Source organism: Pseudomonas kitaguniensis, from assembly GCF_049199985.1.
Taxonomy (GTDB): domain Bacteria; phylum Pseudomonadota; class Gammaproteobacteria; order Pseudomonadales; family Pseudomonadaceae; genus Aquipseudomonas; species Aquipseudomonas kitaguniensis.
The window spans coordinates 57672-100877 of sequence record NZ_JBLZPT010000006.1; the positions used below are offsets into that span (position 1 = coordinate 57672).

At 60.8% G+C, this 43206-nt stretch carries 41 protein-coding genes; 23 read left to right on the plus strand and 18 right to left on the minus strand.

Going from position 1 to position 43206, the window contains the following annotated elements:
* Positions 1 to 47 precede the first annotated feature (47 nt).
* Genes hmgA through maiA form a run of 3 tightly spaced genes read left to right on the plus strand, consistent with a single transcriptional unit; the run spans position 48 to position 3269 of the window.
* On the plus strand, positions 48 to 1331 hold the full coding sequence (gene hmgA / locus ACOZK9_RS10510; protein WP_421555797.1) for a homogentisate 1,2-dioxygenase: 1284 nt from the start codon (positions 48 to 50) through the stop codon (positions 1329 to 1331).
* 3 nt (positions 1332 to 1334) lie between these two features.
* Positions 1335 to 2621, plus strand: coding sequence for a fumarylacetoacetase (gene fahA / locus ACOZK9_RS10515; protein ID WP_058411977.1), 1287 nt, complete (start codon positions 1335 to 1337; stop codon positions 2619 to 2621).
* Between the two features lie 12 nt (positions 2622 to 2633).
* Positions 2634 to 3269, plus strand: coding sequence for a maleylacetoacetate isomerase (gene maiA / locus ACOZK9_RS10520; protein WP_421555798.1), 636 nt, complete (start codon positions 2634 to 2636; stop codon positions 3267 to 3269).
* A gap of 60 nt (positions 3270 to 3329) precedes the next feature.
* Here the strand turns inward: maiA and ACOZK9_RS10525 are convergent, their stop codons facing one another.
* Positions 3330 to 4133, minus strand: a complete 804-nt coding sequence (locus tag ACOZK9_RS10525) for a SirB1 family protein (protein WP_058411975.1) — start codon at positions 4131 to 4133, stop codon at positions 3330 to 3332.
* Positions 4134 to 4320: 187 nt separating this feature from the next.
* Here ACOZK9_RS10525 and ACOZK9_RS10530 point away from each other — a divergent pair, with 187 nt between their 5' ends.
* Positions 4321 to 5340, plus strand: coding sequence for a Leu/Phe/Val dehydrogenase (locus ACOZK9_RS10530; protein ID WP_421555799.1), 1020 nt, complete (start codon positions 4321 to 4323; stop codon positions 5338 to 5340).
* A 54-nt stretch (positions 5341 to 5394) separates the two neighbouring features.
* Here ACOZK9_RS10530 and ACOZK9_RS10535 read toward each other — a convergent pair whose 3' ends face one another.
* Positions 5395 to 5655 (minus strand): YebG family protein, encoded by a 261-nt coding sequence (locus ACOZK9_RS10535; protein WP_003171979.1) that lies wholly within the window; start codon positions 5653 to 5655, stop codon positions 5395 to 5397.
* 278 nt (positions 5656 to 5933) lie between these two features.
* Between ACOZK9_RS10535 and ACOZK9_RS10540 the strand changes: the two genes are divergently transcribed.
* Positions 5934 to 6422 (plus strand): phosphate-starvation-inducible protein PsiE, encoded by a 489-nt coding sequence (locus ACOZK9_RS10540; RefSeq protein ID WP_058411973.1) that lies wholly within the window; start codon positions 5934 to 5936, stop codon positions 6420 to 6422.
* Here the strand turns inward: ACOZK9_RS10540 and ACOZK9_RS10545 are convergent.
* Positions 6419 to 6736, minus strand: a complete 318-nt coding sequence (locus tag ACOZK9_RS10545; RefSeq protein WP_421555800.1) for a DUF3509 domain-containing protein — start codon at positions 6734 to 6736, stop codon at positions 6419 to 6421. The two genes, ACOZK9_RS10540 and ACOZK9_RS10545, sit on opposite strands and share 4 nt — an antisense overlap.
* Before the next feature lie 339 nt (positions 6737 to 7075).
* Entirely contained in the window at positions 7076 to 8452 is a 1377-nt protein-coding gene (locus ACOZK9_RS10550; RefSeq protein ID WP_421555801.1) for an L-serine ammonia-lyase, read from the minus strand.
* Positions 8453 to 8589: 137 nt separating this feature from the next.
* On the opposite strand from ACOZK9_RS10550, the gene ACOZK9_RS10555 reads away from it, so the two are divergent.
* A complete protein-coding gene (locus tag ACOZK9_RS10555; RefSeq protein WP_058411970.1) occupies positions 8590 to 9552 on the plus strand; it encodes a LysR substrate-binding domain-containing protein in 963 nt (320 codons plus the stop codon).
* Between the two features lie 196 nt (positions 9553 to 9748).
* A complete protein-coding gene (locus tag ACOZK9_RS10560; RefSeq protein ID WP_058411969.1) occupies positions 9749 to 10162 on the plus strand; it encodes an HPF/RaiA family ribosome-associated protein in 414 nt (137 codons plus the stop codon).
* Positions 10163 to 10245: 83 nt separating this feature from the next.
* Here ACOZK9_RS10560 and fecA read toward each other — a convergent pair whose 3' ends face one another.
* The 3 genes from fecA to ACOZK9_RS10575 form a co-directional block, all read right to left on the minus strand.
* On the minus strand, positions 10246 to 12582 hold the full coding sequence (gene fecA, locus ACOZK9_RS10565; RefSeq protein ID WP_058411968.1) for a TonB-dependent Fe(3+) dicitrate receptor FecA: 2337 nt from the start codon (positions 12580 to 12582) through the stop codon (positions 10246 to 10248).
* Positions 12583 to 12682: 100 nt separating this feature from the next.
* Entirely contained in the window at positions 12683 to 13624 is a 942-nt protein-coding gene (locus ACOZK9_RS10570; protein ID WP_152749870.1) for a FecR domain-containing protein, read from the minus strand.
* Positions 13621 to 14109, minus strand: coding sequence for a sigma-70 family RNA polymerase sigma factor (locus ACOZK9_RS10575; RefSeq protein ID WP_122250928.1), 489 nt, complete (start codon positions 14107 to 14109; stop codon positions 13621 to 13623). The genes ACOZK9_RS10570 and ACOZK9_RS10575 overlap by 4 nt, the downstream gene beginning before the upstream one ends.
* Positions 14110 to 14292: 183 nt before the next feature.
* Here ACOZK9_RS10575 and ACOZK9_RS10580 point away from each other — a divergent pair, with 183 nt between their 5' ends.
* From ACOZK9_RS10580 to ACOZK9_RS10600, 5 genes are read left to right on the plus strand one after another with little or no spacing between them, the layout of a single operon-like run.
* Positions 14293 to 14595: a DUF3649 domain-containing protein gene (locus ACOZK9_RS10580; protein ID WP_058411966.1), complete on the plus strand. Its 303-nt coding sequence runs from the start codon at positions 14293 to 14295 to the stop codon at positions 14593 to 14595.
* Entirely contained in the window at positions 14592 to 16166 is a 1575-nt protein-coding gene (locus tag ACOZK9_RS10585; RefSeq protein WP_421555802.1) for a PepSY-associated TM helix domain-containing protein, read from the plus strand. The genes ACOZK9_RS10580 and ACOZK9_RS10585 overlap by 4 nt, the downstream gene beginning before the upstream one ends.
* Positions 16167 to 16493, plus strand: a complete 327-nt coding sequence (locus tag ACOZK9_RS10590) for a DUF3325 domain-containing protein (RefSeq protein ID WP_122250922.1) — start codon at positions 16167 to 16169, stop codon at positions 16491 to 16493.
* 7 nt (positions 16494 to 16500) lie between these two features.
* On the plus strand, positions 16501 to 17079 hold the full coding sequence (locus tag ACOZK9_RS10595; protein WP_421555803.1) for an RNA polymerase sigma factor: 579 nt from the start codon (positions 16501 to 16503) through the stop codon (positions 17077 to 17079).
* Complete coding sequence (locus tag ACOZK9_RS10600) at positions 17076 to 18053, plus strand: FecR domain-containing protein (RefSeq protein WP_172979297.1); 978 nt, start codon at positions 17076 to 17078, stop codon at positions 18051 to 18053. The genes ACOZK9_RS10595 and ACOZK9_RS10600 overlap by 4 nt, the downstream gene beginning before the upstream one ends.
* 59 nt (positions 18054 to 18112) lie before the next feature.
* Here ACOZK9_RS10600 and ACOZK9_RS10605 read toward each other — a convergent pair whose 3' ends face one another.
* Together ACOZK9_RS10605 and yejK are read right to left on the minus strand one after the other, a co-directional pair.
* Positions 18113 to 18463 (minus strand): glutaredoxin family protein, encoded by a 351-nt coding sequence (locus ACOZK9_RS10605; protein ID WP_421555804.1) that lies wholly within the window; start codon positions 18461 to 18463, stop codon positions 18113 to 18115.
* Positions 18463 to 19467, minus strand: a complete 1005-nt coding sequence (gene yejK / locus ACOZK9_RS10610; RefSeq protein ID WP_058411960.1) for a nucleoid-associated protein YejK — start codon at positions 19465 to 19467, stop codon at positions 18463 to 18465. The genes ACOZK9_RS10605 and yejK overlap by 1 nt, the downstream gene beginning before the upstream one ends.
* Positions 19468 to 19863: 396 nt before the next feature.
* Here yejK and ACOZK9_RS10615 point away from each other — a divergent pair, with 396 nt between their 5' ends.
* On the plus strand, positions 19864 to 20145 hold the full coding sequence (locus ACOZK9_RS10615) for an HU family DNA-binding protein (RefSeq protein WP_003188840.1): 282 nt from the start codon (positions 19864 to 19866) through the stop codon (positions 20143 to 20145).
* Between the two features lie 68 nt (positions 20146 to 20213).
* Here the strand turns inward: ACOZK9_RS10615 and rlmF are convergent, their stop codons facing one another.
* The 5 genes from rlmF to ACOZK9_RS10640 form a co-directional block, all read right to left on the minus strand.
* Positions 20214 to 21236 (minus strand): 23S rRNA (adenine(1618)-N(6))-methyltransferase RlmF, encoded by a 1023-nt coding sequence (gene rlmF / locus ACOZK9_RS10620; protein WP_058411959.1) that lies wholly within the window; start codon positions 21234 to 21236, stop codon positions 20214 to 20216.
* A 245-nt stretch (positions 21237 to 21481) separates the two neighbouring features.
* Entirely contained in the window at positions 21482 to 24328 is a 2847-nt protein-coding gene (locus ACOZK9_RS10625) for a valine--tRNA ligase (RefSeq protein WP_122250925.1), read from the minus strand.
* 203 nt (positions 24329 to 24531) lie between these two features.
* A complete protein-coding gene (locus ACOZK9_RS10630; RefSeq protein ID WP_058411957.1) occupies positions 24532 to 24918 on the minus strand; it encodes a hypothetical protein in 387 nt (128 codons plus the stop codon).
* Positions 24919 to 24925: 7 nt separating this feature from the next.
* Complete coding sequence (locus ACOZK9_RS10635; protein WP_058411956.1) at positions 24926 to 25354, minus strand: DNA polymerase III subunit chi; 429 nt, start codon at positions 25352 to 25354, stop codon at positions 24926 to 24928.
* A gap of 51 nt (positions 25355 to 25405) precedes the next feature.
* Positions 25406 to 26896, minus strand: coding sequence for a leucyl aminopeptidase (locus ACOZK9_RS10640; RefSeq protein WP_058411955.1), 1491 nt, complete (start codon positions 26894 to 26896; stop codon positions 25406 to 25408).
* A gap of 284 nt (positions 26897 to 27180) precedes the next feature.
* Between ACOZK9_RS10640 and lptF the strand changes: the two genes are divergently transcribed.
* The 10 genes from lptF to tadA all read left to right on the plus strand — a co-directional run bounded on the left by lptF (position 27181) and on the right by tadA (position 37950).
* A complete protein-coding gene (lptF, locus tag ACOZK9_RS10645) occupies positions 27181 to 28299 on the plus strand; it encodes an LPS export ABC transporter permease LptF (protein ID WP_058411954.1) in 1119 nt (372 codons plus the stop codon).
* Complete coding sequence (gene lptG / locus ACOZK9_RS10650) at positions 28292 to 29371, plus strand: LPS export ABC transporter permease LptG (protein ID WP_058411953.1); 1080 nt, start codon at positions 28292 to 28294, stop codon at positions 29369 to 29371. Before lptF ends, lptG begins: the two co-directional genes overlap by 8 nt.
* Positions 29372 to 29522: 151 nt before the next feature.
* Positions 29523 to 31322 carry a translation elongation factor 4 gene (gene lepA, locus ACOZK9_RS10655; protein WP_058411952.1) on the plus strand — a complete coding sequence of 600 codons (1800 nt, stop codon included), beginning with the start codon at positions 29523 to 29525 and terminating at the stop codon, positions 31320 to 31322.
* Between the two features lie 5 nt (positions 31323 to 31327).
* Positions 31328 to 32182 (plus strand): signal peptidase I, encoded by an 855-nt coding sequence (lepB, locus tag ACOZK9_RS10660; protein ID WP_058411951.1) that lies wholly within the window; start codon positions 31328 to 31330, stop codon positions 32180 to 32182.
* Positions 32183 to 32344: 162 nt separating this feature from the next.
* Positions 32345 to 33034, plus strand: coding sequence for a ribonuclease III (rnc, locus tag ACOZK9_RS10665; RefSeq protein ID WP_058411950.1), 690 nt, complete (start codon positions 32345 to 32347; stop codon positions 33032 to 33034).
* A complete protein-coding gene (gene era / locus ACOZK9_RS10670) occupies positions 33027 to 33929 on the plus strand; it encodes a GTPase Era (RefSeq protein ID WP_027604661.1) in 903 nt (300 codons plus the stop codon). The genes rnc and era overlap by 8 nt, the downstream gene beginning before the upstream one ends.
* Positions 33930 to 34071: 142 nt before the next feature.
* Positions 34072 to 34761: a DNA repair protein RecO gene (recO, locus tag ACOZK9_RS10675; RefSeq protein WP_058411949.1), complete on the plus strand. Its 690-nt coding sequence runs from the start codon at positions 34072 to 34074 to the stop codon at positions 34759 to 34761.
* Between the two features lie 51 nt (positions 34762 to 34812).
* Positions 34813 to 35556 (plus strand): pyridoxine 5'-phosphate synthase, encoded by a 744-nt coding sequence (gene pdxJ / locus ACOZK9_RS10680; protein ID WP_058411948.1) that lies wholly within the window; start codon positions 34813 to 34815, stop codon positions 35554 to 35556.
* A 520-nt stretch (positions 35557 to 36076) separates the two neighbouring features.
* Entirely contained in the window at positions 36077 to 37453 is a 1377-nt protein-coding gene (locus ACOZK9_RS10685) for a multicopper oxidase family protein (RefSeq protein WP_421555805.1), read from the plus strand.
* On the plus strand, positions 37453 to 37950 hold the full coding sequence (gene tadA, locus ACOZK9_RS10690) for a tRNA adenosine(34) deaminase TadA (protein ID WP_058411946.1): 498 nt from the start codon (positions 37453 to 37455) through the stop codon (positions 37948 to 37950). Before ACOZK9_RS10685 ends, tadA begins: the two co-directional genes overlap by 1 nt.
* Positions 37951 to 38005: 55 nt before the next feature.
* Here the strand turns inward: tadA and cmoB are convergent, their stop codons facing one another.
* The 4 genes from cmoB to lon form a co-directional block, all read right to left on the minus strand.
* On the minus strand, positions 38006 to 38962 hold the full coding sequence (gene cmoB, locus ACOZK9_RS10695) for a tRNA 5-methoxyuridine(34)/uridine 5-oxyacetic acid(34) synthase CmoB (protein ID WP_122250439.1): 957 nt from the start codon (positions 38960 to 38962) through the stop codon (positions 38006 to 38008).
* Positions 38959 to 39702, minus strand: a complete 744-nt coding sequence (cmoA, locus tag ACOZK9_RS10700; RefSeq protein WP_058411945.1) for a carboxy-S-adenosyl-L-methionine synthase CmoA — start codon at positions 39700 to 39702, stop codon at positions 38959 to 38961. Before cmoA ends, cmoB begins: the two co-directional genes overlap by 4 nt.
* A gap of 105 nt (positions 39703 to 39807) precedes the next feature.
* Positions 39808 to 40197: a protease inhibitor I42 family protein gene (locus ACOZK9_RS10705; RefSeq protein ID WP_421555806.1), complete on the minus strand. Its 390-nt coding sequence runs from the start codon at positions 40195 to 40197 to the stop codon at positions 39808 to 39810.
* 171 nt (positions 40198 to 40368) lie between these two features.
* Complete coding sequence (lon, locus tag ACOZK9_RS10710; RefSeq protein ID WP_152745977.1) at positions 40369 to 42792, minus strand: endopeptidase La; 2424 nt, start codon at positions 42790 to 42792, stop codon at positions 40369 to 40371.
* Positions 42793 to 43206 lie beyond the last annotated feature (414 nt).

Consider the following 43206-nt stretch of genomic DNA (forward strand, 5'->3'; position numbering starts at 1 on the left):
GCGTAAACCGATTACGATAAAAATAACAGACCCTCAGAGGACGCTGCATGAACCTCGAATACCTGTCGGGCTTCGGCAATCAATTCGCCAGCGAAGCCCTGTCCGGCGCGCTGCCCGTTGGCCAGAACTCCCCGCAAAAAGCCCCCTACGGCTTGTACACCGAACTGTTCTCCGGCACCGCGTTCACCATGCTCCGCAGCGAAGCCCGGCGCACTTGGCTGTACCGCATTCAGCCGTCGGCCAACCACCCGGCGTTCGTCAAACTTGAACGGCAACTGGCCGGTGGGCCGCTGGGCGCGGTGACGCCGAATCGGCTGCGCTGGAACCCGTTGGAGATGCCCGGCGAGCCCACGGATTTTATCGACGGGCTGGCAGGCATGGTCGCCAACGCGGCGTCGGAACAGCCGTCAGGCATCAGCATTTACAACTACCAGGCCAATCGCTCGATGCAGCGGGTGTTCTTCAACGCCGATGGCGAATTGTTGATCGTCCCCCAACAAGGTCGCCTGCGTATTGCCACTGAGTTGGGCGCGCTGGACGTCGAACCGCTGGAAATCGCCGTGCTGCCGCGTGGCCTGAAATTTCGCGTCGAGCTGCTCGATGCTCAAGCGCGCGGCTATGTCGCGGAAAACCACGGCGCGCCGCTGCGTCTGCCCGACCTTGGCCCGATTGGCAGCAATGGCCTGGCCAACCCGCGTGACTTCCTCACCCCGGTCGCGCGGTACGAAGACCTCAAGCAACCGACCACACTGGTGCAAAAATTTCTCGGTGAACTGTGGGCCTGCGAGCTGGACCATTCGCCGCTGAACGTGGTGGCCTGGCACGGCAATAACGTGCCATACAAATACGACCTGCGCCGCTTCAACACCCTCGGCACGGTGAGTTTTGACCACCCGGACCCGTCGATTTTCACCGTGCTGACCTCGCCCACCAGCGTGCACGGCCTGGCCAACCTCGACTTTGTGATCTTCCCGCCGCGCTGGATGGTCGCCGAGAACACCTTCCGTCCGCCGTGGTTCCACCGCAACCTGATGAACGAATACATGGGCTTGATCCAGGGCGCGTACGACGCCAAGGCCGAGGGCTTCCTGCCCGGCGGCGCGTCACTGCACAGCTGCATGAGCGCCCATGGCCCGGACGGCGAAACCTGCACCAAGGCGATCAACGCAGAACTGGCGCCGCACAAGATCGATAACACCATGGCCTTCATGTTCGAAACTAGCCAAGTGCTGCGCCCCACCCAGTTCGCCCTCGAATGCGCGCAACTGCAAACCAGCTATGACGCGTGCTGGGCCTCGCTGCCTGCCACCTTCAACCCGAACCGGAGATAACCCATGACTCAGCCAACACTTGCCCGCAGCTGGGTGAACTCCGCCAACGGCCACCGCGATTTCCCCCTGCAAAACTTGCCGCTGGGCGTGTTCAGCATCAACGGCTCGGCACCGCGCAGTGGCGTGGCGATTGGTGATTCGATTCTCGACCTGCATGCGGCGCTGGACGAATTTGACGGCGACGCCCGGCGCGCGGTTGAAGCGGCCGCCGGTGGCCAGTTGAATGCATTCTTCGAACTCGGCCGTGGCCCGCGCGTAGCCTTGCGCGAGCGCCTGTTGGAACTGCTCGCCGAAGGCAGCCCGTTGCAAGCGCGTGAGGCGCAGGTGCTGCACCGCGCCGCCGACTGCGAGTTGCATTTGCCGGCGAACATCAGCGACTACACCGACTTCTATGTCGGCATCGAACATGCGCAAAACGTCGGCAAACTGTTCCGCCCTGATAGCCCCTTGCTGCCTAACTACAAATACGTGCCGATTGGTTACCACGGGCGCGCCTCGACTGTTCGCCCCTCCGGTACGCAGGTGCGGCGCCCCAAAGGCCAGACGCTGCCCGCTGGCCACACCGAGCCGACGTTCGGCCCGTGCGCACGCCTGGATTTCGAACTGGAACTGGGCATCTGGATCGGCCAGGGCAATGCCCTTGGCGACGCGATTGCGATTGGCGATGCCGCCGAGCATATCGCCGGTTTCTGCCTGCTCAACGACTGGTCTGCGCGCGATATTCAGGCGTGGGAATACCAGCCGCTGGGGCCGTTTTTGTCGAAAAGCTTCATCACCAGCATTTCGCCGTGGGTCGTCACGGCAGAGGCGCTGGAGCCATTTCGCACGGCCCAACCGGCGCGCCCTGAAGGCGACCCGCAGCCGCTGTCTTACCTGCTGGACCCGCGTGATCAGGCGGCTGGCGGCTTTGATATCGAATTGGAGGCGTTGCTGACCACCGCCGCCATGCGCGAACAAAACCTGCCGGCCCATCGCCTGACGCTGAGTAACACCCAGTACATGTACTGGACCGTGGCGCAAATGGTTGCGCATCACAGCGTCAACGGTTGCCAGTTGCAGGCCGGTGACCTGTTTGGTTCGGGCACCTTGTCGGGGCCGCAGCCAGCGCAATTCGGCAGCCTGTTGGAGATCACCGAAGGCGGCAAAAAGCCGATTGAATTGGCCACGGGCGAGGTGCGCAAGTTCCTTGAGGACGGCGATGAAATCATCCTGCGTGCGCGTTGCAGCCGCGAAGGTTTTGCCTCCATCGGCTTCGGCGAATGCCGTGGCACTGTGGTCGCGGCGCGCTAAGAGGGCAGGGTGATGGAACTCTATACCTATTACCGCTCGACCTCGTCGTACCGCGTGCGTATCGCCTTGGCGCTCAAGGGTCTGGACTTCACGGCGCTGCCGGTGAATTTGCTGGTGCCGGCAGGCGGCGCCAATCGCCAGCCCGAGTATTTGGCGATCAACCCGCAGGGCCGCGTGCCGGCCTTGCGCACCGACGACGGCGAACTGTTAATTCAATCGCCGGCGATCATCGAGTACCTGGATGAACGTTATCCACAGGCGCCGCTGCTCTCGAAAAACCTGGTAACCCGTGCGCATGAGCGCGCGGTGGCGTCGATCATCGGCTGCGATATTCACCCGCTGCACAACTCCAGCCCGCAGAACCTGCTGCGGCAGTGGGGGCATGATGAGTCGCAAGTGCTCGAATGGATCGGGCATTGGGTCAGCCAGGGCTTGGCGACGGTAGAACAGTTGATTGGCGACACGGGGTTTTGTTTCGGCGAGCAGCCGGGGATCGCGGACGCGTTTCTGATTCCGCAGTTGTATGCAGCGGAGCGCTTCAAGGTGCCGCTGGCGGCGTACCCGCGAATCGGCCGGGTGGCCGCGTTGGCGGCGCAGCATCCGGCGTTTGTGCAGGCGCATCCGGCCAATCAGCCGGATACACCTTGAGTCATTAAGGGCGCTGGTTTTTTTGGAGAGTGGGCTGCTGTGGTGAGCAAGCCAAGTATTTCAGTGCACGACCGCGCTGGGCGGCAGGCTGCCCAGCCGTTCGGTCAAGCGCAGGCGTTGGATCGGGTCTTCGCTGAGCAATAAGGCATGTTCCAGGTCAAAACGCTCGGCGCTCGGGCAATCCAGGCGCTGGTACAGGCTGGCCCGCGCCAAGTAGTCGGCGGCGCTGGCATTGCCCAGCTCCAGCACGCGTTCGGCATCGACCAAGGCGGCCAGCGGCGCGTCGTTGGAGAGGTGCAGTTGGCGCAGGTTGCGAGACAAGCGTTGCAGGATCGAGCGCGGTTCGGCGGTGATCAGGTGGTCGGCGTGCAACTTAAGGTTCGGCCCGTACTGACGGTGCAGCAATTCGCGACAGTCATTCGGGTACAGGCGCCGCCCGCCGCACGGGTCGAGCAAATGATCGGCACCGGGCACGCGCAGCAAAAAATGCCCCGGGAAGTTCACGCCGACCATGGGGATGTTCAAGCGCCGCGCCATCTCCAGCGCGATCAGGCCCATGGCCAGAGGTTGCCCGCGTTTGCGCTGCAGCACTTGGTCGAGCAAAGCAGCGGCGGGGCGCAGCGGGCTGAAGTCGTCCTGGGCATACCCGAGGTCGTTCATCCGTCGCAGCAGTGGCTGACCGAGTTCATCTGCCGGCAACAGCGGCATGCCGGTGCTGAGCTGTTGTTGCAGCACGCTGAGTTCTTGCAGGATCACCGGCGGCCGTACGTCCGAGTCATGCTCGGCAGCAATCCACAGCGCCGCTTCAAACAGCGCAGGGGGTGATCGGTCCAGGCAGGCGAAAAAAGCTTTGCGGGGATTCATTGCATTCTCCGGCGTATGCCCCCGTTTTAGCCTTGCTGCGAATTTTCGTCCAGTGACTTAATAAATTTCCTGCCTGCTTATGTCACAGGTCCCACAAAATCGGCTCGGCTTATTCCAGCGCACTTCAGCAGTTTTCTGCCGCAAGCCTATACTTGGCCTCTAACAGACGTGATCCGGGAGCTTGACGATGTTTGCTCTCATGCACAGCAACCGCCTTGAATCGCTGCACCTGAGCATCGACCCGGTGACCGGGCTGAAAGCCGTGATAGCCATTCATAACAGCCGCTTGGGCCCAGCCTTGGGCGGTTGTCGCTATCTTGCCTACGCCGACGATGAAAGTGCCGTGGCCGATGCCGCGCGCCTCGCTCGTGGCATGAGCTACAAAGCCGCGCTGGCCGGCCTGGCAGTGGGCGGCGGCACGGCGGTGATTATCCGCCCGGTGCACGTCGAAAGCCGCGCGGCCTTGTTTGAGGCGTTCGGCCGCTGCATCGAAAGGCTCGACGGCCGCTTCATCACTGCCATCGACAGCGGCACCTCGGTGGCCGACATGGACTGCATCGCTCAACACACCCGCTTCGTCACCAGCACCACCGCTGCCGGCGACCCCGCGCCGCATGCCGCCATGGGTGTGTTCACCGGCATTCGCACCACCGCCATGGCGCGTTTGGGCAGCGACAACCTCGAAGGCTTGCGCGTGGCGGTTCAAGGCCTCGGCAACGTAGGTTATGCACTGGCCGAACAACTGCACGCCGCCGGCGCTGAACTGTTGGTCAGCGACATCGACCCCGGCAAAGTGCAACTGGCCATGGAACAACTTGGCGCCCACCCCATCGCCAACGACGCCTTGCTCAGTACGCCCTGCGACATCCTCGCGCCCTGCGGCCTCGGCGCCGTATTCAACCGGCACAGCGTCGGCCAACTGCGCTGCGCAGCCGTGGCCGGTTCCGCCAGCGCGCAACTGAGCAACCTCGACATCGCCGACCAGTTGGAGGCGCGCGGCATCCTCTACGCCCCGGACTACGTGATCAACTCCGGCGGCCTGATCTACGTCGCGCTCAAACACGGCGGCGCCGAGCTGGCCGACATCACCGCGCACCTGTCGAACATCGGCACCCGCCTCACTGAAATCTTTGCCCACGCCCAAGCCGAAAAACGCTCACCCGCACGCGTCGCAGACGAATTGGCCGAGCGCCTGCTGTACAAATAAGCCAGGCATTAAAAAGGCCCTGAATCGTTGATTCAGGGCCTGTTCAATTCGGGCTTACTCCGCCGCTGCGTTGAGCAACTCGGACAAGGCATCCGGTTGGCTCTTGAACGCCTTGGCAAACACATCGCGATTCTTCGCCATGTAAATACCGGCTTCTTCCACCTGCTGCTCGCTCAGCGACGGCACGGCTTTTTGCAACACTTCTGCCAGCAACTCAGCGAGTTCAAGCATCTTGTCATGACGATCAGCTTCGGCTTTATCCATGAACAAACGCTCCAGATCTCGGCTGCTGCGGTATACCACTTCGACGGCCATTCACCACCTCACATGCCTTCACGATAGTTGTCTTTTGCGACTACTGTATTTATATACAGCAAAAAGAGTAAGCCAAACCGCCGGGTTTGGGTAGTAGTTTTTTAATGTAGTCGGGAAATAGGGGTTTGCTACAACGGAACGCGCTCGCCACAGGTTATGTGCCTCATGTCACGCGGCCATCATCTCACTTCCCAGCCTCTGGCCTTTTTTCTGCATGCAGAATAACCGTCACGTCCAACCCGCATTATCCGGTCGAGCCGACCTAAGGAAACATCATCGTGAAAATCAACTGGGCCGAAAGGCTGCGCCAGCAAGTCCATGGGCTGGCTGAGTCGCTGGGCAACCTGTTCGTCGAGACCTTCCACTATCTGGCGCTGTTCGCCATTGGTGCGGTGACCGCTTGGGCCGCGGTGATGGAATTTCTGGGTATGCTGGAGAACGGTCACATCAAGATTGATGACATCTTGCTGCTGTTCATCTACCTGGAATTGGGCGCGATGGTCGGGATTTACTTCAAGACCAACCACATGCCGGTGCGCTTTCTAATCTACGTGGCAATCACCGCATTAACCCGCCTGCTGATCTCCAACGTGTCCCACCACAACCCGCCCGACATCGGCATCATCTACCTGTGCGGCGGTATTCTGCTGTTGGCGTTCTCGATTCTGGTGGTGCGCTACGCGTCGTCGGCCTTCCCGTCGATGAAGATCGAAGGCCCGCGCCGCAAGGGCGGGGCCAGCCTGGAGACCGAGAAGGGCGAGCTTTAAAGCCCGGCGCTTAAGGGCAGAGGATGGGCGGGTGGTGGTTGCAAGAGTTTGTGACTGTCGCCGTCGGTCATTACCGCCAGAATCTCCATAGCGCTGTGGCCGTGCTCGATGGCGATGCCGAACTGAATGCTTTGTACCAGGCGTTTGAGGCGTTGCGGGTCGTTGCGTTGTTCGGCGCTGATCATGCGTTTGGCGACCACGCCGTCCTCGTTGGAGAGGGTGAGCATGATGCTGCCATCCAGCCGCTGGATGCTCAGGTTGACTCGGTAATTGGGCGTGAAGGTGTCGGTGATGATCTGAAAAGGATTGTCCATGGTGCGTTACCGCCTGATAAGAACATGCAGTCATTGACGACCGGTGTCGGGTTTAGTTCGCGTTGCCTGACCGCCGGCCACTCCATCGCTGAGGTTTCACAAGGTCCGTTTTCCCTCAAAGGCTGTACAGCAAGGTGCGTGCCGTACAGCTATTTTCAGTCAGCGATAAACCACTGTGGGAGGCGGCTTGCTGCCGATTGGCGGTGGTTCAGCCGAGTATTTATTGGCTGAACCACCGCTATCGGGAGCAAGCTCCCTCCCACATTATTTTTTGCAGTGCGCTTGAGGCGGGTGACCTGTTTCAGGGCAGTCGCGCAAAAACGATCGCAGACAGCGCAGTCAGCATTCGACCCAATTGACGGCGAGGCCGCCGCGTGACGTTTCTTTGTATTTGTCGTGCATGTCGGCGCCGGTATCGCGCATGGTGCGAATGACCCGGTCGAGGGAGATAAAGTGTTTGCCGTCGCCGCGCAGGGCCATTTGCGTGGCGTTGATCGCCTTGACCGCAGCGATCGCGTTACGCTCGATGCACGGCACTTGCACCAGGCCACCGACGGGGTCGCAGGTCAGGCCGAGGTTGTGTTCCAGGCCGATTTCGGCGGCGTTTTCCAGTTGTTCCGGGGTGGCGCCGAGAATGTCGGCCAGGCCAGCGGCGGCCATCGCGCAGGCGGAGCCGACTTCGCCCTGGCACCCGACTTCGGCACCCGAGATGGAGGCGTTTTTTTTGCAGAGAATGCCGACCGCCGCAGCGGCCAGGAAAAAATTCACCACGTCGTCATCTGACGCGTCGGGGTTGAACTTCATGTAGTAATGCAGCACTGCCGGGATGATGCCCGCCGCGCCATTGGTTGGTGCGGTGACCATGCGCCCGCCGGCAGCGTTTTCTTCGTTGACGGCGAGGGCGAACAGGTTGACCCATTCCATCGCCGACAAGGTTGAGGTGATGACATTCGGTTTGCCGATTTCGAGCAAGGCGCGGTGCAACTTCGCCGCGCGGCGTGGCACGTCCAGCCCGCCCGGCAAGATGCCTTCATGGCGCAAGCCCTGCTCGACACATTCGCGCATTACCGACCAGATATGCAGCAGCCCACTGCGGATCTCTGCATCGCTGCGCCACGCGCGCTCATTGGCCAGCATCAGTTCGGAAACCCGCAGACCGTGTTCATTGCACAGGGCCAACAGCTCGACGGCGCTGGAAAAGTCGTAGGGCAGCACCACATCGCTGGCAGGCGCGATGCCGGAGGCGGCTTCTTCAGCTTCGATGATAAAACCACCGCCCACCGAGTAATAGGTTTGCTCGCTGAGCAGGCCGTTGTCGCCATACGCGTGCAGGGACATGGCGTTGGGGTGGTAGGGCAGGCTTTCGTTCAGCAGCAGGAGGTCGGTGCGCCAGTTGAAGGCAATCTCCTGTTTGCCAGTCAGTAGCAGCCTGCCGGAGTCGCGCAGTTGCTGGATACGCGTGTTTATCGAGGCGGGATCGACCTGATCCGGCCATTCACCCATCAAGCCCATCACGCAGGCGCGGTCGGTGGCATGGCCGATGCCGGTGGCAGACAGCGAGCCATAGAGGCGCACTTCGACACGGCGCGTGGCGCTCAGCAGTTGTTGGCCTGCCAGCGCGTGGGCAAAGGTCGCCGCCGCGCGCATGGGGCCAACGGTGTGCGAGCTGGAGGGGCCGATGCCGACTTTGAATAGATCGAAAACGCTGATAGCCATGCTTAAGCCTTACAAGCAATGCAAAAGAATTCGCTGCCATGTTTTGTAGCGCAGGCGGGATTAGCGCGATACTGACCCTCTGGATTGGCACTGACCAACGAATTATCCTAAGACACCCTTTAGCAGGACTAAACACTATGGCTCGCCCTCTGCATGCTCAAACGTATGTCTGGCTGCACGTTTTTTCCTGTGCGGCGCGGCATTTGTCGTTCACCCGCTGCGCCGAAGAGCTGCACATCACGCCCGGGGCGGTGAGCCAGCAAATTCGTCAGTTGGAGGAACGTTTGGGCTTTCGGCTGTTTCACCGGCGCGCGCGCGGCGTGGAACTGAGTGCCGAGGGGCAGCGCTTGGCCGCGACAGTGGCCGAGGCCTACGGCAGCATTGATGCCGAGTTGCAGCGGTTGGACGCGGGCATGATCAGCGGCACGTTGCGCCTGCGTTCGATTCCCTCGTTCCTCGGCAAGTGGCTGACCCCGCGTTTGCCGCGCTTGCAACAACGTTTCCCGGACATCCAGCTGCGCCTGGTGGCCGAAGACAGCAGCGTTGCCCTGCACGAGGGCGATTTTGACTTGGCCATCGACTTGAATGACGGCAGTTACCCCGGCCTGTTATCCACAGCCTTGCTTGATGAGCAGATTTTTCCGGTGTGCGCCCCCAGTTTGCTGCGCGGTCGACCACCGCTGCATGGCCCGGCCGACTTGGTGCATTTTCCGCTGTTGCACGACATCACTGCCTGGCGTGGGAGTTATGAGTATGCCGAGTGGGAGTTTTACCTGAATGCCATCGGCTACCACGGCGCTGATGTACGGCGCGGGCATACCTTCAATCGCAACCACCTGACCATCGAGGCCGCCATTGCCGGCATGGGCGTGGCCATCGCGCGGCGCACCTTGCTTAACGATGAGCTGGAGCGCGGCACCTTGATCGTGCCGTTCGGCCTCGCCGTGCCGAACCACAAACGTTACGTGTTGCTGTATGCGCCAGGTGCGTTGAACCATCCGGGCGTGCGCGCGGTGCATGACTGGCTGGTGGAGGAAGCGGGGGTTTTTCGCGTTTTGCACCCGTTGGGAGAGGGCACTTATACGGATCGTTTGGCGTAAGCAGATGTAACTAACTCCCCACCCTAACAGCGTTTTTGCTCCTCGTCAGACTTAATTTGTAATGTGGGATTTATCTTTGCAAAGGGCTTGAAATGTTCTTCCGAGTGCTCAATTGTGTAATCAAGAGGTCATCGTTACACCGTACCGGTGTTGCAGTTGTGGCCTCTCGCGAGCTAGCTGAAATAAGGGAAGAACTATGCAAATCCAAGTCAATAGCGATAACCATATTGAAAGCAGCATCCGACTGGAGGAGTGGGTACGTACTACCATTGAGAGCACGCTCGAACGTTATGAAGAAGACCTGACCCGGGTTGAGGTCTACCTGAAAGATGAGAACGGCGACAAGCCCGGTCCTCACGATTTAAGCTGCCGCCTGGAAGCACGGCCAAAGGGCCATCAGCCGGTCTCTGTGCTGCACAAGGCCGATACGCTTGAACAGGCGATCGACGGCGCCGCCAACAAGCTCGACCATGCGCTGGAACATCTGTTTGGCAAACTGCAAGGCAAGCCGCGCGCTGCCGGGAAAACCCAGCCGACCATCAAAGTCAACGAAGATGAGCTTGAACAGGAGTTTCTGGAAAAAGAACGCGCCGTGTTTAACAACGGATAGCTGACAGTTCTTTGATCCCTACTAAAACGGGCCTGCGATTGCAGGCCCGTTTTTGTTACAGCGGCCAAAAGCCTGGCACCCGGTTAGAACGCGATGGAGGTTTGCACGTACACCGTGCGCGGCTCGCCTACGTACTTGCCTTTGTTGTTGTCGTCGAACGAGCGCGTGTAGTACTGCTTGTTGAGGATGTTTTTCACACCGACCGCCACGTTCAAGTCCGACAGCTGTGGGCCGAAGTCATACGCCGCGCGGCTGCTGAACAGCATGTAACCGGGGATGCGCCCGGTACTGCCGTCGGCACTTTCGGCCTGGGTGTTGGCGTTGTCGGCGAACTGGCTGCTCTGGTAGCTGCTGTCCAGGTTGAGCTTCCAGCGGCCTTCGGTGTAACCGACGCCCAAGGTGCCTTTGTGCTTGGACGAGAAGGGCACGCGGTTGCCTTTGTTCGCGCCGTCTTCGCGGATGGTCGCATCGACGTAGGCGTAGGTGGCGTACACATCAAAACCTGCCAGCGCCGGGCTCAACCCGTCGAGCGCATAGTTGATGCTCGACTCGATGCCTTGGTGGCGCGTTTCGCCACGCGCGATCACCGAATCGTTGGTCTGGTTGCTGTCGTACTGGTTGTCGAAGTTGATCAGGAACGCGCCGATCTCCGCGCGCAACGTGCCGTTGTCATAGCGCGTACCGAGTTCCCAGGTGCGCGCCTTTTCCGGTTTCACTTCGCCGCTGGTCACGCGGTTCGGCATTTGGCTGTACTGCACGCTGCCGAACGAGCCTTCGGTGTTGGCGTAAAGGTTCCAGTCTGCGGTGAGGTGGTAGAGCACGTTCAACGCCGGCAGCGCGGTGTTGTAGTCGCCCTTGTACTTCACGTTGGTCAGGTTGTTGGTCTGCTGCGACTCGATCATCTCGTAGCGCACGCCCGGGGTGATGGTCCACTTGCCAATATCAATGCGGTCATCGACGAAAAACGCATTGGCCTCGGTGGCGCCACGCGTGTCGCGGTCGTTGCGGCTGCTGGTGTCGGGCATTTGCTGGTTGGCAGTGATCGGCGTGCGGTAGCGCAATTCGTGGCCGGCTTCGTTGATGTAGCGGTAGCCGATGCCCACTTCATGGCTGCTCGGGCCGAGGTCGAAGCCTTGCGCAAAGCGGGTTTCCAGGCCGCGTACCCAGTACTCGCGCGGCGACAGCGAGAGGAAGTTGCCCTGGTCGAGGTAGCCATTACGCAAGGTGGTGGTGAAGAAGGTGTTGGCGGTGAATTCGCGGCGGTCTTCCTGGTAGCGGTAACCGGCGTTGAACATCGTACGGCGGCCCCAGAATTTGTCGTAGGGGCGAGTCGACTGGTACGGATCAGCCTTGTAGTCCTTGACGTTCAAGCCACCCGGCATATCGGCCTGGCCTTCGTAGTACTGCGCCATGGCATTGAAGCTGTTGGCGTCGTCCAGTTGGTATTTGCCCTTGAGAATCAGGTCGTCGATACGCGTGTTGCTGTTTTCACGCCAGTCGCCGCCACGCGTGCCGGAGTACAGGATCGCGCCGCCGAGGCCATTGTCAGCGGTGCCGCCGGCCAGCAGGTTGCCGGTGGTTTTGAAGCCGTCGTGGCTGGAAGACGGGCTGGTTTCAGTCTGCAAGCCGCCTTTGACCGTTGGCGCATCCGGGATCGCGCGGGTCACGAAGTTGACGATGCCGCCGACGTTTTGCGGGCCGTAGCGCACCGCGCCGCCGCCGCGCACCACGTCCACGGCGTCCATGTTGCCCATGCTGATCGGCGCGAAGGACAGTTGCGGTTGACCATACGGCGCAAACGGCACCGGGATGCCGTCCATCAGCACGGTGGAGCGCGACGCCAGGCGTGGGTTGAGCCCGCGAATACCGAAGTTCAGCGCCATGTCATGGCTGCCGGTGCCGTTGTTGTCCGGTGCGTTGACGCCGGGGATGCGGTTGAGCACGTCGCGGGCTTGAGTGGCACCCTGGCGCTCGAACTCCTCGCGGCGGATCACGTCACGCGCGCCGGCGTGTTCGAACACGTTGGTTTGCGCCGCGTCGCCGAGCCAGTCGCCGACCACGCTGGAGGTTTGCAGCTCAAGGGTGGCGGGCGCGCTGGCCGGTTGCACGCTGTAGGCGTTGTCGCCCTCGGCGCGCGCTTGCAGGCCGGTGCCTTCGAGGAGTTTTTGCAGCCCTTCAGCGGTGCTGAAATTGCCCGACAAACCACGGCTCTGCAGGCCCGCCGTGACCTCTGAGCCGAACGAAATCAACACGCCCGACTCGCGCCCGAATTGATTAAGAGCCGCTTCCAGCGACGCCGGGGCGATGTGATACGGCTTGGCATCGGCCGCCATTACCGGCGGCAGTGCGCTGAGGCTGAGGCTGGCGCCGAGTAGCAGTTGGCGCAAGGTGCGGGCGAGAAGGGTCGGTTGCTGGGGCATTAAGGGCGGTCCTGAGAAGGAAGGATCAAGGTGGCTTTCCTTCTCTGTCACGCGAGGTGTGGAAAACGGCTCAGAGTATTTTGAATAAAGTCGAAAAAAATTACGCGCGTGCCTGCACGGTCACCCAATAGCGGGTAAAACGCCGCACGTGAACCGGCAGGCTGACCTCCAACAGGTCGAGAATACGTTCGCTGTCGTCCAGCGGGTAACTGCCGGACAGCAGCAGGTTGGCCACTTGCGGGTCGCAGTTAAGCTGCCCGCGACGGTAGCGGCCCAACTCGGCCAGAAAATCCTCCAGGCGCATGTGCGCAGCCACCAGCATGCCGTCGCCCCACGCACCGCTGTTGGCGTCGACAGGGCGCGGCGTGTCCCAGCCTTTGCGGGTGAAATTGACCTGGCGCGCGGCCTCGACGCTCAGCGGCAGGCCGCTGTAGCGGTTGGGCATCACCTCGACGCGGCCTTCGAAAACCGCCAATTGGGTGTGGTCATTGAACTGGCGCACATTCAGCCGAGCCGCCTGGCTGCTGAGCAGGCCTTGGCCGGTCAGCACCTGCAGCGGCGCAGTGCCGGCGCGGCTGGTCAGCAATATCTCGCCTTCCAGCAGGCGGATAACCCGCGCGACGCCATCAAAATGCACGTCCACTGCGCTGCCGGTGTTGAGCTGCAATTGGCTGCCATCGGCCAATTGCACCTTGCGGCGCTCGCCGATGGGGCTGCGGTAGTCGGCGGTCAGCGGCGGCAAGATATGCTGCTGGCGCAGGCTCCAGGCCGCGGCAGAACCGGCGCCGAGAATCAGCATCAGCTTGAGCGCCTGGCGCCGGCTGCGTGATGTCGGCGCATTCAACGCCGCATGCGCCAGTGGCGAAGGCATGCCACGCAGGCGCTGGTTGACGCGTTGTATGTGGTCCCACGCGCGTTGATGTTCGCTGTGCGCTGCCAGCCATTGTTGCCAGGCCGCTTGCTGGCGCGGGTTGAGCGCGCCTTGCTGCATTTCCATCAGCCAATGCACGGCTTGCTCGGCCACCTGCGTAGAAAAATTCATAAGGCGAAGTAACAGCGCATGGCGGCTTTATTCAGGTGGCGTTTGACGGTGGCGATAGAGATGCCCAGCTCACAGCCAATTTGCGCGTAAGTAAGGCCGTCGAGCTGGGCCAGCAGGAACGCGCGCTTGACCAGAGCGGGCAGGCCGTCGAGCAGTTGGTCGAGCTCCAGCAGGGTTTGCAGGATAATCGCGCGTTCTTCTTCCGACGGCGCCACGTGTTCAGGGCTTTGCGCCAAGGCATCGAGGTAGGCGCGCTCGAGGTCCTGGCGACGGTAAAAGTTGAACAATACGCGCTTGGCCACGGTGGTGAGAAAGGCGCGGGGTTCGATCAGCGTTGGCGTTTCGCGTGCGCTAAGCACCCGTATAAAGGTGTCTTGGGCCAGGTCGGCCGCGCTTTCCGGGCAGCCGAGCTTGCGTCGCAACCAGCCGGTGAGCCAGTGGTGATGGTCGTGGTACAAGACTTCGACGGTGTTGGACGGCTGCAACGCGATCACCCTTCGCCGCATGCAGGCGAGCATCGGCAGGTTTTAGAGAACAAGAACTGTTCGCATTGTAGGGCGCATGGCCAGGTTCGGCAATCGCGCTTTGGCGGTGATTCATCCGTTCTCTTTTGCTTATGAGAATATTTATCATTAATATTGCGCGCTGACGAACCTGGCGCCTCCTGCATGAAAAGCAAAAGCTCACTGCCCGTTACCTACCGTCTGGCCGTTACGTCACGCGTACTGGCTGCCGTGGTGGGCGGCTATTTGATGGCTTCTTTGGCGAGCATTTGCCTGGCGCTGTGGCTGCCGGTCGCCCGCGCAGACGCGGTGGTCACCGGCATGATGAGTTCGTTTGTGTTCTATCTGCTGGCCGTGCTTTGGTGCTTTGCCTGCCGCACGGCGTTGCGCGCCTGGTTGGGCGTGATGCTGCCCTGTGCACTGTTTGCGACTCTGGCGGGTGTGGGCTTGTGGATGGCACGCACATGAAAGAGGGCTTTCGTCAGGCCATGGCCTGGTTGCACACCTGGGCCGGTTTGATTTTTGGCTGGCTGCTGTTTGCGATTTTCCTGACCGGTACCTTGTCCTATTTCAAGGATGAAATTAGCCACTGGATGCAGCCCGAGGTGCAGGCGTACCCGTTGGACGATGCCCGCAGCCTTGCCGCCGCCCAAACCTATTTGCAGCAACAGGCGCCTAATGCCGCGCGCTGGTTTATCAGCCTGCCGGACAGCCGCACCCCTGGCCTGTCGGTGATGTGGCAAGACAACGTCGACCCCGGCAAGCGCGGCGACTTCGTTCAAAAAGTCCTCGACCCGGTCACCGCTCAACCGGTCCAGGCCCGCGACAGCAAGGGCGGCGAATTTTTCTATCGCTTTCACTTCCAGTTGCAAATGCCTCACCCATGGGGCCGCTGGCTGTCGACCATCGCCGCGATGGTGATGTTTGTCGCGCTGATCACCGGCATCATCACCCACAAGAAAATCTTCAAGGACTTCTTCACCTTCCGCCCGCGCAAAGGCCAGCGCTCCTGGCTGGACGGGCATAACGCAGTCGGCGTGCTGGTGCTGCCGTTTCACTTGATGATCACCTACAGCAGCCTGGTGATTTTCATGAGCATGGTGATGCCGGCGCCGATCCTTGCTTCCTACGGCGGCGACAGTCGGGCGTATTTCAATGAGGTGTTCCCCGCTACCAACAACGCGCCGGCGCTGGGCCAGCCGGGTAAATTGCTGCCGTTATTGCCGATGTACCAGCAAGCGCGCGAGCAGTGGGCGGGCGGGCATGTTGGCCGTCTGGTGGTGAATAACCCGAGTGATGTGAACGCCTCGGTGAATGTGCTTCGCGCAGGTTCCGACCGCGTGGTGAATGATTTCGGCAGCACCGTGTCGTTCAACGGCACCACCGGCGAATTGCTGCGAGTGAGTGGCGAGCAATCGCTGGCGTCGGCCATCGGCGGCAGTTTTTATGGTCTGCACATGGGCCACTTCGCTGGCCCGGTGCTGCGCTGGCTGTACTTTATCTGCGGCCTGGCGGGCACGGCGATGATCGGCACGGGCCTTGTGATCTGGCTCGGCAAGCGCCAGCTCAAGCACGCTAAAACCAAGGTGATGCCGTTCGAGTTGCGGCTGGTGGAAGTGCTGAATATGGCCAGCATGACTGGGCTGATGATCGCCATCGCGGCGTTTTTCTGGGCCAACCGACTGTTGCCGGTGAATTTCGCCGAGCGCTCCGACTGGGAAGTGCAGGCGTTCTTCGCTGCCTGGGGCCTGAGCCTGTTGCACGCGGTACTTCGTCGAGGTCGCCGGGGTTGGGTGGAGCAATTGAGCTTTGGCGCGCTGCTGTTTGTGTCGATTCCACTGCTCAATGCGCTGACCACCTCACACCACTTGGGCGTGTCCGTGGCCAGAGGCGACTGGGCCATGGCCGGTTTCGACCTGACCTGCCTGGCCAGCGGCGTGTTCCTTGGCTGGGCCGCCTGGAAAATGCAGCACCGCGCAGCGCCGCAACCCAAGGCCGGGCGCGCGCGGGCATTGACGCTCAAGCAAGAGGCTAACTGAATGCTGCTCGCACTGCTGATGTGCTACGCCGGGTTTACCGCGCTGTGCTTGTCCACCGACCGCCACCACGGCGAGTTGCTGCACAGCACGTTATTGCCTCGCAGGCGCCTTGCGTTGCGCGTGGCCGGTTGGTCGCTGTTGCTGTTGTCGATTGTGCCTGCGGTGGCAGCCTCAGGCTGGGGCCAGGGCTTGGTGGAGTGGTGTGCGGTGTTGATGTTCAGCGCATTGCTGCTGGTGTTGCTGTTGCCGTATCGGCCAAGGTTGGCCTTGATGCTGGCGGGCGTCGGCCTGCTGGCCAGCCCGGTTGCGGCCGTCGCCTTATTCTGAGCCTTCCATGATGATCAGCACCCCGCCGGAATCCCAAGACAGCCCGCAGACCGATGCGGCCGGGGGACGTGCGTATTTCTTGCAGGTGTTTTTGTCGCAGCGCTCGCAAATGGAAGCCCTGGTGAGCCGACGCGTGGGCTGCCGCGCCACCGCGGCCGACTTGGTACAAGACCTGTTTCTGCGTTTTTGGCGCAGGCCATTGGTGCAGGTCGAAGAACTCAGCACCTACCTGTTGCGCTGCGCCGGTAACATCGCCATCGACCACTTGCGCAGCGAGGGCGCGCGCGTGCGCAGTAACGAAGGCTGGCTGCCCGAGCAACAGCACAACCAGGGTTGGGAGCCGCAGGCCGCGCTGGAGGCGGGCAACGATTTAAGGCATGTCGAAGCCGCCTTGCGCAGTTTGCCCGAGCGCACCCGGCAGATTTTCCTGCTCAACCGCATCCACGGCCGCAAATACGCGCAAATCGCCAAGGCCATGGGGCTGTCCCAAAGTGCCGTGGAAAAACATATGATGCGTGCCCTCGAAGCCTGCAAGGCCAGCCTTCGCGAACCATCGCCCCCACGCACGCCAGGGAAAGCACCGTGAACGTTACCCCCACGCCCGCCCAGGAGCAGGCCGCACTCGACTGGCTGAGCTTGCTGCACGATCAGCCCAGCAGTGGCGACCAGGCTACGTTCAGCCACTGGTTGCGCGCCGACCCTGCGCACGTCGAGGCCTATGCACAGGCCCAGGTGCTGTGGGAGTTGAGCGAAGTGCCGGCGCGCAAACTGGCGAACGAAGAGGCGCTGGCCTTGCAGGGCTACCTCAATGCAATGAACCCCTCCAAACGCGCGCGTGCTGTGCGCTGGTCTGGCGCGTTAGCCATGGCCGCCTGCTTGCTGGTGATGGTGTGCATGGGCGGCGGCTGGCAGCCGTCGCGCTGGGTCGATGATCTGGGCGCCGACTATGTGACGGCGCCGGGGCAAGTGAAAACCGTGACCCTGGCCGATCAGTCGCAGGTCACGCTGGATGCCGACAGCGCCATCGCCGTGGATTTCAGCCACGGCGAGCGGCATATCCAACTGCGCCGCGGTGCCGGGTTTTTCAGCGTGACCCACACCGGCCAGCCGTTTGTGGTCGAGGCCGGCAGCGGTGAAGCGCGGGTGCTGGGCACGCAATTCGAAGTGCGCCTGCAACCGGCCGGGGCTCAGGTGACCGTGCTCTCTGGTCGCGTGGGCGTGACGCCGTCCAGGCAGGGCCGGCAGCAAATTCTGAGCGCAGGCCAGCAAGTGGCTTACGCCGAAGGTGTCGCCTATGGCCTGCAAGCGGTCGACAGCGAATCACGCCTGGCCTGGCGTGATGGTTGGCTGAATTACTACAAAGTGCCGTTGGCCGAAGTGGTTCAGGACCTGGGCCGTTATTACCCTGGCCGTATCCTGCTGCTGAACGATGAAATGGGCGCCAAACGCGTCAGCGGCAGCTTTCCCAGCAAAGACCCGCAGGCGGTGCTGAATGCCTTGCAGGCCGTGTTGGGGTTTGAGCAGCACAGCCTGTTGGGCCGCATGATCGTGCTGCGCTAGGCACAGGTCTAACGCGGTCGACTGCTTTCACAATTGATTGGCCGGGTGTCGAGAGTGGGTTACTTCAACGCCGCCATGATCGTTTCAGCGTTGAACTCGCGAATCAACGTGCCATTCACGTCAACAAACGGAATGCCGCCGCCACCCAAGGCCTCGTAGGCCTTGCGCGCCTGGGCGTCCTTCTCGATGTCCAGCGCCTGATACGGCACGCCTTTCTGGTCCAGAAAGCGCCGGATCTGTTTGCAGTAGCCACACCACTCGGTCGAATAGAGCACCACGCGAGCAGAGTTGCGCACCTGCTCCGACACTACCTGCGAGGGGTTGAACAGCCGCTCGATCTTGCCCCAGTTCTGGATCGCCACCACCACCAGCAATACCAGCAGGACTTTTTTAAGAACCCCGCCGAGCATCAGTTACGGCGCTTGAGCTGGTCGGTCAGTTGCGTTGGCAAACCCTTGATGATCAACGTGCCGGCGGCTTCGTCGTATTCGATCTTGTCGCCCAGCAGGTGCGCTTCAAAGCTGATCGACAAGCCCTCGGCGCGACCGGTGAAGCGGCGGAACTGGTTAAGGGTGCGTTTGTCGGCGGGGATCTCCGGCGACAGGCCGTAGTCCTTGTTACGAATATGGTCGTAGAACGCTTTTGGCCGATCTTCATCGATCAAGCCCGAGAGTTCTTCCAGGCCCATCGGCTCGCCGAGCTTGGCTTGGCTGCTCGCGTAGTCGACCAGGGTTTTGGTTTTTTCGCGGGCGGATTCGTCGGGCAGGTCTTCGCTTTCAACGAAGTCGCTGAAGGCCTTGAGCAAGGTACGGGTTTCGCCGGGGCCGTCGACGCCTTCCTGGCAGCCGATAAAGTCGCGGAAGTACTCCGAGACTTTTTTACCGTTCTTGCCTTTGATAAACGAGATGTACTGCTTGGACTGCTTGTTGTTCTGCCATTCGGAGACGTTGATGCGTGCGGCGAGGTGCAATTGGCCAAGGTCCAGGTGCCGCGAGGCGGTCACGTCGAGGTCGTCGGTCACCGCCACGCCTTCGCTGTGGTGCAGCAAGGCGATGGCCAGGTAGTCGGTCATGCCTTGTTGGTAGTGGGCAAACAGCACGTGGCCGCCGGTGGAGAGGTTGGATTCTTCCATCAGCTTCTGCAGGTGCTCGACCGCCGTGCGGCTGAAGCGGGTGAAATCCTGGCCGCCGTCGAAATACTCCTTCAACCAGCCGCTGAACGGGTGCGCGCCGGACTCGGCATGGAAGAAACCCCAGGCCTTGCCTTGCTTGGCGTTGTAGCTCTCGTTGAGGTCGGCAAGCATGTTCTCGATGGCGGCGGACTCGGCAAGCTCAGAGTCGCGGGCGTGGAGAACTGCGGGTGTGCCGTCGGGTTTTTTGTCGATCAGGTGGACGATGCAGTGACGGATCGGCATAGGCTTCTCGGCTGGTTGAAGGGGAGCGGTTGGCCTCCCCGAAAAGTCGCCCAGTGTACCGCACCCGTTGGGCATGGCACGCTTCGAAGGGCGTTTTGGGTGCCCTCTGACGGCCTATATGCCTTTTTTTCACGGTTTAGAGCGATAAAGCTGACCAAATGGGTATGTTGAGGCGGATATTTCCCCGTCTCTGTGCTAGTTTTGCCCCGTCTTACGCCAAGTCTCGGCGTTAAGCGTGCATTCAGCATCTGTCAGGTCGAACCAATCCCTGTTTCAAGCATCTATAACCCCGATCTCCGTGGTTATAGCCGGGGTTGCCAGGCCTTGATGGTCGGGCTCGAAGGCTGACACTGCACTCTGCAATCCATATGAATTTGATAGGGAAGGAACACCACAATGGCTATTACTAAAGACCAACTGATCGCTGACCTGGCTGAAGCAGTAGACGCACCGAAAACTACCGTGCGTGCTCTGCTGGACCAACTGAGCCAAGTTGTTGCTGACCAGCTGGAAAACGGCGGCGAAATCACTCTGCCAGGCGTTGGCAAACTGAAAGTGACCGAGCGTCCTGCCCGTACTGGCCGTAACCCTTCGACTGGCGCTGCCATCGAAATCGCTGCCAAGAAAGTTATCAAGCTGGTTGTGGCCAAAGGCCTGACCGACGCTGTTAACAAGTAAGACGCAGCAAAAAAAACCGTGCTCCGGAGCGATCCGGGCACGGTTTTTTGTTGCCTGCGATTTGCTGATCAGTCTTTGCGGGCCCAGCGCTGGCGCCACACTTGCTGCTCGCTCTTGGTCTGGAAGGTCCAGGCCACAAAGCGGCTTTGCTTCTGGCCTTGGGACATCTCGACGACCTGGCTTTCGAGGACACCGGCCTTTTTCAGCGCGATTTCGATGGCCGGCAAGTTGGAGGCTTTGGAGACCAAGGTGCTGAACCACAGCACTTTGTGCTGGAAGTGCGCGCTCTCGGCGATCAGTTGCGTCACGAAGCGCACTTCGCCGCCTTCACACCACAGCTCGGCCGATTGGCCACCGAAGTTCAGTACCGGCAACGTGCGTTTCGGGTCGGCCCGGCCCAGTGCGCGCCATTTGCGCTCGCTGCCCTTGGTGGCTTCGTCCATGGAGGCATGGAACGGCGGGTTACACATGGTCAGGTCGAACCGTTCGCCCGGCTCCAGCAGGCCCAGCAAAATCTGCTTGGGATTGGTTTGCTGGCGCAGCTGGATGGCCTTGTTCAGCCCGTTGGACTGCACGATGGCTTTGGCAGCAGCCACGGCCGTCGGGTCGACTTCCGAACCGAGGAAGTGCCAGCGGTAGTCGCTGTAACCGATCAGCGGGTACACGCAGTTGGCGCCCATGCCGATGTCCAGCACCTTGACCGGCGCGCCGCGCGGAATCTCGCCGTCGTTGACGCTGGCCAGCAGGTCGGCGAGGAAGTGCACGTAATCGGCACGCCCCGGCACTGGCGGGCACAGGTAATCGGCTGGAATATCCCAATGCTGGATGCCATAGAAGGCTTTAAGCAGCGCCCGGTTGAACACCCGCACCGCGTCCGGGCTGGCGAAGTCGATGCTTTCCTTGCCGTACGGGTTGAGGATCACGAATTTCGCCAGTTCCGGCGTGGTCTTGATCAGCGCCGGGAAGTCGTAACGGCCCTGGTGGCGGTTGCGCGGGTGCAAGGTGGCCTCTTTGCGCGGCGCGACGGGCTTGGCCGTGGCTGCGGTTTTAGGCTTCTTGCGCGAAGGTTTGGGCGTAGTGGGGGCGGTCATGGGCTGCGTCGATTCTGGCGTTGTTTCAAAAGTGGCGGCTATTGTCACACACCTGAGTCCATCAGGGTCAAATGTGGCAGGGGGCTTGCTCCCGATGGCGGTGTGTCAGCCACTGTATCTGTGACTGAGCCACCGTCATCGGGAGCAAGCCCCCTCCCACATTGACTGGGCTTGAGCTTGGAATCAGCAGTGCCGGGGCAAAAAAAAGAGACCCGAAGGTCTCTTTTTTCATGCGGGCTTGCACCTTACAGGCTGGAAATCCGCGCGTATTGCTCGGCCAACTTGCTCAAGGCCTGTTCAGCCTCGGCCAATTTGGCGCGCTCTTTGTCGATCACTTCAGCCGGTGCCTTGTCGACGAATGCCGCGTTGGACAACTTGCCGCCCACGCGCTGCACTTCGCCTTGCAGGCGCAGCATTTCCTTGTCCAGACGCGCCAGTTCGGCGCCCTTGTCGATCAGGCCGGCCATTGGCACCAGCACTTCCATGTCGCCGACCAGCGCAGTCGCCGACAGCGGCGCTTCGACGCCCGCTGCCAACACGGTGATCGATTCCAGCTTCGCCAGCTTCTTGAGCAGCGCATCGTTTTCGGTGAGGCGACGCTCGTCTTCGCGACTGGCGTTCTTCACGAACACCGCCAGTGGCTTGCCCGGGCCGATGTTCATCTCGGCGCGAATGTTGCGCGTGCCGAGCATCAGGCTCTTGAGCCATTCGATATCGCTTTCGGCCGCTTCATCGATGCGCGCTTCATTGGCCACTGGCCAAGGCTGCAGCATGATGGTTTTGCCTTCGATACCGGCCAGCGGCGCCAGGCGCTGCCAGATTTCTTCGGTGATGAACGGCATGAACGGGTGCGCCAGGCGCAGCGCCACTTCCAACACGCGCACCAGGGTGCGACGGGTGCCGCGCTGGCGTTCGACCGGCGCGTTTTCGTCCCACAGCACCGGCTTGGACAGTTCCAGGTACCAGTCGCAATACTGGTTCCAGATGAACTCGTACAAGGCCTGTGCAGCCAGGTCGAAACGGAACTGATCGAGTTGGCGGGTCACTTCGGCTTCGGTGCGTTGCAGCTGCGAGATGATCCAGCGGTCGGCCAGCGACAGCTCATAGGCTTCGCCGTTCTGGCCGCAGTCTTCGCCTTTATCCAGCACGTAGCGCGCGGCGTTCCAGATCTTGTTGCAGAAGTTGCGATAGCCTTCGACGCGGCCCATGTCGAACTTGATGTCGCGACCGGTAGACGCCAGCGAGCAGAAGGTGAAGCGCAAGGCATCGGTGCCGTAGCTGGCGATGCCGTCGGCGAACTCGTCGCGGGTCTGCTTCTCGATCTTTTTCGCCAGTTTCGGCTGCATCAGGCCCGAGGTGCGTTTTTGCACCAGGGTTTCCAGGTCGATACCGTCGATGATGTCCAGCGGGTCCAGCACGTTGCCCTTGGACTTGGACATCTTCTGGCCTTGGCCATCACGCACCAGGCCGTGCACATACACGGTCTTGAACGGCACTTGCGGCGTGCCGTCCTCGTTCTTCACCAAGTGCATGGTGAGCATGATCATCCGGGCAACCCAGAAGAAAATGATGTCGAAACCGGTCACCAGCACGTCGGTGGAGTGGAATTTCTTGAGAAATTCGGTCTGTTGCGGCCAGCCCAAGGTCGAGAACGTCCACAGGCCCGAACTGAACCAGGTGTCGAGTACGTCGTTGTCCTGTTGCAGCGCGATGTCTGCGCCGAGGTTGTGCTTGGCACGTACTTCGGCTTCATCACGGCCTACATAGACCTTGCCCGACTCGTCGTACCAGGCCGGAATGCGGTGGCCCCACCACAGTTGACGGCTGATGCACCAATCCTGGATGTCACGCATCCACGAGAAGTACATGTTTTCGTACTGTTTGGGCACGAACTGGATACGGCCATCTTCAACGGCAGCAATCGCAGGCTCGGCCAACGGCTTGGTCGACACGTACCACTGGTCGGTCAGCCACGGCTCGATGATGGTGCCGGAGCGGTCGCCCTTCGGCACTTTCAGGCCGTGGTCGTCGACGCTGACCAGCAAGCCGGCGGCATCGAAGGCGGCAACGATTTGCTTGCGCGCTTCAAAACGGTCAAGGCCGGCGTATTCGGCCGGGATCTTGCCGTCGATACTGTCGTTCAGCGTGCCGTCGAGGTTGAACACCTGGCAGGCCGGCAATACAGCGGCGTTCTTGTCGAAGATATTCAGCAGCGGCAGGTTGTGGCGCTTGCCGACTTCGTAGTCATTGAAATCGTGGGCCGGGGTGATTTTCACGCAGCCGGTGCCGAATTCAGGGTCGCAGTAGTCGTCTGCGATAATCGGGATGCGACGACCCACCAGCGGCAGTTCGACAAACTTGCCGATCAGTGCCTGGTAGCGTTCATCGTTCGGGTTAACCGCGACGGCGGCGTCGCCAAGCATGGTTTCCGGGCGGGTGGTGGCGACGATCAGGTAGTCGTTGCCTTCAGCGGTCTTGGCGCCGTCGGCCAGCGGGTACTTGAGGTTCCACAGGAAGCCTTTCTCGTCGTGGTTTTCCACTTCGAGGTCGGAAATTGCTGTGTGCAACTTGGTGTCCCAGTTGACCAGGCGCTTGCCGCGGTAAATCAGGCCGTCTTCATGCAGGCGCACGAAGGCTTCTTTCACCGACTCGGACAGGCCGTCGTCCATGGTGAAGCGCTCGCGGCTCCAGTCGACGGACGAACCGAGGCGACGGATCTGACGGCTGATATTGCCGCCGGACTGGTCTTTCCATTCCCAGATTTTTTCCAGGAATTTCTCGCGGCCCAAGTCATGACGGCTTTGGCCGGTGGCTTCGAGTTGGCGTTCCACCAGCATCTGCGTGGCGATACCGGCGTGGTCGGTGCCCGGTTGCCACAGGGTGTTGCGGCCCTGCATGCGGCGGAAACGGATCAACGCATCCATGATCGCATTGTTGAAGCCATGGCCCATGTGCAGGCTGCCAGTGACGTTCGGTGGCGGAATCATGATGGTGTAGGAATCGCCGGCACCTTGCGGGGCGAAATAATTCTCGGACTCCCAAGTGTTGTACCAGGAGGTTTCAATAGCGTGCGGCTGGTAGGTCTTATCCATGCGCGGCGGGACCCTAGTTGGCATTTATTCAGGAAAGCCGACAAGTATAACGGCGCAAGGCTCGGGCAGCTACAAGCTGCAAAGCGCAAGCTACAAGCGGCAAGCGGCAAAGGGCAAGCTACAAGCTACAAGCAGACCGCAGTGCTCTTGCTCTTGCTCTTGCTTTTACTTGCAGCTTGAAGCTTGAAGCTTGAAGCTTGCCGCTACTTACTACCCGTGGCTGTGGCGATTAGCCGTTCCATCCGCGCATCCAGCCGGCGCTTGATCTCGGTTTCAATGTGCGGCGCGAAGTCGTCGATCACGTCTTGCATGATCAGTTGCGCCGCCGCGCGCAGTTCGTTGTCCAGGTGCAGCAGCAAAGCGTCGGGCGCTTTTTCTGTGGCGGCTGCGACCGGCGCGGGTTCTACAGCCGGCGCGGGTGCAGCGGCCTTGCCACCGACCATCTCGAACAACAGCGGAATCTGTACATCAGCCTTCACCGAATCGGTCAGCAGCGGCGGTTGCAAGCCATCATCACCCAGCAACTGGCGGATCGACTCAAGGTCATCGAGCAAATGGTCGTCTTTTTTTTTCGGGTTGGAAGTGTCCATCGTGTACTCAAAGTCGTTGTAGCCGGTGATCTTGCAAAGAATAGCCCTGTTCGCGGTAGAAACGGAAACTCTCCCGCGCGGCCTGACGAATAGCCGGGTCTTCCACCACCACCTCTGCCACGCGCGCAAACGCCTTGGCAAAAGCCGGTACTTTCATGTCCAGGTTCACCAACAAGTCATGGTGATCGCCGCAGCTTTCGCCCAAGCCCAGTACCACCAGGCCATCGGGTTCTGACTCGGCAGGGCCGTGGGGCACGAAGCTTTCGCCCTTGAAGCGCCACAGGCGTGCATCCAGCTCGTCGCGTTGGGCGCCATCGCTGCAATGCAGGTAGATGCGGTGGCCCATGCGCCAGGCTTTTTCGGTGAGTTTGCAGGCAAAGTCCAGGCGCGCGAGAGGATCGGCGCTGGGCAATATATAGAAGTCGACTTGGGTCATTGCGGTTCCTGAGGCCGGGGCAGCTTGATGGCCACCCCGGCATCATCAGTTTCAGGCTTTGGCGCGGTCCAGCAGGTATTGGGTCAGCAACGGCACCGGGCGGCCAGTGGCGCCCTTGTCCTTGCCGCCGCTGGTCCACGCGGTGCCGGCGATGTCAAGGTGCGCCCAGTTGAAGTTCTTGGCGAAGCGCGACAGGAAGCAGGCAGCGGTGATGGTGCCGGCTTTCGGGCCACCGATGTTGGCCATGTCGGCGAACGGGCTGTCCAGCTGTTCCTGGTATTCATCGAACAGCGGCAATTGCCAGGCGCGGTCGTCGGCAGCTTTGCCGGCGCTGAGCAGTTGCTCGATCAGTTCGTCGTTGTTGCCGAGCAGGCCCGAGGTGTGAGCGCCCAAGGCAACCACGCAGGCACCGGTCAGGGTGGCGATGTCGATCACGGCCTGCGGTTTGAAGCGCTCGGCGTACGTCAGTGCATCGCACAGCACCAGGCGGCCTTCGGCGTCGGTGTTGAGGATCTCGACGGTTTGGCCGCTCAAGGTGGTGACGATGTCGCCCGGACGGGTCGCGCCGCCGCTTGGCATGTTCTCGGCACACGCCAGGATGCACACCAGGTTGATCGGCAACTTGAGTTCGAGCACGGCGCGCAGGGTGCCGAACACGCTGGCAGCGCCGCCCATGTCGTACTTCATCTCGTCCATGCCGGCGCCGGGCTTGAGGCTGATGCCGCCGGTGTCAAAGGTGATGCCTTTGCCGACCAAAGCGTAAGGCTTCTCGGACTTCTTGCCACCGTTGTACTGCATCACGATCAGGCGCGGCGGCTGGTCGCTGCCTTGGCCCACGGCGTAGAACGAGCCCATGCCCAGTTCCAGAATCTTCTTTTCATCCAGCACTTCGACTTTCAGGCCCTTGAACGCTTTACCCAGCGCCTTGGCTTGCTCGCCCAGGTAAGTCGGGTGGCAGATGTTCGGCGGCAGGTTGCCGAGGTCGCGGGTGAAGGACATGCCGTTGGCGATTGCGGTCGCGTGGGTAACGGCGCGCTCGACTTCAGCCTGAGCAGCCTTGATGGTCAGCAGGGTGATTTTCTTCAGCGCGCGCGGTTCGGCTTTCTGGCTCTTGAACTGGTCGAAGAGGTAGCCGCCGTCTACCAGGCTTTCGGCCAGCAGGCGGGTCTTGCCGTAGCTGTCGCGGCCCTTTACCACGATTTCGTCCAGCGCCAGCACCGCATCGGCGCCGCCCAGGCCTTTGAGCGTGTTGAGGATGCCGCTGATGATCTTGCGGAACGGGCGGTCGCCCAGTTCGGCGTCTTTGCCCACGCCCACCAGCAACACGCGCTCGGCTTTAAGGTTAGGCAGGCTTTGCAGCAGCAGGCTTTGGCCGACTTTGCCGGCCAGGTCGCCGCGCTTGAGAACGGCGCTGATCGCGCCGCCAGTGAGTTCATCCAGTTGCTTGGCGGCAACGCCGAGCGTGCGGCCTTCGCCGACAGCGACCACGAGGGTGGCGGTTTTCAACGTTTCGGGGCTAACGCTTTTTACAACCAATTCCATTTTCGGGTCCCTTATAAAGGTCTGAGAGCCTGGCGTTTGTACGCAGGCTTTAAAGCGTGGCGGCTGTGTAAACCGCCCGCGACAAAGGCCGCAGTTTGAACCTCGCCGGCGGAGCCTGACAACCCTTGCAGCACGCTTTATGCACGCGCATGAGCAAGCACCGTGACAGGCGCGGTCAATCACAGGATAATGCGCCATCTTTTTAGCCGGCCCGTGTAAATCGGGTCGACTCGGTATGCTTGCTTGTTTGGCCGCCTTAGCCTGACAACCCTGGAGTGTCTGGTTTGATCGTCTTCCGTTATCTGTCCCGCGAAGTCCTGTTGACCCTGAGTGCCGTGAGTGCGGTGCTGTTGGTGATCACCATGAGTGGTCGTTTCGTCAAATTCCTCGCTCAGGCCGCTTCGGGCGCCCTGGACCCTGGCTCGTTGTTCCTGATCATGGGCTTTCGTCTGCCGGGCTTCTTGCAGCTGATCCTGCCGCTTGGCCTGTTTCTCGGCATTCTGCTGGCTTATGGCCGGTTGTATCTTGAGAGTGAGATGACCGTGCTCTCGGCCACCGGCATGAGCCAGCAACGCCTGCTGGCCATGACCATGGTGCCGGCTGCCGGTGTTGCCCTGGTGGTGGCCTGGTTGAGCATGAGCCTCGCACCACAAGGCGCCATGCAATTCCAGTTGCTGCTGAACAAGCAGGACGCGATGACCGAGTTCGATACCCTCGAACCTGGGCGCTTTCAAGCACTCAACGACGGCTCGCGGGTCACCTACACCGAAACCATGACCGATGACCGCGCCAACCTCGGCGGCGTGTTTATTTCGCAGAAAAACCTCGGGCAGAACCAGAAAGACCGTGGCATTTCGATTCTGGTGGCCGACAGCGGGCGCCAGGAAGTGCGCCCTGACGGCAGCCGTTACCTGATCCTCGAACATGGCTACCGTTACGACGGCAGCCCTGGCCTCGCGGATTATCGGGCGATCAAGTACGACACTTATGGCGTAATGCTCGCCAGGCCGGAAATAAGCGAAGAGGTTACTGACCGCGACGCACTGCCGACTGCCTCGCTGTTCGGCAGCCAGGAACTGCGCTCCATCGCTGAGCTGCAATGGCGTATTTCGCTGCCGTTGCTGGTGTTTATCGTGACCTTGATGGCCGTGCCGCTGTCGCGCGTTAACCCGCGTCAGGGTCGTTTCCTTAAGTTGTTGCCGGCAATTCTGCTGTACATGGCGTACCTGACCATCCTGATTTCCGCCCGTGGCTCCCTTGAGAAGGGCAAGTTGTCGCCGACTCTGGGCCTCTGGTGGGTGCACGGGATCTTCCTGATGATCGGCCTCGGCCTGCTCTACTGGGAACCTATCCGTTTGAAAATGAAGAGCCGTCGTGGCCTGAAGGAGTTGGCCCGTGGCTAAGCTTGATCGCTACATTGGTAGCAGCGTTCTGTTCGCGATTCTGGCGGTGTTGGGCATTATTCTCGGGTTGGCGTCGTTGTTTGCCTTCATTGATGAAGTCGGCAACGTCACCGACACCTACACGGTCTCTGATGTGTTGAGTTTTGTGGCCTTGACCGCACCGCGTCGTCTTTACGACATGATGCCGATGGCCGCGCTGATCGGTTGCCTGATCGGCTTGGGCACCCTGGCCAGCAGCAGTGAGCTGACCATCATGCGTGCGGCCGGTGTGTCCATCGGCCGTATTGTCTGGGCGGTCATGAAACCCATGCTGTTGCTGATGGCGTGCAGCGTGCTGATTGGCGAATACGTGGCGCCACCTTCCGAGGCCACTGCCCAGGCCAATCGCGCACTGGCGCAGGGCTCGGGCGATGCGCAAAGCGCCAAGCACGGCCTGTGGCACCGCCAGGGTGATGAGTTCATCCACATCAACGCCGTGCAGCCGGGCGGCCTGTTGATCGGGGTAACGCGTTATACCTTCGACAAAGAACGGCACATGTTGACCTCCAGTTTCGCCAAGCGCGCGCAGTACGCTGCGGGCCAGTGGCAATTGAGTGAGGTCACCACCACGTACTTCCGCAATGTTGGCCAGGGTACCAAGGCCAGCACCGAAGTGATCAACGTGCCGACCGAGCAATGGGACATCGCCCTCAAGCCTGAACTGCTGAATACGGTGGTGATGATCCCCGAAAGCCTGCCTATCTCCGGTTTGTGGAGCTATATCCACTACCTCAAGGACCAGGGCCTGAATAACGGTCGTTACTGGCTGGCCTTTTGGGTCAAGGTGTTGCAGCCGGTGGTCACCGCTGCGCTGGTCTTGATGGCGATTTCCTTCATCTTCGGCCCGCTGCGTTCCGTGACGCTGGGTCAGCGGGTATTCACCGGTGTGCTGGTCGGTTTCACCTTCCGCATCGCCCAGGACCTGCTCGGGCCGTCGAGTCTGGTGTTCGGGTTCTCGCCGCTGTTTGCCGTGCTGGTGCCGACGGGGATCTGCGCCGTGGCGGGTTTCTGGTTGCTGCGCCGAGCCGGTTGATACCGCGCTTATGAACAAAAAATGCCCCGCTCGAGAGATCGGGGCATTTTTGTTCTGGCAAGCAAAGATGACGTCTGGCCCGAGCATCAGGTACAATTCCCGGCTATTTTTCAGCGGGCAATCTGCCTGCAGCCTTTTTGAGTGTTGATCCGTGAGTGATTTGAGTCATATCCGCAATTTCTCCATCATCGCCCACATTGACCATGGCAAGTCGACGCTGGCCGATCGATTCATCCAGATGTGCGGCGGCCTTGCCGAGCGTGAAATGGAAGCCCAGGTACTGGACTCCATGGACCTTGAGCGTGAGCGCGGTATCACCATCAAGGCCCACAGCGTTACCCTGTACTACCTTGCCAAAGACGGCATCAAGTACCAGTTGAACTTCATTGACACCCCCGGCCACGTTGACTTCACCTATGAAGTCAGCCGTTCGCTTGCGGCCTGTGAAGGCGCCTTGCTGGTGGTCGATGCGGGCCAGGGCGTCGAAGCCCAATCCGTAGCCAACTGCTACACCGCAATCGAGCAGGGCCTTGAGGTCATGCCGGTACTGAACAAGATCGACCTGCCACAGGCTGATCCGGACCGCGTTAAAGAAGAAATCGAAAAAATCATCGGCATTGACGCCACCGACGCCGTCGAGTGCAGCGCCAAGACCGGCCTGGGCGTTGATGAAGTGCTCGAACGCCTGGTCAAGACCATTCCCGCCCCCACCGGCAACTACGAAGATCCGCTGCAAGCGTTGATCATCGACTCCTGGTTCGACAACTACCTGGGGGTTGTTTCCCTGGTGCGTGTACGCCACGGCCGTGTGAAAAAGGGCGATAAAATTCTGGTTAAATCCACCGGCAAGATCCACCTGGTGGACAGCGTCGGTGTATTCAACCCCAAGCACACCGCTACCACTGATCTGAAAGCCGGTGAAGTCGGCTTTATCATTGCCGGTATCAAGGACATTCATGGTGCGCCGGTAGGTGACACGCTGACCTTGAGCTCCACCCCTGACGTTGACGTGCTGCCGGGCTTCAAACGCATCCAGCCGCAGGTTTACGCCGGCCTGTTCCCGGTCAGCTCCGACGACTTCGAAGATTTCCGCGAGGCGCTGCAGAAGCTCACCCTCAACGATTCGTCGTTGCAGTACACCCCGGAAAGCTCGGACGCGCTGGGCTTCGGCTTCCGCTGCGGGTTCCTCGGCATGCTGCACATGGAGATCATCCAGGAGCGTCTTGAGCGCGAATATGACCTGGACCTGATCACCACGGCGCCGACGGTTATTTTTGAGCTGGTGCTGAAAACCGGTGAAACGATTTACGTCGACAACCCGTCCAAACTTCCAGACATCTCCTCTATTGAGGACATGCGCGAGCCGATCGTGCGGGCCAACATTCTGGTACCGCAAGAGCACTTGGGTAACGTGATTACCCTGTGTATCGAAAAGCGTGGCGTGCAGCACGACATGCTGTTCCTCGGCTCCCAGGTACAAGTGACCTACGATTTGCCGATGAACGAAGTGGTTCTCGACTTCTTCGACCGTCTCAAATCCACCAGCCGCGGCTATGCTTCGCTGGATTACCATTTTGACCGTTACCAGTCCGCTAATCTGGTGAAGCTGGATGTGCTGATCAACGGTGATAAGGTCGACGCCCTGGCGCTGATCGTGCACAAGGAAAACGCGCACTACAAAGGGCGTCAGTTGACCGAAAAGATGAAAGAACTGATTCCGCGCCAGATGTTCGACGTTGCGATCCAGGCCGCCATTGGCGGGCAGATCATTGCACGGACCTCCGTCAAGGCACTCAGAAAGAACGTACTGGCCAAATGCTACGGCGGTGACGTAAGCCGTAAGCGCAAGCTGCTTGAGAAGCAAAAGGCCGGTAAAAAACGCATGAAGCAAGTGGGCAACGTGGAAATTCCACAAGAAGCCTTCCTTGCAGTGCTCAGGTTGGATAGTTAGGTCCTATGTCACTAAATTTCCCGCTGTTGCTGGTCATCGCTGTTGCCGTTTGCGGCCTCCTGGCGTTGCTCGATCTGGTGTTTTTCGCCCCGCGTCGGCGGGCTGCTATCGCCTCTTATCAGGGCAGCGTCAGCCAGCCCGATGTGGCGGTGGTCGAGAAGCTGAACAAAGAGCCTTTGCTGGTTGAATACGGTAAGTCGTTCTTTCCGGTGCTGTTCATCGTGCTGGTACTGCGTTCGTTCCTGGTAGAACCGTTTCAGATTCCTTCGGGCTCTATGAAACCTACCCTGGACGTGGGTGACTTCATCCTGGTGAACAAGTTTTCGTACGGCATTCGCCTGCCGGTGGTCGACAAAAAAGTCATCCCGGTCGGTGACCCGCAGCGCGGCGATGTGATGGTGTTCCGCTACCCAAGCGACCCGAACGTCAACTACATCAAGCGCGTCGTGGGCCTGCCGGGTGACGTGATTCGCTACACCAGCGACAAGCGACTGTTCATCAACGGTGAGTCGGTGGCCGAGAAATTGCTCGGCTCCGAGCCGAACACCTTGGGCAGCGCCGAGCTGTACCAGGAAAAACTCGGTGCGGTAGAGCACGAAATCCGCAAGGAAATGAGCCGCTACCGTGCCACGCCTGATGGCGAGTGGAAGGTGCCTGCCGGGCACTACTTCATGATGGGCGACAACCGTGACAACTCCAACGACAGCCGGTACTGGGATGACCCCAACATTCCCAAAGACCTGCTGGGCATGGTCCCCGACGAAAACATTGTCGGCAAGGCCTTCGCGGTCTGGATGAGTTGGCCGGAGCCCAAGCTCAGCCACCTGCCGAACTTCTCGCGGGTCGGGCTGATCAAGTAATACAGGCGGCGCTGTGAACACAGCGCCGAATGCTTTTATGGGGCTTGGACAAGTGTCCGACTCCTGCTGCACCAACCAGGATTTGAATTTGAACACTGCGTCAATCGTCGATGGCCGCCGGTGCCACCAACCCGATATGCATCAACCAGGTATGGATAAACCGTGACCGTTTCTCTAAGTCGTTTAGAGCACCTGCTCGGCTACACCTTCAAGGATCAGGAACTGATGGTCCTTGCCCTCACACACCGCAGTTTTGCAGGGCGTAACAACGAGCGCCTGGAATTCCTCGGTGATGCCATTCTTAATTTCGTCGCAGGTGAGGCGCTGTTCGAGCGCTTCCCTCAAGCACGTGAAGGCCAACTGTCGCGCTTGCGTGCGCGCCTGGTGAAGGGCGAGACCCTGGCCGTGCTGGCCCGTGGCTTTGGCCTGGGCGAGTACCTGCGGCTGGGCTCGGGTGAACTGAAAAGCGGCGGTTTCCGTCGCGAGTCGATCCTGGCCGATGCCCTTGAAGCGCTGATCGGCGCGATTTACCTCGATGCAGGCATGGAAGCTGCCAAGGCGCGTGTGGTCGCCTGGCTGGCTTCGGAAATCGAAAGCCTGACGCTGGTCGACACCAACAAAGACCCAAAAACCCGCCTGCAGGAATTTTTGCAGTCGCGCGGGTGCGACCTGCCACGTTACGAAGTGGTGGATATACAGGGTGAGCCTCATTGCCGCGTGTTCTTCGTGGAATGTGAAATCACCTTACTGAATGAAAAAAGCCGAGGTCAGGGTGTGAGCCGTCGTATTGCCGAACAGGTAGCGGCCGCTGCAGCACTGATTGCCCTGGGCGTGGAGAATGGCCATGACTGATTCAACCGCAACACGCTGTGGCTATGTTGCCATCGTCGGCCGCCCGAACGTGGGCAAGTCCACGCTGCTGAACCACATCCTCGGCCAAAAGCTCGCGATCACCTCGCGCAAGCCGCAAACCACCCGCCACAACATGCTCGGCATCAAGACCGAAGGCAGCGTGCAAGCGGTGTATGTCGACACCCCCGGCATGCACAAAGGGGGCGAAAAAGCGCTTAACCGCTACATGAACAAGACCGCCTCGGCTGCGTTGAAAGACGTTGACGTGGTCATCTTCGTAGTCGACCGCACCAAGTGGACCGACGAAGACCAGATGGTTCTTGAGCGTGTGCAGTACGTCACCGGCCCTTTGATCGTCGCGCTGAACAAGACTGACCGTATCGAAGACAAAGCCGAGCTGATGCCGCACCTGAGCTGGTTGCAGGAACAACTGCCGAATGCCCAGATCATGCCGATCTCGGCCCAGCACGGTCACAACCTCGAAGCGCTGGAACGCGTGATCGCCGGTTACCTGCCGGAGAACGAGCACTTCTTCCCGGAAGACCAGATCACCGACCGCAGCAGCCGCTTCCTCGCCGCCGAACTGGTACGCGAGAAAATCATGCGCCAGATGGGCGCCGAGCTGCCGTACCAGATCACGGTCGAAATCGAAGAGTTCAAGCAGCAGGGCAAGACCCTGCACATTCATGCGCTGATCCTCGTTGAACGTGACGGCCAGAAGAAAATTATCATCGGCGACAAGGGCGAGCGTATCAAACGCATCGGCACTGAAGCGCGCAAGGACATGGAGTTGCTGTTTGACTCCAAGATCATGCTCAACCTGTGGGTGAAGGTTAAGGGTGGTTGGTCCGACGACGAGCGCGCACTGCGTTCGCTCGGCTACGGCGACCTGTAAGCACACCGCAGGGCAGAAAATGTGGGAGGGGGCTTGCCCCCGATAGCGGTGGCTCAGTTAACCAACAAGTGACTGATACACCGCCATCGGGGGCAAGCCCCCTCCCACATTCGGTTTGTGTTGTTTTCACGATAGAGAACCCATGTCCCAATCCCAACCCCCCAGCCAACTTGCCTACGTGCTGCACAGCCGCGCCTACCGCGAGACCAGCGCTTTGGTGGACTTCCTCACGCCCGAGGGCCGCCTGCGCGCGGTGTTGCGCAGTGCGCGGGGCAAGGCGGGCACGTTGGCACGGCCGTTTGTGGCGCTGGACGTGGAATTTCGCGGCAAGGGCGAGCTGAAAAACGTCGGCCGCCTGGAAAGCGTTGGCACCTCTGCCTGGCTGAATGGCGAGGCGCTGTTCAGCGGCCTCTACCTGAATGAACTGCTGATTCGCCTGCTGCCTGCCGAAGACCCGCACCCGGCCGTGTTTGATCATTACGCCGCCACGCTGTTGGCCCTCGCCGAAGGTCGCCCGTTGGAGCCGCTGCTGCGTGCGTTCGAATGGCGCTTGCTTGACGATTTGGGCTACGGCTTTGAACTCGCCAACGACCTGCGCGGCGAGCCCATCGCCGCCGACGGCATGTACCGCCTGCAAGTCGACGCCGGGCTTGAGCGCGTGTACCTGCTGCAACCGGGCCTGTTCCAGGGCGCCGAGTTGTTGGCCATGAGCGAGGCCGACTGGAGCGCCCCCGGTGCCTTGTCCGCCGCCAAACGCTTGATGCGCCAAGCGCTGGCCGTGCACTTGGGTGGGCGACCGCTGGTCAGCCGCGAGTTGTTTCGAAAGCCCTGACAACCCCGTGTATGCTGTGCAGCGTTTGTTTCCCTTTTCAGGAGCGCTTCCGTGACCACCAGCAATCGCATTCTTCTTGGCGTCAACATCGACCACGTCGCTACCCTGCGCCAGGCCCGGGGCACCCGTTACCCTGACCCGGTCAAGGCCGCGCTGGATGCCGAAGAAGCGGGCGCCGACGGCATCACCGTGCACCTGCGCGAAGACCGCCGGCACATTCAGGAGCGCGACGTGTTGCTGCTCAAGGACGTGCTGCAAACCCGCATGAACTTCGAAATGGGCGTGACCGAAGAAATGATGGCGTTCGCCGAGCGCATCCGCCCGGCGCATATCTGCCTGGTGCCCGAAACCCGCCAGGAACTGACCACCGAAGGCGGGCTGGACGTGGCCGGCCAGGAAGCGCGGATCAAAGCCGCGGTGGAGCGCTTGTCACGCATCGGCAGCGAAGTGTCGCTGTTCATCGATGCCGATGAGCGCCAGATCGAAGCCTCGCGCCGCGTCGGCGCGCCCGCCATCGAACTGCACACCGGCCGTTATGCCGATGCGACCACCCCGACCGACGTGGCGAATGAGCTGCAACGCGTGATCGACGGTGTGAACTGCGGCCTTGCGCAAGGTCTGATCGTCAACGCTGGCCATGGCCTGCATTACCACAACGTGCAGGCCGTGGCCGCGATCCAGGGCATCAACGAGCTGAACATCGGCCACGCCCTGGTCGCGCACGCGCTGTTCGTCGGTTTCAAAGGGGCAGTTGCCGAGATGAAAGCCCTCATCCTGGCCGCTGCCAAAGGCTGAGTGAGCAGCGTGTTGAAAACACACTAAGCGTCAAAGTGTGGGAGATTCAATGTAGCGCTGTCGCGCAGCAAACGGGCTCGGGGTGTTATTTTGCATACACAGTAGATCTGCTTCTGCTTGTTGTGGGGGGGGGCTTGCTCCCGATAGCAGTTTTACAGTTGATACATGAATTGACTGACCCACCGCCATCGGGAGCAAGCCCCCTCCCACAGTTTGACCACATTCTGCTTGGGGGATTGGGTCGGCTTTCGGGCCGTTCAAAAGTGACCCGCTGTAAGAGCGGAACCGATATAAGCCATAACCTCAACAACGGATAAACAATAGGTTATTTGTAGTTTGATAGGAGGGGGCTTGCTACCAATGGCGGCCGGTCAGGTACAGATGATTTGACTGACACACCGCCATCGACAGCAAGCCCCTCCCATATCTGGCAATGCGAAGTCTTACTGTTTAGCGATTGCAGGTGTATCGTATCTGCCCTTTGCGGGTCTCTGGCCCGCAGCCGATACGCGAGGTCGTTGTGTCCCACACTTTTTCCCGTCGACAAATCCTGGGTGGTCTTGCAGGCCTGGCCGTCGTTGGCGTGGGCGCCGGTGGCGCCTATCGCTACTGGCTGGGGAAAGTCGCCGAGGCCGAGGCGGGGCATGATTACGAGCTGATCGCAGCGCCGCTGGACGTTGAACTGGTCGCCGGTTACACCACCCAAGCATGGGCGTTCGGCCACTCGGCGCCTGGCACCGAGTTACGGGTGCGCCAGGGCGAATGGCTGCGGGTACGTTTTATCAACCACCTGCCGGTCGCCACCACCATTCACTGGCATGGCATTCGCCTGCCGCTGGAGATGGACGGCGTGCCCTACGTCTCACAATTGCCGGTGTTGCCTGGCGAATATTTCGACTACAAATTCCGCGTGCCCGACGCCGGCAGCTACTGGTATCACCCGCACGTGAACAGCAGCGAAGAACTCGGCCGTGGCCTGGTCGGCCCGCTGATCATCGAAGAGCGCGAGCCCACCGGTTTCAAACACGAACGCACCTTGAGCCTGAAGAGTTGGCACGTGGATGAAGAGGGCGCGTTCGTCGCCTTCAGCGTGCCGCGTGAGGCGGCGCGTGGCGGCACCGCCGGGCGCCTCTCGACGATCAATGGCGTGGCGCAGGCGGTGGTCGATTTGCCCGCTGGGCAGATTACCCGTGTGCGCCTGCTCAACCTCGACAACACCCTGACCTACCGCCTCAACATTCCGGGTGTCGAGGCGCAGATCTACGCGCTGGACGGCAACCCGGTCGAGCCGCGCCCGCTGGGCAAGGAATACTGGCTCGGGCCGGGCATGCGCATATGCCTGGCGATCAAGGCGCCGCCAGCGGGCGAAGAACTGTCGCTCCGCAACGGCCCGGTGCGTCTGGGCACCTTCCGTTCGGTGGCCAATACCGACGCGCCTGGCGAATGGCCAGCGGCGCTGCCGGCCAACCCGATTGCCGAGCCGGACCTGGCGAATGCCGAAAAACTCAACTTCAATTTCGAGTGGGTGGGCAGCGTGTCGGTGGATGACGGCAAGCCGCCGAGCCTTTGGCAAATCAACGGCAAGGCGTGGGACATCACCGATAAAACCTGCGCCGACCGCCCGATTGCCACGCTTGAGAAGGGCAAAAGCTACATTTTTGAATTGAAAAACATGACCCAATACCAGCACCCGATCCACCTGCATGGCATGAGTTTCAAAGTGATCGCCTCTAACCGGCACAAGGTGATCCCGTACTTCACCGACACCTACCTGCTGGGCAAGAACGAGCGCGCCCGCGTGGCGTTGGTGGCGGATAACCCCGGGGTGTGGATGTTCCATTGCCACGTGATCGACCACATGGAAACCGGCCTGATGGCCGCCATCGAGGTGGCGTGATGCGCCAGGTTCGCCCCGCAGCGATTATCGACCGCAGCCATGACCAGGCTTTCATGCGTGAAGCGCTGGTGCTCGCCGCTGAAGGCGCGGCGCTGGGCGAAGTGCCCGTGGGCGCGGTGCTGGTGCAAAACGGTGAAATCATTGGCCGTGGCTTCAATTGCCCGATCAGCGGCAACGACCCCAGCGCACACGCGGAGATGGTCGCCATTCGTGCCGCCGCGCAAGCGATCAGCAACTATCGCCTGGTGGGCAGCACGCTGTATGTCACGCTGGAACCGTGCAGCATGTGCGCCGGTTTGATCGTGCACTCGCGCATCGCGCGGGTGGTGTACGGCGCACTGGAGCCGAAGGCGGGCATCGTGCAAAGCCAGGGGCAGTTTTTCACCCAGGGCTTTCTTAACCATCGGGTGCTGTATGAAGGCGGCGTACTGGCCGAGGAATGCGGCGCGGTGTTGAGCGAGTTCTTCAAGGCCCGCCGAGCCAAGCCCACACTCTAAACACACTGAGTATTTAAAGGTGGGAGGGGGCTCAGCAGTTTTTCAGGGGTATGGGCTACTTCCTGGCGATGATGACCGCGCGCATTGGCGCGGGCAGCCCTTCGATGGTTTTGCTGTGGTCTGCAGGGTCGAGGAAGTCACTCAGTGACTGGAACTTCATCCACGCCGTGCCGCGCTGTTCCTCCACCGTGGTCACGCTCACGTCCACGCAACGCACCTCGCTGAAACCCGCGCGGCGCAGCCATAACATCAAGGCCGGCACCGAGGGCAGGAACCACACGTTGCGCATCTGCGCGTAGCGGTCTTCCGGCACCAGCACTTGCTGTTGGTCGCCCTCTACCACCAGGGTTTCGAGCACCAGTTCGCCGCCTTTGACCAGGCAGTCTTTCAGCGCCAGCAAGTGCTCGATCGGCGAGCGGCGGTGGTAAAACACACCCATGGAAAACACCGTGTCGAAGCCTTCCAGGTTCGGCGGTAAATCTTCAAACGGGAACGGCAAGTGCCAGGCCTTGGGCGCCGACAGGTAACGCTGCACCGCCTGGAACTGACAGAAAAACAGCCAGTTTGGGTCCACGCCAATCACGCTGTCGGCGCCGGCGCCGAGCATGCGCCACATGTAATAACCGTTGCCGCAGCCCACGTCGAGAATGCGCTTGCCGTGCAAATTCAGGTGCGGCGCCACCCGCGACCACTTCCAGTCCGAGCGCCATTCGGTGTCGACGTGCACACCGAACAGGTTGAACGGGCCTTTGCGCCACGGGCTCAACCCCATCAGCGCGGTGTGCATCTGTGCGCGGGTCGCGTCGTCGCAGTCAGTGTCCAGCACCAAGTCGTTAAGCAAGTCGACTTCGGTGGGCTTGATCGCCGGCAACGCATCCAGCGCGCTCTGCCAACGCTCCAGGTCACCATGACCCTTTTCCATCTTGCTATCGAGTTGCGCTTGCAGGCCCTGAGCCCAAACGGCCAAAGGCGTGCCTACCAAGTGGCGGGCGAGGGGGGACAGATCAATCATGGCAAGGCAATCAACGAGGCAAAGTTAAGACACTGGAACCACGGCACAACTGTCGAGAACCCGGCCGCCAGCAGGCGTTCACGGTGTTCCTCAAGGCTGTCGGGCTTCATGACGTTTTCGATGGCACTGCGCTTCTGGGCAATTTCCAGTTCGCTGTAGCCATTGGCGCGTTTGAACGCGATGTGCAGGTCGGTCAGCAGCGCGTGCTCTTCAAGGTCATTGAAGCGCAGCTTTTCCGAGAGGATCAACGCCCCACCCGGCAGCAGCGACTGGCGGATGCGCGCGAGCAATGCCAGGCGCTGATCCGGGGCGATAAATTGCAGGGTAAAGTTCAGCGCCACCACCGAGGCCGGTTGGAACTGCAACGCGAGGATGTCGCCCTCGATCACCTCAACCGGCAGCAACTCCTGGAACATCGAGTCCTGGCCATTGAGGTATTCACGGCAGCGCTCGACCATGGCGGCCGAGTTATCCACCGCAATCACCCGGCAACCGTCGGTGCGCACATGCCGGCGCAGGGCCTGGGTCACCGCGCCGAGGGACGAACCCAAGTCGTAAAGCACGCTGTTGGGCTGGGCGAACTGCGCGGCAAGCACACCGAGGTTCTCGACGATGGTCGGGTAACCGGGCACCGAGCGTTTGATCATGTCGGGGAATACCCGCACCACGTCCTCGTTAAAGGCGAAGTCCGGCACTTGGGGCAAGGGCTGGGCGAATAGGCGATCGGGTTGTTTGCTCACGACTGGTCCGGCGGCGATGGAGGAAAGACCGGCATTTTAGCCAAGTTGGCCCTCGCGTGCGCGGGTTGTCTGATCGAACACCGACGCAGTGATGCTCCACGCAGGTCAATTCACCGTGATGACGCAATCGAAGGTCTCAGCCGGTTCGGCTTCCGGCTCCCAAGGTTGTTGGGAGGTCAGTCGCAAGCGGCCCTGGCCGGCGGCAAATGCCTGGAAGCGCCAAGTCGACTGGCCGCCGCCACCGATCACGCCGGAATCCGAGCTGCTGTAGACCTCGGGGCTGAGCGCGCGCAGCACGCCGCCGGCGGAATCCTGGATGGCCCAGCGATAACCGGTGGTGGGGTTGCTCGGCAACGTAAGGATCAGGTTCTGGCCGGTTTTAAGCTGGAGCGGGCAGGCGCTCTGGTTGTCCACGCTGACGTTTTGCTTGGGCGCACTGGCGCACGCAGCCAGCAGGGCAAGGCTTGCGGGAAGAAGGAGGCGGGGAGCGGTCATGGGGTCTCCGTTGATTCACGATGAAGGGCGAGGATAATCGAAGATGAGGCACGGTGTGACACACGGCCCCATCGCGAGCAAGCCCGCTCCCACAGTACATTCACCTGTGGGAGAGGCGGTGCGACGTTTCGACTTGCTCGCGATTAGGCCACACCAAGCGCTACAAAACTGTCAGAACAACACCTTCGCCACATCGGCAAAGCGCTTGGCAAAGTGCACCGTCATACCTTCCTTGAGGTACTCCGGCAACTCTTCAAAGCTGCCACGGTTCGGCTCCGGCAAGATCAGTTCATGGATCTTCTGGCGCCGCGCCGCGATCACCTTCTCACGCACGCCGCCAATCGGCAGCACATGCCCGGTCAGCGTCAGCTCGCCGGTCATGGCCACGCCTTTTTTCGGCGGCTGGTTGCGCGCCAATGACAGCAACGCGCTGGCCATGGTTACACCGGCACTCGGGCCGTCTTTGGGCGTGGCGCCTTCGGGCACGTGCAAATGCACAAAGGCTTCGTCGAAGAACTTCGGGTCACCGCCAAACGATTTCAGGTTCGAGCTGATGTAGCTGTAGGCGATTTCGGCGGATTCTTTCATCACATCGCCCAACTGGCCGGTGAGCTTGAAGCCGCGATTGAGTGTGTGAATACGCGTTGCCTCAATCGGCAAGGTCGCGCCGCCCATGCTGGTCCACGCCAGGCCTGTGATCACGCCGGTGCCGGACAGCACTTGTTCGTTGCGAAACACCGGCATGCCCAGCGAGCTTTCCAGGTCTTTGTTGCCGATCTTGATCAGCGTTTTCGGCTCATCCAGCAGCTTGACCACGGCTTTGCGCACCAGTTTGCCCAGTTGTTTCTCCAACTGGCGCACGCCGGCCTCGCGCGCATAACCGTCGATCAGCGCACGCAGCGCGCCGTCGCTGATGGTCAGGCTGGTTTTCGCCACGCCAGCTTTTTCCAACTGCTTGGGCCACAGGTGGCGCTTGGCGATGGCGACTTTTTCTTCGGTGATATAGCCCGACAGGCGAATCACTTCCATGCGGTCGAGCAGGGGCCCCGGGATCGAGTCCAAGGTGTTGGCGGTGCACACGAACAGCACTTTGGACAGGTCCAGGCGCAGGTCCAGGTAGTGGTCGAGAAACTCGACGTTCTGCTCCGGGTCGAGGGTTTCGAGCAGCGCCGACGCAGGGTCGCCCTGGTAGCTCTGGCCCATCTTGTCGATCTCGTCGAGCATGATCACCGGGTTCATCACTTCCACGTCTTTAAGCGCCTGCACCAGCTTGCCCGGCAGGGCGCCGATGTAGGTACGGCGATGGCCCTTGATTTCGGCCTCGTCGCGCATGCCGCCGACGCTGAAACGGTAGAACGGCCGCCCCAGCGACTCGGCAATCGATTTGCCGACGCTGGTTTTGCCCACGCCCGGCGGGCCTACCAGCAACACAATGGAGCCGGCGACTTCGCCTTTGTAGGCGCCCACCGCGAGGAATTCGAGGATGCGACTTTTGATGTCGTCCAGGCCCGCATGGTGCTTATCCAGCACTTTGCGCGCGTGTTTGAGGTCGAGTTTGTCCTTGCCGTATACGCCCCACGGCACTGCCGTGGCCCAGTCCAGGTAGTTGCGCGTGACGGCGTATTCCGGCGAGCCGGTTTCCAGGATCGACAGTTTGTGCATTTCTTCATTGATGCGCTTTTGCGCCTGCGCCGGCAGCACTTTGCCTTCCAAGCGCTGCTCGAACTGCTCGACGTCTGCGCTGCGGTCATCTTTGGTCAAGCCCAGCTCTTGCTGGATAACCTTGAGTTGCTCCTTGAGGAAGAACTCGCGCTGATGCTCGCCGATCTTGCGGTTTACCTCGGCGGAGATTTCCTTCTGCAGACGCGCGACTTCGACTTCTTTGCGCAGCATCGGCAAGACTTTTTCCATGCGCTTGAGCATGGGCACGCAGTCCAGCACTTCCTGCAACTCGTTGCCGGTGGCCGACGTCAGCGCGGCGGCGAAGTCGGTAAGCGGCGACGGGTCGTTGGGGCTGAAGCGGTTGAGGTAGTTCTTCAATTCTTCGCTGTACAGCGGGTTGAGCGGCAGCAGTTCCTTGATCGCGTTGATCAGCGCCATGCCGTAGGCCTTGACCTCATCGGTCGGCTGGGTGGGCTGATGCGGGTATTCGACTTCGACCAGGTACGGCGGGCGGTGGTGCTTGAGCCAGGTTTTGATGCGCACGCGGGTCAGGCCCTGCGCGACGAATTGCAGCTTGCCGTTTTCGCGGCTGGCGTGGTGCACCTTCACCAGGGTGCCGTACAGCGGCAGGCTGGAGGTGTCGAAGTGGCGTGGGTCGTCGGGTGGGGTTTCCATGAAAAACAGGGCGAGCGAGTGGTGGTCAGACTTGCTCACCAGTTCGAGGGTTTCGGCCCAGGGTTCTTCGTTGACGATCACTGGCAACACTTGCGCCGGGAAGAACGGCCGGTTGTGGATCGGGATGATGTAGACCTTGTCCGGCAGGTTTTGCCCTGGCAGGGCCAGGCCGGTGTTGGATGAGGTTTCGTGGTCAGCGTTTTCGGGGTCGGCGTAATCGTTGAGGTCTAGATCGGGGAATTCTTGCTGGTCGCTCATGGGGCACCTGCATAAGGAAGTATGCAGCTTAGATGGGGCGCGGCGACGGTGGTTTCAATGGGGTGGGCCAGATAGCAACATATTGCATGGATTTGTCGCGCTACAAATCAGCATAGAGATCAAAAGCGCTTTTGTGGGAGACCCCACTGCATCTTTGATGTGGCGCTGTCGCGCAGCAAACGGGCTCGGGGTGTTTTTGGGTTTTCGTGCATATCCGTTCTTTGGGTGATGGCTTGTATCGGTTTCGCTCTTACAGCGAGTCACTTTTGATAGAGCCCAAAAGTAACCAAAACGCTCTCGCCCCACCACTTGGTGCCTCGCTTAGGCTCGGCATGCCCGCACACAGGCTTGAATCCGTGGGCCGCCGCGATGGGCCATCCTTGGCCCAGCGCGGCTAACCCGGCGTCCTGCCGG

Excerpts from the sequence above, each read along its gene's own strand:
- era (WP_027604661.1), top strand. The coding sequence starts at position 33,027 with ATGACTGATTCAACCGCAACACGCTGTGGCTATGTTGCCATCGTCGGC.
- cmoB (WP_122250439.1), bottom strand. The coding sequence starts at position 38,962 with ATGATTGATCTGTCCCCCCTCGCCCGCCACTTGGTAGGCACGCCTTTG.
- hmgA (WP_421555797.1), top strand. The coding sequence starts at position 48 with ATGAACCTCGAATACCTGTCGGGCTTCGGCAATCAATTCGCCAGCGAA.
- ACOZK9_RS10595 (WP_421555803.1), top strand. The coding sequence starts at position 16,501 with ATGATGATCAGCACCCCGCCGGAATCCCAAGACAGCCCGCAGACCGAT.
- tadA (WP_058411946.1), top strand. The coding sequence starts at position 37,453 with ATGCGCCAGGTTCGCCCCGCAGCGATTATCGACCGCAGCCATGACCAG.
- ACOZK9_RS10580 (WP_058411966.1), top strand. The coding sequence starts at position 14,293 with ATGAAAAGCAAAAGCTCACTGCCCGTTACCTACCGTCTGGCCGTTACG.
- yejK (WP_058411960.1), bottom strand. The coding sequence starts at position 19,467 with ATGCCGATCCGTCACTGCATCGTCCACCTGATCGACAAAAAACCCGAC.
- ACOZK9_RS10590 (WP_122250922.1), top strand. The coding sequence starts at position 16,167 with ATGCTGCTCGCACTGCTGATGTGCTACGCCGGGTTTACCGCGCTGTGC.
- ACOZK9_RS10525 (WP_058411975.1), bottom strand. The coding sequence starts at position 4,133 with ATGAATCCCCGCAAAGCTTTTTTCGCCTGCCTGGACCGATCACCCCCT.
- ACOZK9_RS10530 (WP_421555799.1), top strand. The coding sequence starts at position 4,321 with ATGTTTGCTCTCATGCACAGCAACCGCCTTGAATCGCTGCACCTGAGC.
- recO (WP_058411949.1), top strand. The coding sequence starts at position 34,072 with ATGTCCCAATCCCAACCCCCCAGCCAACTTGCCTACGTGCTGCACAGC.
- rlmF (WP_058411959.1), bottom strand. The coding sequence starts at position 21,236 with ATGACCGCCCCCACTACGCCCAAACCTTCGCGCAAGAAGCCTAAAACC.
- ACOZK9_RS10535 (WP_003171979.1), bottom strand. The coding sequence starts at position 5,655 with ATGGCCGTCGAAGTGGTATACCGCAGCAGCCGAGATCTGGAGCGTTTG.
- fecA (WP_058411968.1), bottom strand. The coding sequence starts at position 12,582 with ATGCCCCAGCAACCGACCCTTCTCGCCCGCACCTTGCGCCAACTGCTA.
- ACOZK9_RS10555 (WP_058411970.1), top strand. The coding sequence starts at position 8,590 with ATGGCTCGCCCTCTGCATGCTCAAACGTATGTCTGGCTGCACGTTTTT.
- ACOZK9_RS10635 (WP_058411956.1), bottom strand. The coding sequence starts at position 25,354 with ATGACCCAAGTCGACTTCTATATATTGCCCAGCGCCGATCCTCTCGCG.
- ACOZK9_RS10550 (WP_421555801.1), bottom strand. The coding sequence starts at position 8,452 with ATGGCTATCAGCGTTTTCGATCTATTCAAAGTCGGCATCGGCCCCTCC.
- lon (WP_152745977.1), bottom strand. The coding sequence starts at position 42,792 with ATGAGCGACCAGCAAGAATTCCCCGATCTAGACCTCAACGATTACGCC.
- ACOZK9_RS10630 (WP_058411957.1), bottom strand. The coding sequence starts at position 24,918 with ATGGACACTTCCAACCCGAAAAAAAAAGACGACCATTTGCTCGATGAC.
- lepB (WP_058411951.1), top strand. The coding sequence starts at position 31,328 with ATGTCACTAAATTTCCCGCTGTTGCTGGTCATCGCTGTTGCCGTTTGC.
- ACOZK9_RS10615 (WP_003188840.1), top strand. The coding sequence starts at position 19,864 with ATGGCTATTACTAAAGACCAACTGATCGCTGACCTGGCTGAAGCAGTA.
- ACOZK9_RS10605 (WP_421555804.1), bottom strand. The coding sequence starts at position 18,463 with ATGCTCGGCGGGGTTCTTAAAAAAGTCCTGCTGGTATTGCTGGTGGTG.
- ACOZK9_RS10560 (WP_058411969.1), top strand. The coding sequence starts at position 9,749 with ATGCAAATCCAAGTCAATAGCGATAACCATATTGAAAGCAGCATCCGA.
- ACOZK9_RS10705 (WP_421555806.1), bottom strand. The coding sequence starts at position 40,197 with ATGACCGCTCCCCGCCTCCTTCTTCCCGCAAGCCTTGCCCTGCTGGCT.
- ACOZK9_RS10585 (WP_421555802.1), top strand. The coding sequence starts at position 14,592 with ATGAAAGAGGGCTTTCGTCAGGCCATGGCCTGGTTGCACACCTGGGCC.
- ACOZK9_RS10640 (WP_058411955.1), bottom strand. The coding sequence starts at position 26,896 with ATGGAATTGGTTGTAAAAAGCGTTAGCCCCGAAACGTTGAAAACCGCC.
- ACOZK9_RS10625 (WP_122250925.1), bottom strand. The coding sequence starts at position 24,328 with ATGGATAAGACCTACCAGCCGCACGCTATTGAAACCTCCTGGTACAAC.
- fahA (WP_058411977.1), top strand. The coding sequence starts at position 1,335 with ATGACTCAGCCAACACTTGCCCGCAGCTGGGTGAACTCCGCCAACGGC.
- ACOZK9_RS10545 (WP_421555800.1), bottom strand. The coding sequence starts at position 6,736 with ATGGACAATCCTTTTCAGATCATCACCGACACCTTCACGCCCAATTAC.
- ACOZK9_RS10570 (WP_152749870.1), bottom strand. The coding sequence starts at position 13,624 with ATGAATTTTTCTACGCAGGTGGCCGAGCAAGCCGTGCATTGGCTGATG.
- maiA (WP_421555798.1), top strand. The coding sequence starts at position 2,634 with ATGGAACTCTATACCTATTACCGCTCGACCTCGTCGTACCGCGTGCGT.